Origin of the sequence: Gabonibacter chumensis, from assembly GCF_024741215.1 — a bacterium.
Lineage (GTDB): Bacteria > Bacteroidota > Bacteroidia > Bacteroidales > Marinifilaceae > Gabonibacter > Gabonibacter massiliensis.
On record NZ_JANSKB010000001.1, the window covers coordinates 1,038,084 to 1,095,754 of the forward strand.

Here is a 57,671-nt window from a genome sequence, read left to right on the forward strand (position 1 = left end):
TATTTTAGAAGAAATAATTTGAAAAAATCAACGGGACCGGGAGTTACGAAGGGACTATTTTCATAATCAGGTGGATGAAATCGTATTGAAATGTTGTAGATTTGCAGCATAAATAAAAAAGAATAGCTATGGATTATATGAAAGAGTTAAACGTGGCAATCACGGTATGTGATAACGACGGAAATATCTTGATGATGAATGATAAATCTCAAAAAACGAATCACGGTGATCTGGTGGGACAAAACGTGTTGGATTGTCATCCGGAGCCGGCCCGAACGAAATTGCTCGGCTTGATGGAAAATCATTCGACAAATGCTTACACGATTGAAAAGAACGGCGTTAAAAAACTGATCTATCAGACACCCTGGTATGAGAACGGAGAGTACCGGGGACTGGTAGAATTTTCCTTGGAGATACCTTTTGAAATGCCGCATTATATTCGAAAACCCAACAAGGTTTGACGGGATGGAAAATTTATAATAGAAAATGGGTAGCTACTGAAAAGTTACCCTATTTCTTTCGGTTGGATTCCGTCAATGAAAACTCTTTGAAATTCTCTTTTATAAAACTCTTGGGTAGTTTTAGAATGACTTCCCGGTAAGAGTGTTCGATTAACTCCTCGATCAGTTTATCCGATAACGATCCGTGAATGTACACGGTGTTCCAGTGTTTCTTATTGAAATGATACCCCGGGACGATTTCGCTATGCTCTTCCCTTAACATAATCGCTTTTTCCGGTTGACACTTTAAAGCGATCCATTCAAAAGGTAGGATATCGGTACAGGCGAACATTTTGTTGAAGACCTTAAACACCAGCGTGGTTTCATCGAATGGAAACTCTTCTGTCGTGTGCGGAAAGGAGAGGCAAATTTCCCGAAATTCTTCAATATTCATAAATTCTTGTTTTAAGAGTTCTGACAAAAGTATAATTATTTCATGCGGAATAATGTAATGTGTGGGATAAATTCATGAATTTCTTGTATGAGTTTTAATGGAATTTGTTATAAAAACGTTCGGGCAGAACAATTCCGTTTCGGCGTTTTTATCAACTAACGCGATGAGTTGGCTGTTTCTTCTGTGCCTTATCGGGCTCTTGTAAAGGAGGTTCGTGCATTTTGTTTAAGTGTATCTCCCAATGAAAAAAGGGTGCATTTTTCAGTGCACCCTTTTATACCGTTATGGCAAGAATTCGGTTCTCGACAACGAAGTGGAGCAGCAGGGAATCGAACCCTGGTCCAAACACGGAATCCATATGCTTTCTACATGCTTAGCTTTTTATTGGTTTTCGAATACAGCCCGGAAAAGAGCACCCAAACTGTACCTTAGCTTCTGAATGTCACCTGCGCCTCGAAGCATGACGCCGACTAACCCTGTATTGCCTGCACCCCGGATGCCGGTTGGAACAAGGTGGATCCTCCGGCGGGATGTCTTGTCTCCACTATCCTTGAGCGGAGATTAAGCCTGAATCTACTGTGATTCGATTAGGCAGCAAGAGCGTAATTATTTTCGCCAATTAAAATTTTGAGTCCGGGATTAACGGGCCGGCTTCACTACGCCCGACATGCTTACATACCTATTCATCATGCTGTCAAATCCAGGTCTGCCCCATAGTTATGCGACAGCAAAGATAATGAAATATGCGGTATATTGAAGGGATCGGAAGAAAATTATTCGGAGCAATGTTCGATAAGGATCTTTGTTCCTATAGCGATCAGAATGATTCCCCCGAGCAATTCCACATTGATTCCTTTTATTTTTCCGAAGCGGTAACCGAAGCAAACTCCGGCAAGGGATAAAACGAATGTTGTAAAGCCGATAATAAATGAGGGGAGATATATACTGACCTTAAGAAAAGCCATGCTTATTCCGACGGCAAGAGCATCGATACTGGTTGCTACTCCTAAGGTTAATAAGGTTTTGTTCGACAATGAGGCGAAAGAACTCTTCTCTTTCTGAAAAGACTCGTAAATCATTTTGCCTCCCAAGAAAGATAATAGAATGAAAGCAATCCAATGATCGTATGCTGTGATGTACGAACTGAAACTGACTCCCAGAGCCCACCCTGCGAGGGTCATCCCTCCTTGAAAAACCCCCATGGTTAAAGCTAACTTCATGGCTTGTTTCAACCAAAACGGTTTCATAAAAATCCCCCCGCTGATACTTACGGCAAGGCTGTCCATCGCAAGACCAACGGCAATCATAAACATGGTGATGATTCCCATACACAGATATTTTGTACAAAAATATAAAATAGATGGAGATTGTCGGTACAAAAGAGGTAAATCTTCCGTATTTTTGTAGGAGAGCTTAAAGAGTTTAAAATTAAAACAAAAGGAAATGAACTTGCAGACGAAGGTGAATATCACCCCTCCCGATTTTTTGATCGATTACCGTTCCAAACTGATGTTGCTGGGTTCTTGTTTCGCCGAAAACATGGGTAATAAGTTTACTTATTATAAATTCGATGTGGATGTTAACCCTTGCGGCATCGTGTATAATCCCCGTTCGGTAGCCAATGTGCTTCGCCTGATGTTAGACGACAAAAAGTTTCAGGAGTCGGATTTATTACATGAGAATGGGAAATGGATAAGCCTCTATCATCATGGTTGTTTTTCGGATAGAGAACTTATGACGGTATTGAGCCGGATAAACGGAAGATTGGAAGAGGCCCGGGAGAATTTGAAAAGGACGGATTTATTAGTCGTAACATGGGGTACGGCCTGGGTTTATAAATACATGAAGACGGGGATGGTGGTGGCGAATTGTCATAAGATTCCCGCTAAGGAGTTCGAGCGTTATCGGTTGAGTGTCGGGGAGATTGCAGACGAATATATTTCGTTGATCCGTCGCTTGCGGGAGGTGAATCCCGATTTGCGGGTTATGTTTACCGTTAGTCCGATCCGTCACTGGAAAGATGGAGCCGATGGCAATCAATTGAGTAAATCGACATTGTTACTGGCCATTGAGCAAATACGGGAGGCCGTGGAGCTGGTTTATTATTTCCCCGCTTACGAGATTGTATTGGATGAGTTGCGGGATTATCGTTTTTACGCCGAAGATATGCTTCATTTAACCTCGTTTACGGTCGATTATATTTGGGAGCGTTTGTTGTTCAGCTATATCAGTCCGGATGTGTTGGGCGTGATGAATACGATCGGACGAATAAACAAGGGAATAACTCATCGTCCGTTCGATGCGACTTCCGATGATTATCGAAATTTAGTACGAAAACTATTGGCTGCCATTCGAGAGGTTACCCGGATTCATCCAACCGTAAATTTCGCGAGAGAGATAAAGCAACTTGAAGCTTCTCTTACCGTTTGAATGGCAACAAAGAGTCCGGACCGGAAGTCGTATCCTGTTCCTGTACCCGGTTTAATTCTTTTAAATAGATATCTGTTTTTACCGGATAACTGTTAGGATATTTCTTACGGATACGTTTTAAAGCGGGGATTGCTTCGAGGCGGGAATGAAAATTTCCAACCCTGATTTTGAAATCGGGATCAAAGTATTGTAAATAAGCCGGAATATCGGGAAAAAGCTTTTCAAAATCTTCCGTGTATTTTTTTAAACTATCGACGTTTGAATTAAAAGAACTTGCGGATAGTATCTGGATTCGATAGCCTTTGAACGAGTATCCTTTTTTATTATTGGCTATATTTAATCTGACCAATTTTTCGATTCTATGATCTCCGGAGATGTGAATATTTACTCCACCCAAGCGATTGGGTTCCAGTAATTCGCGTATAAAATCAAATTCTTTCTCAACGGGAGGAATCGAGTCGTTTTGCCCCCGACCGTAATTCGCTATCAATAATAATACCGTGACTAAAAGTGCTCTCATTTTTATAAGATGTATTTAATCGTTCGCGTTATAACAATAGGCTACCATGGTCTTTCATGGAATGAACAAAGATAGCATAAATTGTATTGAAATGATAGAAAAATAGATAAATAACATTATTTTTGTCGGATGGGGAAATAATTAAAAGTTCACGTGTAAAAATCATATAGAATGACTCAAGTATCGAATAGCCAAATTGTTGACATATTAAGAAAAGAAGCTAAAGCTGCCTTGGGGTGTACGGAACCCGTGGCTTGTGCCCTTGCCTGTGCTAAATGCAAAGAGGTTTTAGGGAGTACTCCCGAATATTTGGAGGTGCGGGTGAGCGGGAATATATACAAAAACGGAATGGGCGTGGGAATTCCGGGAACGGGGATGGTAGGCCTTCCTATTGCTGCTGCTTTAGGTGCCGTTTGCGGCAAGAGCGAATATGGTTTGGAGGTACTGAAAGAGGTGAACGAAGGGGATAATTTATTATTTGCAAAGGAGTTGGTATCGAAAGTCGTCATTTCCATGAAAGAGGATGCACCCGATAAGTTATACGTGGAAGTGGATGCCCGGAAAGGAGATGATACGGCAAAAGTGATAATCATGAATGACCACACGAATATCGTGTATGTGGAGAAAAACGGGGAGGTTATTTTTAAAAAAGAGTATCGGGTGGATGTCTCTAAATTATCGGAAGATAATTGTCCTGTATTGAGTGTCAGAAGAATATGGGATTTTATTCATGAGGTGGAGTTGAAAGATATCGAATTCGTATTGGAGGGAGCCGAGATGAATAAGGAGATTGCTTCGGAAGGATTGAGAAAGGAGTATGGGTTGCAAATCGGTAAAACTTTACAGGAAAATATCGATAAAGGAGTATTGGAAAATGATTTGTTGAACAATGCTTTGATTCAGGCTACGGCTGCTTCCGATGCTCGTATGGACGGGTGCCCGAAGCCTGTAATGACCAATTCCGGTAGCGGTAACCAAGGCATTACGGTGTATATGCCTGTTATTGTTGCGGCAGAAAAATTCGGTTCATCGAGAGAGCAGTTGGTGCGGGCTTTGGCCATGAGTAATTTGATTGCGGCTCATATTCACTCCTACATGGGGCATCTTTCGGCTCTTTGCGGTATTCTGATTGCCGGGACCGGGGCTGCATCTGCCATAACTTACCTGATGGGCGGGAGTTACGAGCAAGTCGTAAATGCTATAAAAACGATGTGTTCCAATTTGACGGGAATGATGTGCGACGGAGCAAAGCAGGGATGTGCTTTAAAAGTATACTCCGGGGTCTCCGCTGCCGTGCAGGCGGCTTTATTAGCCATGCGGGGAATTCAAACCCATGATGACGGGATCATAGAGGACGATATTGAAAAGACGATCCGAAATGTCGGGTTGATCGGAACGGCCGGAATGGAAGAAACGGATAAGACAATATTGAATATTATGTGTCGTAAGGGAAGTAAATAGTCTCCCTTTTTCCTATCTTTGTGTAGAAGAAATTGTCTTGCAAGCAAAGAGAAATGGTTTCCTATGTAAATATACATACGCACTGCGGAGGGGGCGGGGTCAATATATTGGACGTCGGAGAACTTTATGCCGGTTTGAAGATCGAATTGAAGAAGAGGCGTTCGGGAGGGGAGCGATTTTTCTATTCCGTAGGTTGGCATCCGATGAAAAAACTCGCGAGAAAAAGGGAAGAAATTTTGAAGGAGTTGGGGCAAATGATCGCCTTAAAAGAGGTTGTCGCCGTGGGAGAATGTGGTTTGGACCGGAGATCTGCCGTGTTATTTTCAGATCAGATCCCCTTGTTGATAGGACAGGTCGAGTTAGCGGAACAGGCGCGAAAACCTTTGATTATTCATTGCGTTAAGGCCTATCCCGATTTGATCCGGATTCGTAAGGGCATGAAAACGACGGTCCCTTGGATTATTCATGGTTTTAATAATAATGAACAGATTCTTAATCAGTTATTGGAACACGGTTTTTATATTTCGGTAGGGCCTCAGCTGTTGAATCCTCATTCGAACGCATTTCGCTTGTTAAGAAAGATTCCGTTGTACGCTCTTTTTTTGGAGAGTGATGACCGGGACGTCCGGATCGAGGCGATATACGAATCTGCGGCTTCTGAATTGGGAGTTGGAGAAGAGGAGTTGAAGCGGGTTATTTGGGATAATTATAAAAAAGTGATAGAGATAAGGTATGATGACGGAATGGTTAAGTAGGACGGAATTGTTAATCGGGAAAGAGGCATTGAAGAAATTGCAGGAAGCTCACGTGTTGGTCGCGGGGTTAGGGGGGGTAGGTGCTTATGCCGCGGAACAGTTGTGTCGTGCGGGAATAGGAGAGATGACGATTATTGACGGGGATTGCGTGGAGGAGACCAATAAAAATCGTCAACTGCCTGCTTTAGATGGTAACATGGGCAAGCCTAAGGCCGAAGTTATGGCCGCTCGCTTTCGGGATATAAATCCGGAAATACGATTGCATGTTATCAATGATTATATCCGGGACGATCGGATGATTGAAGTGTTGAAGATGGCTTCTTATGATTATATTGTGGATGCGATCGACACGTTGGCCCCTAAAATTTTTTTGATATACCACAGTTTGCAGAACGGTTACTCTATCGTGAGCTCGATGGGGTCCGGGGGAAAGTTCGATCCTACGCAAATACGGATTGCGGATATTTCTAAATCCTATAATTGTAATTTGGCAAGAATGCTGAGGAAGAGATTACATAAATTAGGTGTGTATAAAGGGGTAAAAGTCGTTTTCTCCCCGGAAGAGGTCGATCCTGAAGCGGTGGTTCTAAGCGAGGGTGAAAATAAGAAATCCAATGTGGGAACGATCTCTTATATGCCGCCTGCATTCGGTTGTTTTTGCGCCTCTGTCGTGATTCGTGATTTGATAGGGAAATAAAAGAAAAGCGGTCATTGACCGCTTTTCTTTTATTAGGCCCGAAGTTTCTGGGCACTTAATTTTTGTAACCTGCTTTCGGCATACTCTTTGGTGATAGTGACGGTCTCGCATTTTTGCGAGGGAATCTCGAACATCAGGTCTGTCATGATCGCTTCGCAAATGGAACGAAGTCCGCGTGCCCCCAATTTGAATTCGATCGCTTTATCGACAATGTATTCGAATACCTCTTCATCGAAATTCAATTGTATATGATCCAGATCGAACAATTTCACGTATTGGCGGATAATGGCATTCTTGGGTTCCGTGAGAATATTCCTCAGGGCTTGTCTGTCTAACGGTTCCAAATAAGTCAATACCGGCAGACGCCCGATGATTTCCGGAATGAGCCCGAATGATTTTAAATCTTGAGGGGCAATGTATTGAAGCATATTGTCCCGGTCGATGGTTTCCGTCTCTTTGCTGGCAGTAAAGCCTACCACCTGGGTGTTCATTCTTTGGGCTATCTTTTTCTCGATACCATCGAAAGCCCCACCGCAGATAAATAGAATATTTTTCGTATTTACCGGTATCAATTTTTGTTCCGGGTGTTTGCGTCCTCCTTGGGGCGGGACATTTACGATCGAGCCTTCCAGTAGTTTTAACAGCCCTTGTTGTACTCCCTCTCCGCTGACATCCCGGGTAATGGAAGGGTTGTCTCCTTTGCGGGCGATCTTGTCTATTTCATCGATAAACACGATCCCCTTCTCGGCGGCTTCCACGTCGTAATCGGCGGCTTGAAGCAATCGCGTCAATATGGATTCGATATCTTCTCCCACGTAGCCGGCCTCCGTTAAAACCGTGGCGTCCACGATGGTAAAAGGAACATGCAACATTTTGGCAATGGTACGGGCCAACAGGGTTTTTCCCGTTCCTGTTCTGCCGACCATAATGATATTCGATTTCTCTATTTCGACGTCATCCTGAGTCTCTTTTTGGGCCAAACGTTTGTAATGGTTATACACGGCTACGGCTAAATGTTTTTTAGCCTCGTCTTGCCCGATCACGTATTGATCCATGAATTCCTTGATCTCGATCGGTTTTTTTACTTCGATCTGATCCAAATTTAACGAAGAGGTATGATTTTTTTGTTCTTCCTGTACGATATCGTACGCTTGTGTTGCACACATATCACAGATAAAACCGTCCACACCCGATATAAGAAGATCCACTTCATCTCTGGATCTTCCGCAAAAAGAGCACTTGTCCTGCATCATTTATTTTTCTCTGGTTAATACCACATCGATCATGCCGTAGTTTTTAGCTTCCTCGGCAGTCATCCAGTAATCTCGATCGGAATCCTTTTCCACTTTTTTGAACGGGTTTCCGGAATGATCGGCAATAATCGTGTATAGTTCTTTTTTCAATTTGGCAATTTCACGTGCCGTGATCTCGATATCGGATGCTTGTCCTGAGGCTCCACCCATGGGTTGGTGAATCATTACCCGGGAGTGTTGCAGGGCAGAACGTTTCCCTTTAGTTCCGGCTGTCAGGAGCACGGCTCCCATGGAAGCTGCCATTCCGGTACAGATAGTTGCCACGTCACATTTTATATATTGCATGGTGTCGTATATCCCCAAACCGGCATACACGGAACCTCCGGGCGTGTTGAAATAAATCTGGATGTCTTTTCCGGGATCCGTGGATTCCAGAAAAAGAAGTTGAGCCATAATGATATTGGCCACATCATCGTCGATAGGTGTACCTAAAAAAATAATCCGGTCCATCATCAAACGGGAAAATACGTCCATCGTGGCGATGTTCAATTGACGCTCTTCGATGATGGTCGGAGATATATAGCTTGCCGTGGCAGATTCGAATCGGTGCAGGTTTAAGCTGCTAATGCCTTTATGTTTCGTGGCATATTTTTGAAATTCATTTTTTGGAAACATATTACTTTAATTTAATCCGCCGCTAAGTTACGAAAAAACGAAGCGAAAGACAAGTATGTAACAAAGATTAACCGGGTGGTGACTATCCGGGGCTGATCGGGTAAAGGTGCGGGAATATGCCGTACGTGTAGAGGTCGTCTATAAAGAGCTTTCGATTGGAAAATAGGTAAAGGTTTTTATAGTAATAAAAAATTCTTATTTTTGAATACAATAAAATCATATTTGTTTTCTGTTCGGGAACGAAGGAATTCTAAATTAGATTGTAATAATGAGAAATAATATAAATAGTTGATTATTAGTGTGAATTATTGTTTGCGCCAATAAAAACTTTTGGGAGGATTTTAAAGATAATAAGCAGCAAAATATAAAATATGGATTTGTTTGAAAGGATAAAAGCGGGCGATAGAGTGGCGTTTAAGACTCTTTTTGATCTATATTATAAGGATTTGTTGCGGGTCGCTGTTTATTACGTGCGTGATTTCGAGGTGGCTAAGGACATCGTTCAGGAACTTTATACGAAATTGTGGGAAAACCGTGATGCTTTGCAGAGGGTGGAAAATGAACGGGGATATTTAAGAAATAGTACGCGGAATCGTTGTCTGAATTACCGGGAACACAGTTTGGTCGTGGATAAATACCAACGATCGTACGTGGAGGAAGAGTGTGAAGAAGAGCCGGAGGAGTTGATTCAAAACGTAAAACGTTTACTGGAACGTTTGCCGGAAAAGAGACGGAAGATTTTGGAATTAAGTATTGTCGAGTCCAAATCTTACGCGGAGATCGCACAAGAGCAGGGTGTTATGATAAATACGGTCAAAGATCATATTCGTAAAGCCTACGCTTTTATAAGGGAAAATACTTCAAAAGAAAAATTGAAATCCATATTGTTTTTTTTATTTCGAAAAAAATAAAAATTAACATTTCCGAGCCCCACCATTTGGAGAGATTCCTGTCATTTATATAAAATTGTTTTAAACAAATGTATAAAAAATGACGACCGAAAAGGGAGTAGAAGGGATCATTTATGATAAGTTGTGTGGCGAATCGCTTTCCGCTGAAGAGGAGGGTTTGTTTATGGAGTGGTATGCTTTGCCCGAACATCGGAAACAATATCACGAATTGGAGCGAATAAAATTCGCTGTATATATCGCGGGGTGTGAACGCAAAATCGTTTTGGCAAGAGAGTGGCAAAAAATTCATCAGAAAATAGATGAAAAGAGAATCGTCCCGGTATGGATACGCTATGCCGCCGTGTTTATTCTTCTTTTCGGAGTGGGGATTCTATGGTGGAATCCAATGGAGAAAAACGAGTTCGTTTCGGATAATCCGGTAGTCGTGCCCGGTAAAAAGCAAGCCATTCTGACGTTATCCAACGGTAAAAAAATAGTGCTTGGCGATTCGTTGGTAAAACCTGTCACGGAAGAGAAAGGAGTGGTCATTCGAGGACTTTCCGGAAATAGGTTGGCCTATGATATCGTGGGGGAGGAGGCAAAACGGACCTATAACCGGATTGCGGTACCCCGGGGAGGCGAATACGTTCTGACTCTATCCGACGGTTCCGTCGTGTGGTTGAATTCGGAGAGTTCGCTCTATTATCCGATTGTTTTTACCGGAGACACCCGTGAGGTTACCTTGACGGGAGAGGGTTTTTTTGATGTGAAAAAAGCGGATGGAAAGCCTTTTATCGTGAATTCGGAAAAAATGAATGTTCGCGTGTTGGGGACTCAATTCAATGTAAGAGTATATCCTGAAGAGAGCCAACATACCACTTTGGTAAAGGGGGCTGTTGAGGTAAAGGATGGAAAACAAGCGGTACGACTGATCCCCGGACAACAAGTCTCTTTGGAACAAGATTCTATGGTCGTTCGGGAGGTAGATCCTATGGATTACGTTGCCTGGCGGTACGGGGAATTTAACTTCAGGCAATGTCGGTTGGGGGAGTTGTTCGAAGAGTTGGCCAGATGGTACGATCTGAATCTGTTCTTTGTTAATCCGGAAGTGAAGGAGTATGTTTTCACGGCTTCTTTTAAGCGAAGTACTCCGGTGGATGAAGTCATATCTATTTTAGAAAAAACGAAAAACATTAAAGTCGAATTAAAAGGGAAAACATTAAAAGTCACAAAAAATTGTCAGAATTAAAAAAATCGGGAGATGTTGGCGTATCCCCCGATCGGTAAAATTCCTTGTCAGAGGAATTTTAAAGTCTAATCATTAACAACAAAACTATGAAAAATCTAAGAGAAAAACTCATTTGGATTATGATTAAATTTAAATTGTTTTGCCTCGTCATGGCTTTGGGCATTTCGGGACTGAATGCGAAAGTCTGGTCACAGCAGGAAAAATTGAGTTTAACGATGAATGGGGATCTTGTTCAGTTATTTGAAAAGATTCAGAAACAGACCAGTTTCAGATTCGTTTTTAACCATGCTGATGTGAAAGGATACCAATTGAAGGGTGAGGTCAAGGAAAAAACTGTTTCTGAAATTCTGGATTGGGCATTAGCGAATAAGCCGTTGAAATACGAAATCGTTAATGAGCATGTAATTATTTATTATGAGTCGGCTAAACCGGCACAGGATTCAGTAAAGATGGTAAATATAAAAGGGACGGTGCGTGATGAAGGCGGTTTGCTTTTGCCTGGGGTTTCGGTTATGATAAAGGGTACGTTGGTCGGTGTCGCCACGGGTAATGACGGAAAGTTTACCTTGAATGTTCCAGTGAGAGATACGGTAATACTTGTTTTCTCGTTCGTGGGGATGAAGACTTTGGAAGTAAAATTCGATCCGAACAAAACGGAATATAACGTGGTAATGAAGGACGAGCAGGTGGCTTTGGATGATGTCGTGATCACCGGATTTCGACAAACAACAAGACAAAAAGCGACGGGCTCCGTGGCTGTCCTAACGAAAGAGAATTTTGCCAATAAAGCTCAACCGACAGTGGATAATTTGCTTCAGGGGCAGATTGCGGGTGTGAGCGTACAGGCCATATCCGGACGTCCGGGTGAGTCGGCTAAGATACGGATCAGGGGAACCAGTACATTTAGCGGGGATGCCGATCCGTTATGGGTTATAGACGGGGTTCCGTTGCAACAAACTTTTCCTAATATTTCGACAACTCAAATTAAATCCGGCGATTTCAGTACGCTTTTTTTGAACGGAATCGGGGGAGTAAACCCGAATGATATAGAGAATGTGACGGTATTGAAAGATGCCGCGGCTGCAGCTATTTACGGTTCCCGTGCGGCCGGAGGTGTTATCGTTGTGACGACCAAGAAGGGGAAAGCCGGAAAGATGCGGGTCAATTACGCGGGTAATGTTACCATTGTAGGAAAACCGCAACGGGATGGAAATCTGATGAATTCGTCCGAAAAATTGGCATGGGAACAGGAGTTGTGGGATGAATTCTCCGCGGAAAAGTACAATGAGGGCCTTCGTTATCCGGTTGTGGGTATTGTCGGTATGTTACGCTCCGGTCGGTTGGGAAAGGACGGCAAGTTCAAAGGTGATAATGGTTACGAACCGATGAGTGCGGAAGAACAGGATGCTTACCTTCGGGAGTTGAGCGGGCACACGACGAATTGGTTTGACGAATTGTTCCGTACTACGGTTTCGACCAGCCACCATCTGTCTCTTTCGGGAGGTGCTGAGCGTTCTACTTATTATATTGCATTAGGGTATTCGAAAGATAATGGGGTGTTGAAAAAAACGGATTATGACCGATATAATTTCAATGCCAAAATTAATTTAATGCCGATAGACCAATTGAAATTGGATTTTGGTTTTGATTTGGCCCAGCAGAAATCCGGAGGTTCTTCTTTGAACGTAGATCCTTTCAAATATGCTTATTTTGCCAATCCCTACGAACGTCCCTATAACGAAGACGGAAGTTACCGGGCGGACGTGACTTATTATTCGTTACCCAAGATGAATGATGCATCGAGTACGACGTTATTGCCGCCCAACGGATTTAATATTATGCGGGAGATCGATGAAACTTCCAGTAAGGTAAATAATTTCTCAACCACCTTGCGAATGGGAGTAGAGTATCGCTTTATCGAGAAATTGAAATTTGCAGGATTGGCTTCCTATACTTTTACCAATAATAAAACGGATAATGTCAATGGGATCAATACCTATGCGGCTTACGCCGATCGGTTTAGTTTCGATCGTAAAAATCCGGACAGGGTATACGGTTCGATTACACAGACTTCCGGGAACAACAGCAGTTATTTCCTAAGGGGACATTTCATGTATGACGACCTGTACGGTGAGAATCATCGTTTGTCCCTATTGGCCGGAGCCGAGATACGGGGAACAAAGGCTAAAAGCATGTATGCCAAACGGTATGGTTACGATCCGGTAACGGGTAATTCCTCCATTCCCATCCCCTCTAAACCCGCGAGTGGAGATAATATCAGTTATTCCGATCTGGAATCTTTTGCGGCAATCGTGGACCAGCTTTCAGGAGAAAACGTGATCGAGAATCGTTTTGCTTCTTTCTATGCTTCATTGGATTACTATCTGATGGAACGCTATATCTTTAGTTTCTCGTTCAGAACGGACGGATCAAATCATTTCGGTAGCGACGAACAATTCAATCCGACGTGGTCGTTGGGTGCCGTATGGCATTTGGGAGACGAGAACTTCATGGCTCCTTTGAAGCCGGTATTGAACCGGGTGGCTTTACGGGCAGCTTTCGGTTACACGGGTAACGTGAATACCTCTTATAGTCCGGAATTAATCATGAACTACGATAAGGTAAATCGTAAATTCGGTAACGGTTTGCGGATGGCTACCGTGTATAATGCTCCTAATCCGAATTTAAGATGGGAGAAAACAAAGGATATGAAGTTAGCGTTGGATTTCGGTTTATGGAATGACCGGATTTCCGGTTTGGTGGAGTGGTATTATCGATTGAGTTCCGATGTGGCGACCGACGTGAAGGTGTTGACGACAACCGGATTCAATCATCAGGGATATAATACTTCCGAGATAGAGAATAAGGGGGTCGAGGGAACGCTGAACGTGAAGGTATTGGATGGAAAAGATTTTAAATTGAAAGTTTCGGCAAATGTGGCCTGGAATCAGAATAAGTTGAAAAAATATAATCCTCCTGCCTCCACCTATTACTCCTACGAGGGATTCCCCCTGAGCGGTATATTCGGCGGAAGGGTAACGGGTATCGATCCTCAAAACGGGATGTACTTGTTCGAATTGCGTCCGGATGCTGAAATCAATCAGGCCACGGATTTGCATAAAGGCGATAATTACCGTTTTTATTTGGGAACGAATATCGCTCCCGTTACCGGAGGTTTCAATGTGAATTTTTCCTATAAAAATGTCAGTTTGAATGTAGGTGGCTCTTATTCGTCCGGGGCAAAGGTGATAAACAATCTTGCTTCTCCGGCCAGTTATAGCCGGGTGGGCTCTTCTTCCGGAGATTATGAACCCGTTCAGTCGGATTATAATGATTTGTATACCAATCATCTGAATGTTCAGCGGGACCGGACGAACCGGTGGACACCGACTCGCACGACGGGAGTGAAGTACGGACGTATTATCGATAGTTTCGGCGACCGGTTGTATTTGGATTATTATAATCCGACGGAGACGGTGATTACGCGGGGAATTATGCTGGAGAATGTCTCTTATCTGCGTATCCAGAACATCTCGATCGCTTATAATTTGGGAACGGAGGTATTGAATAAATTGAAATTGTCTTCTATGGGCTTCATGTTGACGATGAATAATTTCTTTACTATTACGAATTATTCGGGACTTGATCCGGAAACACCGGGAGCTACCTATCCGAAGACCCGTTCCGTGACTTTAGGTATAACCGTTGGATTCTAAAAATGACAGGATATGAAAAATTTGAAATTATATATATTATTGGTATTTAGCTTTTGCTGTTCTTGTAAAGATTATTTGGATGTCAAAGAACAGGGTGTTGCTATTCCCAAAAGCGCCGAAGAGTTTTCGGCTATTCTCCATGCCCGACTGAACGATATGGATTACGGGAGCGAGGAGGTCGTTTTGGGAAATGCGAGGACCATTCTGAATTATGAATGTTATGGTGATAATCAGAATACGAATTTGTCGACGGCAGGAATCTCGTTGCCTATATACGTAGGGTCGAAAATCAATGATTTCCAGTCTGATTACGAGGAGTTATATGCCGTGATCCGGGATTGCAACCTGATTTTGGATAACATGGAACAACGGGAGTCTGAATTGGGAAAGAATGTTTTAGGAACAGCTTATGCTTTGAGAGCCGTTTGTTATTATAACCTGATGCGTAATTTTTGCGAACCTTATGACCCGCAAACAGCTGAAGATAGGTTGGGCTTACCGATTGTCAGTACATTCGATATGGAAGCAAAGCCTGTTCGCTCCGATTTGAAAACTACGGCAAAATTTATCGAAGAGGATTTGAAAAAAGCCATTACTTATAATGTCCGGGAAGGGATGTATCGTTTTACGGCGGATGTGGCGAAGGCTTATTTAGCCCGGCTTTATTTCTGGTGTCAGGATTGGGGTAATGCTATTCCGGTAGCAAAAGAGATTTTAGAAAAATATCCCTTGTTGTCGGGGCAGGAGTATACGGATATGATTCAGAGTCAGAACACTCAAAAAGGAAATATTTTGTTAAGATCTTACGTGATTTCCGGGGATTTTTATTCAGATTCGGATTACGCGGATGCGAAGAGAGATGCTAAATACCGCCCTGCGAGAAAAGAGTTTGTGGATCTGTTTGTCGAGAAAGGAAGAGACGTGCGTTACGCTATCTCTTTCGATGAGAAAAGGTTGAATATGAAAAATATTTTTTCCGGAGTACGTAGTGCGGAGATGTGCTTGATACTGGCCGAGTCTTACGCTCATCAAAGTAATGGGACATCGGAAGCCTTGTCGTATTTAAACCAGTTACGGGAGAAACGGATTAGCGATTACGTCCCCTATACCCTTGAAACTTTGCCGGAGGTAAACCCGAATGCCCGGATTAAGGTGGATGCGACCGGAGCCTCTTTGACCAAATTGATGTCGGCTATTTTCGATGAACGTCGGAAAGAGTTGTATATGGAAGGAGACCGTTGGTTTGAGTTGAAACGAAACGGACGCCCGGAATTCTGGGTTGCAAGAAACGGATTGAAGTACGAGACGAGTACCTATCTGTACACGGCTCCCTTGCCTAAAAATGATATCGCCCTGTTACCGGGATTGATTCAAAATGAAGGATATGAATAATAGTGTCAAACGAAACAAAACAGGTAGAATTATGAAAAAGCTAATATATATTTTGGTTATGGGCGGGATGTTCTCTTTTATCGGTTGCGGCGATGTCGGAGATTATCCTAAAAAGTCCGATGATTATAAAAATGTGGATCCTTATGTATTGCCTAAAGCAAAGGTGTTGACTCAGGAGGAGCGGGATGCGGTTCAGGCGGAACGGGATGAGTATACAACGGCTACGGAAGTGGAGTAGTTCGAATGATCTTCTAATAATTAAAATGAAAGCATATGAAAAATATATTGTTTCTATTCGCTCTGTTCACTTTCGGTTGTTTGGCAACAGGGTGTAACGATGATGATGATAAAGATTCGACCCTATCTTTTGACCGGGCCGTGTATATTTTACAAGCGGAGGCTCCGTTAGAGGTTACCCTTTTAGCATCTGTTCCGGCGAGCGAAGCTTTTTCGGTCCCTTTTGATATTACGGGAACAGCTGTTTTAGATGAAGATTATACGATTTCGGCCCGTCAATTCGAATTTAAACCGGGGGAGTCGAGCGCAAAAATAGTGATTACGCCTAAAGACAATCTTAACGAGGGACGTGAGATCAAGTTGGCCTTGAAACCGGTATCCGGATACCGGTTGTGGAATAATAAGATCGCCATGATTCCGATAGAATTGAAAGAACGCTTCAGTTGTTCTTTTATGAAGGCAAAAGCCGAATTGACGCAAAAATTGGATGTGGAAATACAGATTAGCGGAGAATTGAACAGTAATAGCGTGCCTTCCGTGGATTTGCATTTACCGTTTATTTTTACCGAAGCGACAACCGCCGAATTAGGAAAACATTTTTCTATTGAAGGAGATGTGAATGAATTTGTTATTCCGGCGGGCCAGAAAAAAGCTAAAATCAGCATTAACTTTTTGGCATTGGAAGCCGGAAAAGACATAATCGAACTGGAGTTAGATCCGGATGCCCGCTTTTTTGTCGGAGACTACAATAGGCTGACGATTAAAATCGTAGGTCCTTCTTTTTATGAGCGGATGTTAGGAAAATGGGCTTTCAAGGAGTTTGCCAGCTACGAGTTTATCGTCGGATGGTGCGAGTATCCGAACGATTTGGATAATATGCCGTTGGATAACCGTCCGGATGATATCCTGGAATTTATATCCGGAGAGAAAGACGAGTTAAAAGTACATATGACCGGAGATCTGCGGAAGTATTTCCGGGATAGCGAGGTGACCTTCCTCGGGGAGATAGAGGATGAGGTGAGTGATTTGGAAGATATTATATTGCTGCCTTATATGGAGTTGAGTAATGTAAACGTTACCTTCTCCGACAATCAGACGGATATACGTCCTGCCAGAGTCGGATTCCGAGTGCTCGATAGCGGTAAAACGCTTGAAGTGCATATCGTGGATTTCGAGCCTGTCGATTTCTTGCAGGATACTTATGCCGATTGGGGAGACGAAATTGCTTATTTCTACCGAATGAGGTATCTTTTCACGAAGGTGGAAGAGTAAAAGGATTTTTCGAGTAGAGGGTGCATCGTCTTGTGTATGTGTTTAAATAAGAAGGTCGTGATACTGAAAAGTATCGCGACTTTTTTATAATGATAAAAATGCTATCGTTAAATGTAGGGTAAAAATCGATACTTTGGAGAAGGTTTGCGATGTTTCTAAAATATATCGATTGTTGTTTTATGCTTATTTTATTGTAACGGTTTTGATTAAAAAGGAATAAAATCATTGTTGTATGATATTATTCTAAAATTGGTATCTTTGTTTTCAATGTTTAACTTAACGATGTGGATTATGAAAATAATGAGGTATGTAACGGGGGTATTATTGTGCCTCGTGGGGTGTACTTTGTACGCTCAGGAAACAGATGAACTTCGGCAAGAGTTGAAGGCGTTGAGGACGGAGAACGGGAACCTGCGTCACCAAAACGATAAGTTGATGAAAAAAATGGATGATGTTCTGTGGTATAACGAGGTGGGGGATGTAGCCTATATCGATAAGGTTTTCGTGTGTGGTCCTCCCCGGGCGAATGTACAGAATCCGACTGAGATGGGAGCTAAAAATCCGTTGAAACTTTGGGCTTATGTCTTTATACCCAAAACGATAAATACGGATAAAAAATATCCTTTAATCGTTTTTGCCCATAGCGGAGTACATTCGGATTTTTCGACCTATTATGCCCATATCATACGGGAATTAATGGCGCAGGGATATATTGTGGTTGCTGCCGAATACAGGGGAAGTACAGGGTATGGGAAACAGACCTACGATCATATCGATTACGGCGGATTAGAGAATGAAGATGTGTACGAAAGCCGGAATCATATGATTGAGAATTACAGTTTCGTGGATAAAAACCGGATCGGGATAATCGGTTGGAGTCACGGAGGGATGATTACTCTGATGAATCTGTTTCAGCATCCGGATGCTTATGTGTGTGGGTTTGCAGGGGTTCCGGTCTCTGATATTGTCATGAGGATGGGGTATGCCAGTGATAGCTACCGAAAAATCTTTTCCGATAAGAACCATATCGGAAAAACGGCCAAAGACAATTTGGAAGAGTACAAGCGTCGTTCTCCTGTTTGGCATGCGGAAAAATTGCGTACTCCTTTATTGATACACACGAACACGAATGACGACGATGTGAGTGTATTGGAAGTGGAACATTTGATCCGGGCTCTGAAAGCCGAGGGAAAGAAATTCGAGTATCGAATATTCGAAGAGATTCCAGGCGGACACTCTTTTGATCGTATCGATACGAAACAATCTACTGAAATTCGGTATTCGATATACCAGTTTTTGGCGAAATATTTAAAACCGGAACATCCTTTTAAATCTCAGTCGGAGATGAGAAAGGCAGCGTATCGTTTTAATTGATAAAAACGGGGAAGTTTTCCCCGTTTTTACCATATATCCTCTGTTTCTTCCCGGCTAAAACAGTTCAAAGAGTAAATAGTGGTATGGTGGTATTTTTCTCCCGGTCGTAAAAGAGTCGAGGGAAAAGAGGGATGGTGCGGGCTGTCCGGAAGCATTTGTGTTTCCAGGGCAACGCCGGAAAATGCACCGTAATCTTTACCCTGTTTGCCTTTTTGTACTTGTAAATGTTTGCCCGTGTATACTTGTAGACCGGGATAATCTGAGAGTATCGTTAGCAGTATACCTGTCCGGGGAGAACTAAGTTCTGCCATTAATTGGATAGAGCCTAAATCGGGAAATAGATAACAATCGTCTAAACCGTCTTTTTCAATAATATCCGAAAGCCGTTTCGGAAAATGAAACGTGTGATCTCTATCCGCGGTTAGAATATTTCCCGTAGGGATGAGTTCCAGGTTGGTCTCCAGTAAGCGATTGGAGTATAATTGAAGTTCCAGTCCCGCAATGGTTTCCTGCTCCGGATTCAGGTTAAAATAGGGATGGTGGGTGATATTTACAAACGTGTCCCGGTCGGTCGTGGCATCATACGTTATTTTCAACATGTTGTTGACCAGTATATACTGAACGGTGACCTCCAATTTACCGGGAAAACCTCCTTCTCCGTCGTTACTGGTATAACGTAGAATTAAGTGATGGTCGTCGATTTGTTCCCCGTCCCAATATTGACGATCAAATCCTGCCGATCCGCCGTGCAGACAATTGTTACGGTCGTTTTTTTCTAAAGAGAAGATTTGCCCGTTCAATGTGATTTCTCCTTTATGGATCCGGTTAGCGTAACGGCCGATCGTGGCTCCGAGATAAGGATAATCATTCAGATAAGCGGGAGATACGTATTGCTCCGGATCATCGAATCCCAGAACGATATCGACTAATTTCCAATTGCAGTCACGCGTGTATATGTTTTTTATGATGCCACCGTAATTACAGATGTGAACCTCAATATTCTCGTTCTTTAAAATATATTCTTTGATTTGCATAATCGGTTCTTGTTTTGGTTGTGGTAAAATTAAAGAAAATAGTTTTTTGTTGTTATGAATAGACATTTTTAATATCTTTCGTGCTATAAGAAAATAGAATATAAAGTATTAAAAAAGAGTCATATGAGTCAAAAATTGAATTATAAATTACAGATGGACATTCAGTACGATTATCTTGAAAAAATAAATGTCCCGGAAATCGTGAAAAATTGTACCGATAAATGGTTTAATCAATCCTTGTGTAATGTAAACTCTTCCGTGTTCAGATTAGGTATTTTTGAAGGAGAATTTCATATGCATAAACATGATCATGACGATGAGTTGTTTTTTGTTATCGATGGTAGTATTGTTTTGGAAACGGAGAAGGGTACTTTTGAATTGGGACAATATGAAGGAGTATGTGTTCCCAAAGGGGTTATGCACAGGCCTATTGCTAAAAATAAAGCTATTGTGCTTATGATCGAGAATACGGGTATTGATCCTATTGGGGACGATTGAGTGTACGGATGAGGTACTGATGGCGTAATCATCGATTTGCTTCCTTTAATGGAATGAATGTGCACGGGGGTGTTCAAATATTTGTTTATTGTTCATACTTCTTTGTGAAAATAATATTTTATAAATATATTTGTAAAATATACATACGCGTAAGGAAAGATAATGAGCTGGAATATGTCTGATGTTAATATTCAATCCGAAGAATTTATAAAAGGATTAGTCCATAGGGAGCCGCGGTCTTTCCGATGTTTATTCTATTTTTTTCACAAACGCTTGTGCCTTTTTGCCTTGAAGATCGTAAAAGATTCCTGTGAGGCGGAAGACATTGTTCAGGATGTTTTTTTGGCTTTTTGGAAAACGGATATCGTAAAATTTCCGAATCTAAAAACGATTCGAATTTTTTTGTACAATAGCGTTCAGAACCGTTGTTTGAATTATCTCCGGGATCGGGAAATTCAGGAACGGAATTATAAAAAATTAGGTCGGCAAGAGTGGGATGAAGATTATATTCTTTGTCAACAGATCCGGGCCGATGTCGTGGCTGAAATTTTCGATGCCATTAACGAATTACCGGAAAAGTGCAGGGAGATCTTTACCTTGTCTTATATTAAAGAGTTGCCGGATAAGGAGATTGCCGAGTTGTTGCAAATCAGCCCGAATACGATTAAGACCCAAAAACAACGGGCCAAAACTTTTCTGCGTACCCGTCTTGGAGATGTTTTTGTGTATGTTACGATGTTTTTTCCGGGTTTTTAACGTTATATTTTTAGGAACAGGTATCTAAAAGAAATGCTTTCTTCTCGGTAAACAAAACGGGAACATTTGATTTTTAGATTATCTTTGTCGCCCTGACTTCAAATTTAAACCGATTATGCGATTTACCAACCGACAGATTTTACATATAGCAGGCCCGATACTGATCAGTGTGTTAATGGAACACTTGATCGGAATGACGGATACGGCCTTTTTGGGGCGTGTCGGTGAAATCGAGTTAGGGGCTTCCGCGTTGGCAGGAGTCTATTACTTAGCGATCTTCATGCTCGGGTTCGGATTTAGTACGGGGGTTCAGATTTTGATCGGCAGGCGGAACGGAGAGGGTAATTATGCTTCAATCGGATCTATTTTTAATCAAGGATTGTTGTTTCAGCTTTTTTGGGCGACGTTGATTTTTTCTATTTCCAGAATTTGTTCGGCTCCGGTACTCGATGCCATCATAGACTCTCCTAAAGTATACGAGGCTACCCTTAGTTACCTGAACTGGAGAGTGTACGGCTTCTTTTTTTCGTTTGCGGCATTGATATTCAGGGCATTCTATATCGGAATTGCGGATACGCGTACGCTTACGGCCAACTCTTTGGTCATGGTCGGAACGAATATCGTGTTGAATTACATGTTGATTTTCGGTAAATTCGGTTTTCCGGCATTGGGTATCGCGGGAGCAGCGATCGCTTCCGTGATAGCTGAAATGGTCTCTTTGCTTTTCTTTGTCTTTTACACGGGAATTAGGGTAGACCGGAATAAATATAATTTATATCGTTTCCGGCGTTTCGAAAGGCAATTACTCGGCCGTATATTGAATATTTCCGTATGGACCATGATGCAGGCATTTATATCCATTAGTACCTGGTTTTTATTTTTTATTGCCGTCGAACATTTGGGGGAGCGTCCGTTGGCTATTACCAATGTACTTCGTAATATATCCTCTCTGTTTTTTATTATTGTCAGTGCTTTTGCTACCACGGCTTCTTCGTTGGTCAGTAATTTATTAGGATCGGGGGAGCAACACCGGGTGATGGAGACTTTTAAAAAGGTGAGCCGACTTTGTTATATGTTTATTCTTCCTCTGGTCTTGTTAATGGCTTTGTTTCCGACACCGATCATGAGGATATACACGGATAATTCCTCTCTGATCGAAGCGGCGGTTCCTTCTTTTTACGTGATGATATTCGTTTATCTGATCAGTGTTCCGGCCAATATCCTTTTCAATATGGTCTCTGGGACCGGCAACACCCGTCCGGCTTTGTACATGGAACTGATTTCTCTTCTCTTTTACGTATCGTCGGTCGTTTATATTGTTATCTATCGGAAAGCGGATATTGCCGTCTGCTGGACGACGGAATACATATACCTGCTGTCGATGGGAAGTTTAGCTTACTGGTATATGAAGAAAGGAAGTTGGAAGAATAAAGAGATTTGAATATTAGAACGTTTTGTTCTTCCTAAAACGGGAGGTATTTTAAGATATTGAAAAATAAATAGAAATAAAACGATATTTATAGTGTCCGTTTCATTTATTGTGTTACCTTTGACACGTATTTGAGAAGAAATAGTTTTTGTATTCGAATTCCTGCCCGGCAGTAAATGTTATTGTTAAGTAGACTTCCTTTCAATTTTTTTTTCGTCCTCATTTATTTATTATTAATCTTAAGTTTATTTATAATGAACATTTACATTTCAAATTTGAGTTACGGTATAAATGATACCGATTTAAATCAGCTATTCGCAGAGTACGGAGGCATTTCGTCCGCAAAAGTAATTATGGACCGGGAAACCGGTCGTTCAAGAGGTTTCGGTTTCGTAGAAATGAATGACGATGCTGAAGGTCAAAAAGCTATTGATGCATTGAATCAGGCTGAATACGACGGCAAAGTAATCAACGTGGCTGTTGCAAAGCCTCGTGTTGAAAGAGGTAATAACGGTGGCGGATATAATTCCAATCGCGGAGGTTATAACTCGAACAGGAGATATTGATCCGTATTTCGGAAAGTAGAAAAATTTTCCGAGTCCGATTTAAAATAATGTAAATGGACTGTCTAACAAGTTTTAGGCAGTCCTTTTTTTTGATTAGAAAAAAAAGACATTCTTGTTGAATTAGAGGCAATTATCCATAAACGAAAGAAATAAACGTTTATTCTCTTCGGATTTGCCAATCCATTCCCAATATCGTTATCTGCTCCGGAGTTACTTTTCAGGTAATAAACACCACGATGGTATCCGCTATTTTTAAACTCTTCTCCATGTTTCTCCTTGTTTTTGTATCTTATAAACACATGGGCGAATAAAAAGGGGTAAAGGAATTTCTGGGAAAATAAAAAAAAGTTGAGTTTTTTCTTCATTACTATGATTTGTTGTAAAAAAATAATTATATATATTTGTAAATGTAAACAAAACAAATATCTTTGCAAAAAATACGTCTAATATTGATATTTGAATTAAGAAAACTATGAAAAAGATTAGAAAAAACGTTTTGAAATCATTCTTGTTCATCAGTTTAGGCTTCTGTCACGACAATCACATTTTAAAAAGTAATTCTAATTGAAATAAAATATCAAGAAATACTTAATATTTTGATTATTCAGGATTTAAATTTACAATTATGGAAATGACAACCCTAAAAACCGCTATCGCTTACGAGATCAAGTTAGTAAAAAGAAGCTGGTTATTTAATCTATTTGTCTTCGGGGCATTGGGATATATAGTAGGTGACAGTTTTCTGGATAACTTTGTGATGAAGTATATTTCATGGGATAAATTTATATTTGCGTCTTCCTTTCCTCTACACGGGTTTTACTTTTTAAACCTGTTTCAATCGGTAATTGTTGTCTTTATCGCCTGCGATATCCAAAGGAAGCGGAAAAAAGCCGAAACCCGGGAGGTTCTTTACGCCCGGCCTATCGGTAACGGGCAGGCTTTTGTCGGGGAATTTTTAGGTGTTTTTATCCCGTTCGCGGTAATAGACATGCTGTTCTTGTGTGTCTCCATGTCGATCAATCTATTTATTCCAAATTCCCCTGTTAATTTGTGGGTAAATCTTTTCTATCTTTTCACGCACGTGCTGCCCACGTTTGTTTTTATCACCGGGCTATCCTTGCTTTTGAACAAGTTGATAAAACACCCTTTTATTAGTTGGCTTATCCTCGTGGCCTTTCTCTATTTTGCGTACGCTTATTTGGAAACACCTTTTCACGGGATACTGGATTTCCGGGGCAGTCAGCTTCCGAACGCTTTTTCCAGTATAGCCGGATTCATGAATCTTTCGGATTACTTGCTCCAGCGAATCGCTTTCTTGTTGGTGGGAGTAAGTTTTCTTTATTTTAACGTTTTGTCTACGAAGAGGTATCCTGGCGTCCCCGGTCGAAAACGCTATTTACTCGTTCCGGCCTCCCTGTTTTCGGTACTTGCCATAGGGCTCGGGATCATCTACGTTGAAAAGTTCCAAACCCGCCTGAAAAACAGGATCGAGTATCGTGAGACCTTTGTAAAATACGATGAATACCCCAAGGCACGCGTACTCGCTCACGATATCACGTACCGCCCCGGGGAAGATAAATTCTCGGCAACAAGCCGGATGAGGGTACAGAACCGGAAAAGAGTAAAAATGGAGCAGTTTTTACTCTTTTTAAACCCGGGATTAAAGATCGACAAGATCGAATCTGACGGGCAGAGTCTTCCCTTTCACAGGGATCACCAGGTAATTATCGTCGAACATCCCTTGGCTCCCGGGGAGAATACCGAACTGAAGATAGAATACGAGGGGATGATCGACGAGGATATTTATCAGGTAAATATTGATAACGATGCATTCTTTTCTCCCCGTACCGAATCAGGAGGAGAAAATTACGGTAAACGCACGGCTTTTGTCTCTAATCAATACACTTTACTCGTGCCGCAATTGATGTGGTACCCGATGGCGGTAGCCCCGGTCGAGTTACAGGCATCCCGAGAGACTGATTTCACGGACTATACCCTTCGTGTTAAAAAACCGGGTGAAATGACGGTTATATCTCAAGGTGTACCCACGAGGGGAGGGGATGAAATTACGTTTAACAATTTGCAAAACCTGACCGGGTTAACCCTTTGTATCGGGAAATACGAGAAAAGGGCGATTACTGTCGATTCTCTTACCGTCGAGTTTTATACTTACCCGGGGAATGATTTTTATCTGAGCTATTTCGATGAATGGGAAGCCCTGAAAAAAGATAACCCGGACCGGGAAAAAAAGTTAATGGAAATAGTCAATCAATGTAAAAATAAAATTGAGGAGGGGAAGCCTAACCCTTATCCCTTTAACTATTTCAAGCTGATCGAGGTTCCATCATCTTTCTATTTTCTAAGTTCGACTTCGTTTAGTGATAACATTCAACCGGAAATAGCACTTTTTCAGGAACGTTTATACTGGGTAGAGAATACACATCCCGGTACTTATTCCAAGTTTGCTAACCAAGACAGGAGTGTACAGGAATTTATGCTGAGCTACAAGATTCCTTTTTTATTGGACAGGATGAATATGGGGCACATTTTTTCGGATTACAACAGTAGTATCACGTCCGATAGGTATCAGGGTATAGACTTGATATTCAATAAAATGAAAAGCCTGAAAGAACTTAGGGATGAGGTGAGCCCGAAAATCTTGAATCGTATCGCGGAAAAAGGATTAAAAGGAGTCATGGCGGAAGGATACAGCAAAGAACAAAGCATTGTCATTCATTTAAAAGTTTCTCATTTATTGGGTTATCTCACAACGATTACCACCTGGGAGTCTTTAAGCCGTTTTATGCTGGATTTTAACGCCCGTACTCGTTTCAGGGAGGTTGACTTCGACTCGTTCCTCGAGGGGTTCGAGCAGCGTTTCGGGCAGGATATTAAGCCCTATATGGACGAGTGGTACGTGAGCCACCAGATTCCCCTGTTAACGATAAAAGATCTCTCCTATAAAACAACAGAAGAGATGCAAATCATCGATTTCAAGGTAGGTAATTTCAGCGAAACGGATGGTATCGTTTCGATTGTTACGCCTAGTGAAGGTCGCATTGGGGGTAGTGCGATCAGGTATTGCCGGAGTTACGTGATCAAGCCCGGGGAGTGCAAACGAATCATCGTACATGAAGACATAGAGTATTCCCTGCAATTGACCACTAATTTTTCGGGCAATTTGCCGAAAGATATTTCATTCGATAATGAAGATTCTTCCTTATCGGGTCCCGTACCTAAAGAAGGAGTCAATTTGATAGAGAAAAGTCAATTCTATCCCCCGGGGGAGATTATCGTTGACAACGAGGACGAGAACTTCCACTTGATTGATTCGTCAAACAATCGAAAGCGGTTGGTCGATCTGGTCAAAAAAGAAGAGGGCAAGCAGGAATACGTTCCTTTGTACCGTATTAAAGCTAACGCATGGAGTCTTTCTTTATCGCAGGGACTATTCGGCGAGCGTATTCGTAGCGCTTTTATAAAAAAATCCGGCACGGGAAAGTTTAAGGCCGAATGGACGGTAAACCTACCGAAGGCAGGGATGTACGAGATATTTATCCATCGACCTCATCTTATTGTATATGGCGAGAGTAAAGGTGCAACCGATTATCCGGGAATGAAAAACTACTATACTGTCTACACTCCAAAGAAAAAAGAGGAAGTTATCTTAGAAGTTCAAGAAGGAGATTGGAAACGATTTGCATTCACCCTACCGTCAGAAAAAACATGGGTGTCACTAGGCAGGTTCGCCCTGCCGGCAGGAGAATCCCGTGTCGTGTTGGACGACCGGGGAGTGGCTCCCGTTGTAGATGAAGCATATGGTGATCAATATTTTACTCAGTTAGTGGTGGCCGATGCTGTTAAATGGGTACAAATTAAATAATGATGAAAACCTAATACTATGAAGTGAACAAAATCGCATGAGCAAGATAGAGGTGTTTTTGTTATATTCGCAGAGGTCACGTGATTACCATTATTTGATATAGTGTGATGGCTATTTTTCTTATTTTTGTCTGGAAAATTAAATTTTTTGATCGGGGTTTTAAATTTCAATTAAATACAAATCTCTCTTTTTTTGTAGTATTGGATTTTGATCTTCTTCACTAAAATAGTCATCAATTGCTTGTTTTATTTATAAATATTATTTATTCGTTTAAATAATAAAAAATACTTGTAATTATAAATAAAATAATTCATTTTGTAAATGATGTATTAAATTATTTACTTTAAAAATAATAAGACTATGAAAAAGATTAGAAAAAACATCTTAAAGTTATTTTTATTTATCTGTTTAGGTTTAACCATTACGACAATTGCGATTGCTGCGGCTTTGGATCCTCCTGGTCGCCCTGGGCAGCCTCTAATTATTGATTATTGGAAAACTGGATGCACGATAGAATACACGGCACCCAAATATAATGGAGGGTCACCGATCACGGGTTATACTACTGAAAGTCGATATAAGGACGAAGATAAATGGGTAGACAGGGGAACGGTTAAGCAGCTTAGGCGTGACATTGATGACATGCGGGAAGGAGCTGTTGCAGTATTTCGCGTTTTTGCTAGAAATAAAGCAGGAGTTAGTGCACCGTCAGAAGAAAGCCCAGAGGTGACCTTTAAAAGTCGAATTCCTGGGCAATAGAATACCATGAAATAAAAAATCCCGAATGACCATGACGTTGAGTTATTCAGGATTTTTTTCTTGTGGAAGTTAAATGGCCCTGTAAAAACCATTCGTAAAGGTTAAGTCATTTTATACAAATAAAATATCCGAGAATTGACGTCCGTATCCTTGTATAAGATTTTTATATGTTGAGAAACATTTCTGTTTTTGTAATGCTTTTTTTTATTTATATCGTTATCTTGTACTAAAAATAAATTACAAAAAACAAAATCTGCAAATATGGAAATGACGAATCTAAAAACCGCTATATCTTACGAGAGCAAGTTGGTAAAAAGAAACTGGTTGTTTTACCTTTTTATCTTCGGAGTATTATGTATATTAGGTATCATCTTCCCCTTGAGTATTCATGAGGGTATGTGGAGTGACGTCGTATTTGCGTCTTCCATGCCTTTAAGTGGGATTTACTTTTTGAACTTGTTTCAACCGGTAATCATTGTCTTTATTACCTGTGATATCCAGAGAAAGCGGAAAAAAGCCGAAACCCGGGAGGTTCTTTCCACCCGGCCTATCGGTAACGGCCAATCTTTCCTCGGAGAATTTTTAGGTGTTCTTCTCCCGTTTCTGGTAATCAATGTCGTCTTCATGATTATCTCCATATTAATCAATATATTCGTCCCGAATTCTCCTGTTGACTTGTGGGTAAATCTTTTCTATTTCCTCACGCACACGTTACCCACGCTTGTTTTTATCATCGGATTGTCCTTGCTGGTAAACAAGTTAGTCAGGCACTCTTTTGTCAGTTGGGTTATTCTGGTAGCCTTTCTCTATTTCGCGTACGCTTACTTGGAAACACCTCTTCACGGGATATTAGATTTCCGGGGACATTCGCTTCCGAACTCTTTTTCCAGCATGGTCGGACACGTGCATCTCGCGTATTATCTGCTCCATCGGGGCGTTTTCTTGCTATTAGGAGTAAGTTTTCTCTATTTTGGCATTTTGCTTACGAAGAGGTATCCCGGTGTCCCCGGCCGGAGACGCTATTTAATTGTTCCCGCCTCCTATTGCGCATCATACCGATGGTTTTATAAAAGCTCCGCCGCTTTCTTTCGGTTGCAATTTCACCCAGGAACAGATGACAGGTATTGTGTCTTGTACCAATACTTATCATCTGTTTTGTATTTCAGAGGTTTGTATCGAGGATATGGAAGCTCTCTTTTCCTGTAAAGAGGGCTTTCATATTCGGGTGAATAATCTTCGTCATGTGGTTATCCTTTTCGATGCGCTTCTCGAAAACTCATTCATCCAATTTCGCTGGCAGTCCGTTCTGGACAAAGGGCGGTTCCTGCAATCCAAGGACGGCACACGGTTCATTTCCGCTTCCAATCTTTCATCGGCACTTTCCGCTGTCAGAAATAACAAGACATCGGTCATCTGCGGAATAAAAAGAGCCATCAAGGAATTGAAAATATAGAAGCGAAAATTTTCTCAAATGAGAATGATATAAATACATAAAAGCACTATGTCTGTATTGGCCAGACATAGTGCTTTTGCATGCCTTCTGAAACTTACGAGATTGGAATATGAATGAGTTGAACAGGTTTTACCAATCGTTAATGCAGGATATTGTTTCCATGTACTCCGAAGATGAGGATGGTAATATACAGGAGTAGGTATTTACTTGAATCTGTGAGGAGATGTTGTCCGAAGCTAATGAAATAAATGCTGAAATATATAGATACTGCCGTTTTTATGGTTTAACTGAAGACAAAATCACCTTCATCGAATCAATGATAAAATCAATGTAGAAGTTAACGAGGGCAAGAGTGCGAGACTTGCCCTCGTTAAAAACTCACTTTTCTTTTCGCACACCTTTAAACGGTGTTCCGTCTTGTTTGACATCCATAAACCGTCCAGTATCTTTATCCCTTTTTACCCATTGTTCTGTTTTGGAATTAAAAACCTGTGAACGATTTTTCACTGCGCCATTACGATGCCCGTCTCCTTACGGTGGATTTGTTGCCATAACCTTTTTGTCTTTATAGTTGTTCTATGATTTTTTGCATTGCCTCACTACCCTTTGTTAATAGATTCTTTGCAGCCTCTTTGGTATTCAAATTTTCAATACTTAATCCCACATAGGCTAAAGATTGTTTCTCATTGTCTTTGGTGATTTTCGCACCATTATGATGAGCAAGTGAGAGTATTGAACGTAGTGTCCTTTCGTTTTTTAAGAAGGTATTGAATTCTGTATCATCAATTTTAAGATGCTCAAATAATCTATGTAAGTATGCAATAGATGCCCCTTTCTTTTCTTCTTCTGTAGGATTAAGGATGTTTTTATAGAGTTCTGCCTTATTTAAACTATCATAAAACATCAATCCGATTTGTTGAAGTAACGGACTGAGTGCAAAATAATCATTATCCTGCAAAAGATTAATTTTGTCAGGTATTTCGCTCTGAGCATGATTCAGAGAATTGATAAGCGGAAATTTATACTTATCTTCCCACTTGCTTAATAAATTTTTGTATGTGTCCCTGAAAACGAAATCAATTGATTCAGCAGAAGAATTCCAATTGCCTTGAATCATTGTTTCTTGAAAATGCCTGCTAAAACTGCGGCCGTCAGGAGCGATGTTGTAACCCTTCCAAACATTTTGTTCTCTATAGGGGAGATTTAAAACATCTTTTAGAAAGGCAACAATATAATTCTCGTTTTCGTTGTCGCAACGGATAGAGAAACTTGGTGTAGTGATTCCAAGTGGTTCAATCACATATTTTTCGCGTCCCATATAGAGAGCATGTAATTTCTTATCAAAGAAAATTGGAGTATATGGGAAGGTTTTTTCATCAGAAAATAACTCTAACCCATTCTCATCTGTCGCAATAATATATTGACTGTTCATAGATTTCATGTATTCTTTAAGTGGTGTGTGCTTAAAGACAGACTTTCCATTGAACCAATTACGCATATTGGTAAAACACGGATTTACCATAATATTGTAATGCTGTAATGCTGTCCGACTTATGTCTTCACCTCTTTCAGAAGTACATTTATATTTAAAAGTTGGAGAGTAATCATTAAAATTATATTCAATTTCTGATTGACAGTGGCAGATTAAATCCATTCCCTTCGCTGCCATAAATTCAGTAAGGTGTCTGTTAAGTATTCTTGCGGAAGTGTCTGTGATTTCACAAACAAGAATGTCGTTATCATCAAAAAACTGAGTTGCGTTCCCCTTATGTACTTCATATAAATTATGGTAAAAAACAAGTTCTTCTGCAATTCTAATCTGAATGAATCGTTCAGGCCCATTTTTGAAGTCACGAATTATTGTCAATGGTTCAAAACCATCATGTGCAAAAGGTTTATATACACATCCATTGATTAAGGCACTTCGCACATTGTCTGGAATATCCAACATGTATGATGATAGCGCATCAATTGCCTTAGATGGAGTTGCCAAATAGCACCAGTACTTATAGTAAATATCAATTGCTCCGTCTTTGTAATGTTGCTTCTTGTATAACCACACCCAATCATTTTCTAAGAAATGATTGGATAATAGTTTAATATGCTGTTGGTGTTCAAATTCTTCTTGTGTCATATTTTGAAGTTATAGTTTAGCAAGTAGTTCTATGACCTTATGAATCTCCGAGTATGCCATCAAATTTCCGGTGATTCTTGGCAAAGTTGGCACAACCTTTCTAAATTAGAGACAGCCCTTTCCAAATCACCATTCTCTGTAAGATATTTGTAGAGATTGGTGCGTATGAAATATCGCTTCGTCTTTTCATACCCCGGCATATATTTTTGTAATTTAGGAAGCAGTTGCTCGTAACTCTCATATCGCCGACAAACGACATTAGGCAGGAAGTGAAGTAAAAACCAAAACTCCGTACATGGGTTCGTCTCAACAAATATCACTTTTCCGGCATACTTCTTGGCTCCATACTTTCTCTTTGCCCGCTGATACAACTGCATTTCAGATGGAAATTGAAAAAGCCGATCCATATCAAACAGACAAACGATAAAATCATATTGCTTGCCCAAGTATGATTCTACCAGCTTCAGAATATGATTGATGTCGCTGTGTTGCGGAAAATCAGGAGCGACCTTGAAGGGATAGCGACACGCAATCCTCAGAGAATCGAAATAAAACCATTCGGTTTCTCCCTCGCCTATGATCGCTATACTTTTTGTTACTGTTCGCCCCATGTCATTCGTCGTTTAAATTGATGTACTGGCTGCCAAGGAACGGTAATTTTACTAATTTCCCCTGCTTGTAGGCGTTATATGGAGAGAGATTCTTATGTAGTCCCAAAGAGGATAGACGCACTATTTTAGTTTCGCCAAGTTCATCTTTGTCAGTAAACCATATCGTATCACGGCGAATGAAATCCTCATTAAGAAGATTAATGTCGTGTGTTGTCAGCAGCATCTGTGATGTCCCTTCACTATTCGCTAAGAAGACTTTTATGAAATAAGCCAGCAACTCATAATGAATGCTTGTTTCGACTTCATCAATAGGTACAAACCGATTGGTCTTTAACAAGAAATTCAGAATCACAGCCAAACCCATAAATCGCATAGTGCCGTTGGATTCGTATTCTTCCGATAAATCATACAAACTATCTCCGGCTTTGTGTTTGAATGTTAGTTCGGTATTTGTGATTTTACCCTTCCGGAGCATTTCGGCTTTTGCATCATTATCAATAGGGGCATTCTGTATCAGTTGTTCCAATTCCGGAGTAATCAACTCTTCCTCTTCGTGCAGGACAACATCTTCTATGTTGAAATCAGAGGCTTTCAGGAAGTTCAAGATAAATTTTTTCAAATCTCCATTCTCATCCTTGTCCAGGTGGGATTTTACATATCCCGAGAGCAACATCCCGGGAGCCAATATGTCCTTCACCTGCTTGGCAAAATAATCGTAAACGTCATTCAGTTTAGTCCGTTCCACATTGCTTTTACCAAATGCGGCAAGCACACTACAATTGTTGATAGTGTTACCGGAAATCACATCTTGGCTCTTTTTCGTCAGTTTCAGATTGCCTCCAAAATCTATAGCTGTGGAATCCGTTGCAGTATCATAACTGCGGCTATACAACTTTGTAGGACGAATAGAGTCATAAACAACCAATGTCTCAGAATGAATATATTTTGCATCCAACTCAAAACTGAGGATATACTTCGACTGATTGATATAAAATATCATTGACATCTTCGTCGTTTTATTCCTTGAAGTGTCATCCAGCATAAAGGGAACAACCCCAGTTTTATCATTTCTGTCTTTGGGCATCCGTAGCACAAGCATCTTGAAAAATTCGATAGCATTCAAGATATTTGTTTTGCCGGAAGCATTGGCACCATAGATGATTCCAACTTTCAGCAACCTTATCCCATCTTTAACCTCATACGAATACTCATCAGACATAAAAGTGTCTGTTGATGGCTCAAAACTAATTTTTTGAGGAGACTTTATCGAGAAAAAATTTTCAATGGTGAATTCTGCTATCATAATCGTTGAATTTATCGTTGTACTTTGCAAAGATACAAATAAAATTCCACAATGTGAATTATAATCTGAATTATCGTAGTAAAACTACGAAATATTGATATAAAATACACTTATAAATACTTGTCAGGTCTGTATCTTACACGATATGACCACCTGATCCAGAAATTTTCCAATGCACTGATAAAGTTGGAACGCCGTGTCCATCCAAGGCATTTCATTGATGAATATGGCTTTTTCGGGAAACGAGTTTGCCTGGTATACAATGATCTTTTTTGCAAAGCCAAATTTTGCCCATAAAATTATTGGTTCGAGATACTACTTTATCGGCGTGATTTAATTGGTAAAAGTAGTATCTTGCTATATTGAACGCATCCGAATAGATGCATCCGCTCTCCAGATGGTTCACGGCAAATGAACGAAGGTTACCTGCTATGATTCTCAAAAAAATGGGAACAAGGTTGTATAATGGAGATTATTATATTCCTATCTCAATGTAAGTACCTTGTCATTTCACGGAAAACAAATAGGCATGTCTGTTGTCCACGAAATTCTTTTCGGGGGAGCCTAATACCCCGACTGACATTTATCATCGGGAGTGTTGTCCATACAAGCAGCAAGCTGGAACATGAAAGATTATCCGCAACAACATAAAAGATAGTATGGCAAATGAGAACAGCATATTGAAAGATATTTCTATAGTAGGTCAAGAGGCTTTATCTTCACTTTTATGGGAAGGTCATTTTGTTTTTGCCGTGAATTTAGCTATGTTTTCATTTTTGTAAGTTCCTCGAAACTCTATCAAGGTCAACTCTTAGGGCACATGAATATCTTGGGGAGGGAAACAAAAATGCAGCGAAAAGAGAAAATATCCAATGAACCTTTCTTCCCTTTTGGCTGTATATTTTGCGAGTGGTCAGATTGTGGAAATGCATTGAAAATTCAGTTTAGTTTGTGCATTAGCCTTATATATGCTAAATCAAAGTAAACTATATTTAGGTAGGCATATTTGCCTTTCCATATGCCTATGGTTTTATAGAAGCTACCACCTTTGCGGAAAATACAAGTTTCAATGAAGATGTAAGGCAGAGACCACAGCCCGTCTTTTTTTCTTTTGGCTGCAATAATTCATCAATGAAACACCGAACGGCATTCTTCGGATAAGAGGTCGATAATCGGAAAACTGCCTTGAAAAGCACTTTGAATGCGACCAAGTGCAAGGGATGAAACTAAGTGAAATACGAAAAACCGAGAATAGCTTAAATTATTGATTTTGTTTCTATATTGTTCCTTTAACAAGATATGCAAAATGTTATTTTATTGATATACAGGATATAATCTTTATCCATTGTAACATTTTCCAGTTTTTATATTTTAATGTTAACTATTTCCTTTTATCTTAATTTATTTATAAATATTTTTATTTTAAAAATTAAAATAATTTGCAAATATAAAGCAAATGTATAATTTTGCATATGATATATTTAATTATTAATATATAAATTAATAAAATCATAAAAAAGATAAGAAAAAACATTTTGAAGTTATTCTTGTTCGTCTGTTTTGGCTTGGCTGTTGCTACAATTGCATTTGCTAGTACGAGAAATCCTATTGATCCCCCTGATCGTCCGGGAACGCCTATGGTTATTGATAAAAATAAAAATGGATGTGCAATAGAATACACGAAGCCTAAAAAGGATGGAGGATCGCCAATAACAGGTTATATTATTGAGTATAGAGACGGATTCTGGTCTCGTTGGGAGATCAAAGGAATATCTACGACACTTCGATATACTGCTGTGGATTTGATAGAAGGACATAAGTATAGTTTTCGTGTTAAAGCTGTAAATGCAGCTGGTCCGAGCGAGCCTTCGGAGCCTAGCGATTATGAAACAATAAAAGATCGATAGTAGTTCTAATAAAATACGAAGAAATAAAAAAAATCCCGGATAATTCAATGTCATGATTATTCGGGATTTTTTTTGTAAAATCAAATGTGATTGTAAGATGTATTTTTTCGTTGTCATTTGACAAAACAAAATGTTGTATAGATAAGGTCTGATCATTATTTTTTTGAAAAGACCATTCATTTACAGTTTCTTTTACTATTTTATCCTTAAATATAGCGTGAGACGCTCTTCGGTATATTCGCAGAATTACATGGAGTTATCATCGTTTGATATGCTGTAATGGCCTTTTTTTTCTATTGGGTAACTCGAACTTTTTGATCGGGTTTAAATTCCGGCCGAACACGAATATCACCTTTATCCATAGTCCTGAATTTTATTTTTTTTACGAAAATGCCCATCAACCGTACTATTCCTGCTCAAAAAAAGAGATGTCAATTAAAAGCAATTAAAATTGAGTTTTTTTGTTACAACTGTAATCCATTGTGAAAATAATAATGATAATTATTTGCCAATATAAACAAAACAACTATTTTTGTAAAAAAGAGTCTAATATTGACATTTAAATTAAGAAAGTTATGAAAAAGATTAGAAAAAACGTTTTGAAGCGATTTTTATTTGTCTGTTTAGGCTTGGCCTTTACAACAATGGTAGTTGCAACTGTAGTTCTTGAACCTCCCGGTCCCCCGAGAGATCCCGAGATAGCTGATAAAACGCCTACATCATGTAAAATATCATACAAAAAACCTTTGCGTGACGGTGGATCAAAAATAGCTTTATATCGTATTGAAAGTAAGTATAGTTATTCTGATAGGTGGGAAAAAAGAGGAGGAACTAAAGAGCTTAAACATACGGTTATCAATTTGACGCCAGGGTCTAAAGTGAAATTTCGTATTGCGGCTATAAATGGAGTTGGAGAAAGTGTGCCGGTAGAAACTGATGAGATACAACTGCCAAAGTAACACTAATTGTAATATAATAACGATAATAAAAAATCCCGGATAGTTATAATTGGGTTATACGGGATTTTTATTATAAAGGTAAAAATGGAACGGTAAAGTTTATTTGTAAAGATTAAGTTATTCTATGGTAAATAAATTATTTGAAAATAGCGGCCCTCATTTTCTCCCGAGATTTTTGTCCTCGAAAAATCGTCCTATTTTTAACATATCATGTATTGTGTAATGTTTTTTATTTATATACTTAACTTGTGTTAAGATAAACCTGTAATCATGGAAACGACACCCCTAAAAACCGCTATAGCTTACGAGAGCAAGTTAGTAAAAAGAAACTGGTTATTTTATCTCTTCGTCCTTGGGGCATTAGGCTATATTATAGGTGTTAGTCTCTTGGATAGTATGGTAATGCATCGCATTTCATGGGATAAATTTATATTCGCGTCTTCCTTTCCTCTACACGGGTTTTACTTTTTAAACCTGTTTCAATCGGTAATCGTTGCCTTTATCGCTTGCGATATCCAAAGGAAGCGGAAAAAAGCCGAAACCCGGGAGGTTCTTTCCGCCCGGCCTATCGGTAACGGGCAGGCTTTTGTCGGGGAATTTTTAGGTGTTTTTATCCCGTTCGCGGTAATAGACATGCTGTTCCTGTGTGTCTCCATGTCGATCAATCTATTTATTCCAAATTCCCCTGTTAATTTTTGGGTAAATCTTTTCTATTTTTTCACGCTCGCCTTACCGGCACTTGTTTTTATTACCGGGTTATCCTTATTCGTAAACAAGTTAGTCAGGCACTCTTTTGTCAGTTGGGTTATCCTGGTAGCTTTTCTCTATTTCGCGTACACCTACCTGATAACACCTCTTCACGGGATACTGGATTTTCGTGGAAATTCACTTCCGAGTTCTTTTTCCACCTTAGTCGGTTTTATGCATATGGAGAATTACCTGCTCCAGCGAGGTGCTATCCTGTTATTCGGAATAGGCCTGCTCTATTTTGCCGCTCTCCTCACGAAGAGACAACCCGGCATTCCCGGCTGGAAACGCTATTTAACTGTTCCCGCTTTCCTGTGTTTCGTACTTGTCCTGGGGCTCGGCGTTATATACGTTACCAACTTTCAAACCCGCCTGAAAAACAGGATCGGGTATCGCGAAGCCTTCGAGAAATATAATGAATACCCCACGGCACGCGTGAGCGAGCATGATATCACCTATCGGCCCGGGGGAGATAAATTTTCCGCAACGAGCCGGATGAAGGTCCAGAACCGGAAAAAAGCAAAAATGGAGCCGCTTCTGCTCTTTTTAAACCCGGGATTAAAGATCGACAAGATCGAATCCGGGGGGCAACGCCTTCCCTTTCGCAGGGATAGGCAGGTGATCGTCATCGAACGTCCCCTGGCTCCCGGGGAAAATATCGAGTTGGAGATCGCGTACGGGGGAACGATCGACGAGGATATATACCAGGTAAACATTCCGGATAATAAATTCTTTTCTACCTCCCCTTGGCCAGACAGGGAGAATTACGGCAGACATACGGCTTTCGTATCGGATAGATACACCTTGCTTCTGCCGCAAGTAATGTGGTACCCGACAGTGGTTCCTCCGGTCGAGTTACGGGCATCCAAGGAGAGCGATTTCACGGATTACATCCTCCGCGTCAAAAACCCGGGCGAGATGACCGTTTTATCTCAGGGAGAACCCACGAGGGGAGGGGATGAAATCACGTTTAACAATTTACAAAACCTGACCGGGTTAACCCTCTGTATCGGGAATTACGAGAAAAGGGCGATCACGGTCGATTCTCTTACCGTCGAGTTTTACACCTACCCGGGAAATGATTTCTACCTGAACTATTTCGATGAATGGGAACCACTGAAAAAAAATAACCCGGCCCGAGAGAAAAATTTAAAAGAGATTTTTTATGAATGTAAAAATGAAATCGAATACCGTACATCCATTCCTTACCCCTTTAAATACTTTAAACTGATCGAGGTTCCTTCCTCCTCCTATTTTTACACCACTTCGTTTCGCGATAACATCCAACCGGAGATGGCACTTTTCAGGGAACGATTGTGCGGAGAACAAGCAAGACATCCCGGTACTCTTTCCGCGGATCCTAATCAAGACGAGAGCGTTGAGGAACAAATTCTGAACCGCTACATGCCCGCTTTTCTTAGTAGGATAGGAATAGAAAACATTTTCTCGAATTACAATAGCAGCCTCACGTCCGACAGGTACCAGGGCATAGAATTGATATTCAGGAAAATGATAAACACGAAAGAGCTTGAATATGACGTGGATCCGAAAATGCTAAATCATTTCGCGGAAAAAGGACTGAAAGGAGTTATCACGGAAGGATACAGCAGGGAACAAAGTTCGGCCATTTCTTTAAAAGTGTCTCATTTATTGGGTTATCTTGCGACGATTACCACCTGGGACTCCTTGACCCGGTTTATGCAGGAATTTAACGAGCGTACCCGTTTCCGGGAAGTGGACTTCGACTCGTTCCTCGAGGAGTTCGAGCAGCGTTTCGGACAGAACATCAAGGGGTACATGGACGAGTGGTACACGAGTCGCCGGATCCCCCTGTTAAGAATAAAAGATCTGTCCCGCAAAACGACGGAAGAGATGCAAATCATCGATTTCAAGGTGGCCAATTTCAGCGAAACGGACGGTGTCGTTTCAATCCTTTTGTGTGATGATTACGGTTCGATAACCGGATATCGGAGTTACATCGTCAGACCCGGGGAATGTAAACGAATCGTCGTTCATGAAGACATAACAAATAACCTGCGATTGACGACTAATTTTTCTGGAAATTTGCCGAAAGACATTTTATTTGCTGACATAGACTCCCCACTCTCGGGGCTTGTGCCCAAAGAAGGAGTCACGCCGATCGATAGAAATGAATTCTATCCCCCGGGAGAGATCATCGTCGACAACAAGGACGAAAATTTCCAGTTGATCGATTCGGCAAACAATCGAAAACGGTTGACCGACTTGGTCAAAAAAGAAGCGAACGATCAGGAATACGTTCCCCTGTTTGCGGTTAAGGCTAACACGTGGAATTTTGTTTTATCAGAGGGGATACACGGCGACCATATTCGTGACGCTTTTGTAAAAAAAGCAGGCACGGGAAAGTTCAAAGCCGAGTGGGTGGCAAATCTCCCGGAGGCGGGAAAGTACGAGATATTTATCCATCGGCCTCATATACTTGCGTCTTGCGAGGAAAAGAACGCTACAACCGATTACCCGGGGATGAAAAACTACTATACCGTTTACACTCCAGCGGGAAAAGAGGAGGTCGTTTTGGAAGTTCCAGAAGGAAATCCCCGGCTGCATCTCTCGGCTGACCTAACCCTGCCGGAAGAAAGCGCTTGGGTATCGTTAGGCAGATTCACTCTGCCGGCGGGAGAATCCCGTGTCGTGCTGGATGACCGGGGAGTGGCTCACGTTCAGGATAAAACCTGGGGTGAATATTGTCAACTGATTATAGCCGATGCTGTCAAATGGGTACGAATTAAATAATTATGAGGACCTAATATCATGAAGTAAACCCTAAAAGTCGGACATTCTTAAGGTTTTTTATCATGAACAAAATCACGCGACTGGAACAGAAATATTTTTTCTATTCTTATCTTTAAGAAATACATGAGTGAATAAAAAGTGGTAAAAAAATCTCAACAGAATATAAGAAAGTAGACTTTGAAAAGAAAAATATTTTTAATGAGACCGCTCGGAATTTTTACTTTCCGGGCGGTTCCTTATGCACACAAAATTAAAACAGGGGCGATGGCCCGAATCTTTTTAGATTTTAATTTCTTGGGTTAAGCGTTTCAATTCAATCAGCATGGCCTGATAATGTTCTTTGGAATCCCGGTTCGGGGCCGTGTTTATAGCTTGTTTCAATAGTTTTTCTATCTTTAAAGCCGTTGCCCATAACGTGGTATTTGTCTCTTCGATGGTTTTCAGATCGATTTTTCTTTGCCACCTGTATCCCGGGGCGAATTTGTTTATCATCAATTCTTTGGCGATGGCTCCATGCCCTTGTCTTGCCTCTATCGGGCGTAGTTCATCGATATACCGGTTGGTGAATCCGCTTGCATCCAACCCGTAGAGGTAGATCTCTTCGAGTGAGGGTAAAAATGCCTCATCGGAGGTGAAACCTATGTTAAGCGTTTTTTTGTTTTTATCGGCTAAAGCGCTTGCCAGGGAGGTGATTATCGTTTTTTGCATGACCTTGTCTCCGGAAGTAACTTTTCGTCCTTTAATAGCGCTTTCCCAGATACCGTTGTACAGATCGTCGAAATATTCTCTTATCGTGTAAGGGTCTTTTGAAACGTGAGCAGATAATAACACGTTACCGCGGAAATTCCACAACATCTCGGCGCCGATGTTTTGGATTTGTCTGGAAATGGCTACACCTAAACCGACCTTATCGGTAATTGCTTTGTTATCCAGCCAACCGCAGGTTTTAATCTGATTTATGATCCACTTCAAAGCGGCGCGTTGAGTCTTTTTAGGTACCGATTCGAAACGTTTCCCCGGAGTTCCATCTTTTACTTCCGTGAGGTAGATGCCTCCCACGTTGTACATTACGTTATGTAAGTAACGGACGTATTGATTGGCGATCGAATTGTATAGTTTTGTCCGTTGAGCGACATCCGGGTCGTTCGTGATCCATTGGTTCAGGTGGGATAAAATGTATTTTAGGTTTTTAATCCCGTAATCTCCCGCTTTTATGGCATCATTACCCAAATCCTCTTCTATGGCTGTCGGGTCGAATCTGGCGTGAATTTGTTGTTTGCCATAGCGGTAAATAGGATCTCCGGCTTTTTCATCGACCCAACTTTCCAGTATTTTAGCCTCTTCACCGCTATTTTGGGCTTTCGGAAAATAGGAATATAACCATTTCACGGCATATTCGTCATATACTCCTAAATCGGGAGGGGAGAGAGAGACTCCTTTGTCCGTGGGTTGTGCCACGTAATTGTATCGGGCGTAATCCATGATAGAAGGGGTGGTTCCGTATTTGCGCGTGAAAGAAACGGAACGTAATGAATCCACGGGATAAGCGGAAGATGCGGCCATATTGTGCATAAAGCCGAGCGTGTGTCCTATTTCATGGGCCACCGCATAAGCGAGCGATTCGTTTATCACGTCATCGGGCATTTTGGGGGAGCGTACTCTCGGATCGATTTGTGCCGTCTGCGTGAAACGCCATTCATTGATTAAACGGATCAAATCGTTATAAATAATAACGGATGCATTGATGATCTCTCCGGTTGTCGGATCTACCCAGGAGGGTCCCATCGCGTTGGGCGTACTGGTCGGAATATAGCGAATACAGGAGTATTTCAGGTTATCCGGATCGAACTCGGGATCGTTTTTCGGAAAATCACGAACTTGCATCACGTTTTTAAAGCCTATTTTTTCGAAAGCCTTATTCCACCGTAATACGCCGTCTTTGATCGGTTGCCGCCAGGTTTCCGGGAAAGCATCATCCACATACCATACGATCGGTTTTACCGGTTCGACTAACTCCCCGCGTTCGAAAGCTGCTACGTCCGAAGGTTCCAAGCGCCACCGATTGGCAAACGAGATGGCCTGCATACCGTCTTCTCGGTCCGAAAGTAGTCTTTTTTCCGTTAAAAAAATTCCGACTCTGGCGTCCGAAATCCTGGGACGCATTTTGTCTTCCGGTAATAACAATAAGGAGCGGGTGGTATTCACCGTGAGCGGTTCGTTGGATAGTAAGGTGATTAGCCCTAACATGTTGATAGATACACTATAAGAGTATGATGTTTTGATTACCACGTTGTCGTCGAAAGCTTTGATCTCTCCCAATCTCGTTGTCCCGGTTTTGGGAGTTGCTATTATGGAGACAACGATGCTGCCTTTGGAAACGGGAGACATCTCCGCACCGGTAAATAAGGCAGTCATGTTTAAGACAACGGCAGAACTGTCGTTATTGTAGGCTTCGATTTTATAGGTATTGATAGTCGGGTCCATGAAGTTCCGGTCTTTCATCAGCTCTTCCCGAAGCTCGCTCGTGTTAAATCTGGTGGAGACGTTAATCCTTTTCATAAAGACAGTACTGTCTTCCAACGAAAATTTGATGTGCATGGGTGGTTTCTCTTTATAACCGACCTTACAAAACATATCATTACTTGTTGCCGATGCGGCGGAGGCCAGCAACATATCACGCTCCATGTATTTGACAGGAAGTTCCACGTACAATTTGCCTTCAATTTTGTGTAACGTGAGGAAATTGCTTTCAGCTGTTTTACGCCCCGGTTTTTTCATTAATTTCTCATAGGGGGTCTCTTTCTTTTTAGGAGCTACCTGTTCGGTTTTCTCTTTTTCTTTCTTCTTTTTTCTTTTTCTGGAAGCGCCATACCCTTCATTAGCGAAAGGGAAGATCAGTAGCACTGCTACAAATAATACGAACCATTTTTTCATACGTTATTTTTTAAAATTATACAATACGGAGGAGTACCTCTGTTTATTTATATTCCGATAATCGGTTTTTCTACTTGTCAATATCATCGATCAGTTGTTCGAACTTTTCCTTATCCGTTCGGGTGGATAGCATGGACAATATCTTTTCTTTCATTGCTTTGACTCCGGACGAGAGGGTTTTATCTTTTTTCTCCCGAACAATTCGTAAAATCTGGGGTAGTATCCAGAGATTGCCTTGCTTCGAGGTGACCATTAGTTCTATGGCACGAAGCATTTCTTTCGTATCATCTTGAAGTGCTGCTTCGATAAAGGCAATTTGTTCTAAAAGTGCGGTTTCGTTTTTCAGGCTGACGGCGGAGAGCTGGCTACGCAATTTATTTAACGTATCTATAGTATTCGGGGTATCGATAAATTTGTTATCTGATAGAGCGCTTATATAGGTGTTGAGTATTCCGGAATAGCATCGATTCAAATACAAGCCGATTTCCAGTTCTCCGACATTTTTCTTTAATGTATCCAAATTTTTCAGCACGAATAAAAATCCGTCGTCCCCGTATTTTTGATTCTCAAACAGAAACCAGTAACCGGCCTGCATTTTTTCCTCTGAAGTTAACCGGGCTGTTAATTCTTTTACTATTTCCATGCTTCGCGATCGTTCTGCCGTTTCTTTCAAAAGGAAATAATATTCCTTCAGCTGCTCGTTATTCATTTTGCCGGTAGCGTGTAATTTTTCCTGATAGCCGAAAGAATTTTCTTTTATCATGCCTTTTTTCACCTTTGCGACAAAATCATCCGCGGTAAAACTACTTCCTACTAATTTATGATATAGGGTTCCGTCCGGATTTACGATCAGATAAGTGGGAAACGCTTTGACATCGAATTTTTTTCTTAATTCCCGGCCCTCCTTTTCCATATCGTATTCCACGCAAATAAATTTCGGATTGAAGTAATGGCCGGCGGCAGGTTGGGTCAGTATCTGTTCTCTCATCTGTTTACAGGGGCCGCACCAAGTGGTATAGCAATCGATAAAAAGATATTTTTTTTCGGTTTTGGCTTTGGACAAGGCTTCTTTAAAATTTAATTTTTCAAATTTGACACCTTGTCCGAAAGCTAAAGCCGCATATAGCATAAGTATTGAAAGAAGGATGTTTTTTTTCATTACGTCTTTTATTTCGTGTTTGTTAAAATTGTTTGTTTTTCTTTAAAGTCGCTTCAAATTCTTCCACCAATGTTTTTACCAAATCGAATTTGCGAAGGATTTTTGGGTAGTTTTTGTACTTCTCTTTTAATTTCTCCTCTCTTCCCCCGTAGGCATAGACGTAAGTGATGTACTCGATCAGATCGTTTTCAATTGACGGCGATCGATACCCTCCTCCGTTTTTCAACAGCGAATGCCAGCTGAAAAAACTTAGTTCTTCCGGAGTTTCCCAAGGAGATAAACCGACATTTTTATCATAGTTTGTTCCCCACATCAGACCTTCGTCCGTTATTTTTGAGAATTCGGTTACCTCTTTGTCATGATTTACCTGAATCCAGTTTTTACTTTTACTTGCCAGGATACGGCTGCCCCATATCAGCAATTCATCGTCGCTCATACCGGGAACCTTGTACAGTTCTCCGAGTGTGACACCTTTCAGACCTTCCGGGTAGAGGGCCGTTTCTCCCCAGATGTAAGTTCCGAGGTCGTTAACCCCCCTGTACAGAGTGTCCACCAATAATATGGAGGAGGGTCTGTATGTTCCGCTTTTAGGTAAAAGAGGAAGCACCTTTTCCCGAATAACATGCAGTGCTTTTAACATGGCTGCAGAGTCAGAGGATAATTTAATGGATACGAATACATCCGTACTGAAGACATGGTATCCGGGTTCAAAAAGTACCAAATCGGTTACGGGATTTCCGAAATAGTCCTTACCTCCGTCCCCCTGATAAATCGTATCGTTGATAAATACGGACATGTTATCGTGAGTATAGATATCATAGATCAGTTGATTGACTTCTCCCGATTTGTTTTCGATGACAAACCAATCGACCATCTTTTCCGTGGCAAACACCTCTTCCTCTTCTTTGTTACAGGCATAAAAAAGGAGAAGAAAAAAAACGGCAAACAATAAATAATTTTTCAACATATTTTATGTATTAGGTATTTAACAATATGCTAATTACGTTCTGTTCTCGTCGGATTGTCGACTAACACGCCGTTATTGAAAACGAGTTCTTCCGGCGGGAGAGGTAATACCCAGGCATTATCCTCTCCGTAAGGTTTCAGGGTGTAGATTCTGTCCAAAGGGGCTTTTTCTCCGTAGTTGACGGCCGATCTGTATGTGGCGTGTGATATAGACTTTTTTTCCGGGTATTTAGGAGAAACAGCGTAGCGGCGTAAGTCAAACCAACGGTGTCCCTCGAAAGACAACTCTTTGCGACGTTCTTCCCGGATAAACTCGACCATATTTTTACCGTTTAATCCCGCTATGGACGGATATTTGTGATCGGCATAGCGTTTATCCATGAACGCTTGCATCGTGTTTGCCGTCTCCGGTTGATCCAACATGGCTTCTGCTTCAGCCTTATTCAAGTAAACTTCTGCAGCCCGTAGAATAAACGAGTCGAAAACGGTAGGTTTCGGAAGTACGTATTCATAACCTTCATACTGCATTTCCGGACTTTTCCTCATGTAGTAATAAGAACTTTCTCCGTATGTTCTCGATTTTTCCAAAAAACATGTTTTCCGTAAATCTTTTATACCTTGTTCCTCGTATTTGGAGTACAGAGCGCATAGCTCGTCGGAGATGCGGTAGCGTGTCGTGCTGTATTTGTTATCCAATAGCATACCGACGGTCGAAGAGCCTTGAGTGAAAAAAATCTCGGGAGAATTCGACATATTGAAATATTCGCGCTCGCTTCCTCCCGGAACACCGTTGCCGGCGTTAAAGTCATTTAAATCTCTCAATTTGCATCCCAATTCCATGATTTTATTACACTCGTCGATTGTTAATTGCCATTCTCCCATGTATAGATAAACACGACTTAACAAGGCTCGGGCGGCAATTTCGTCGGCCCGGTAGATCGTGGGTTGTTTTATTCCGGCCAGATTGGTAATGGCATCTTTTAAATCTGTCGTGATCTGTTGGTAGACGGTAGCCACGGATGCCCGGGAAAAGAACTTCGCTTCGATATATTCCGTCAAATTCAAAGGAACACCCATATCCAGGGCAGCTGTTCCTTTAACATAGGGTTTCGCGTAAAGGTTCACGAGCATAAAATAGTATCCGGCACGCAAGAATAACGCTTCACCCTTGATACGGCGGCGTATCTCTTCCGGTTCGTCCGAAAATTCTTTCACGTAAGAGATGATAACATTCAGGTATCCGACATGTTGATACATCCTTTTCCAGTCGGCATCCGTGAAAATGGAACCGTTATAATCCGTAAAAGGATTTTTGGCCCAGGAGTAAAACCCCCGCATGTAATATACCGGATTGGGGAAACCTAAATTTACTCTTCCCGTGAGACACTCTTCGGAATCATCGTCCATAAGATGAAGGTAAGGATAATAGCCGTAGTTTTCACCGTAATAAAATACGTTCGAGTTTTCGGATTGCTTCATGTATCCGTTTCCGATCAATATTTCATCCAGATCGGCACAGGAATTGGCATAGGTCAGGTCTTGCGAATACTCCTGCAGGAAGTCTCCGCAGGAGACACATAAAAGGGTTCCTATAATTAAATTGAATATCTTTTTCATGATGCTTTTGTCTTGCTTAGAATGTAACGTTTAATTGTAATGAGTAAGTAGGTCTTACCGACATGTTGATCAATTCCGACGTACCGGATTGAGAGGGATCCTGTCCTTTTAATTTGCGACTGCATAGCGTGAATAAATCTGTTCCGCTAATACTGACATAAGCTGATTTGAGATTTAGTTTTTTACAGAATTCGTCCGGGATAATGTACCGCAATGAGGCGCTTTGTAACCTCATGTAGTTTCCGGAGACGACCCGTAAATCAGAATTGTCATACATGTTCCAAATGTTGCTGGCGAATTTATACGATTCGTTGCTCCACCAAGGATAAAGGGTTTTACTCCACTCTGCTTGGGGCAATATGCCGGGGATGTTCGTGTGCGCTTCATCTCCGGGACGTTGCCAGCGTTTCGTGAATTCCTTGCGGAGGTTTCTTTCCGGTCCGACAATGTTACCTCCCGAAGAGTACATCTTAAACAAGCGGATTTTAGAACCGAAACTATAAGCTAAATTAAAAGATAGCCCCAAGTTTCTCCAACCTAAATAATTGGAAATACCACCCTGTAAAAAAGGTTCGCGGCAACCGGAACGTTTCATAACGGTGGTATAGACCTCCTCTTTCTCCATGCTTGAGTAAACCTCTTTCATATCGATATCCTTCCCGTCCTCGGATACGAATTCGTCCGTGTCGTGAAACATGGGAGCCCCGTTTTTAGGATTCAATCCTTTGAATTTGTACGAGTAGAACGTATTCAACGGTCGTCCGGCAATTTGTACGCTACCGTCCAAGTAATTGGAATAGGTTATTTCATCCTGTATTAATTTGTCTTTTGGTTTGATTTTATCTACCAACTGGTTAATTACCGAACCGAAATTAGGATCAAAACGCCAAATAAATCCTTTTCTGTTACCGCTTGCACTCATCGTGTTGATCGGGGTGAAATTAAAAGAAAATTCAAACCCCTGATTTCTTAAATGTCCCGCGTTGACCGTGTGATTTTCTATTCCGTTCACGTTAGAAACTTTTTTAGCCAGAAAGGCATCCGTTGTGTTGCGGTAATAATAACCTACGGATCCTCTCACTTTATTTTGAAAGAGTGAGAACTCCAGGTCGATGTTGTAGGTCGATGTTTTTTCCCATTTCAGGTTCGGATTCGGATACCTGTCTATCAGAGAGTAAAATTCATTGAACATTGAATTTGTCCCTTGTCTTTGAATGATCAGACGAGGAGAATCCTGAGCCGACATGTTTCCTTGATAACCGAATGACATCTTGAGCGCGAGCAAATTCAACCAGTCTACATCACGCAGGATATTTTCATGCATATTCCAACGTCCGGAAACGGACCAGATCGGCAATAACCGATCGTTACTGGCATCTCCGAATTTATTGGAGGCGTCGATTCTCATGTTGGCATTCAATATGTAGGTATTGTCGTAAGAGTAAGTGACACTTCCGATCAATCCCACCAGATTCGTCAGGTTGTTTGATAAACGCCCCAGGGCACTCCCGCTCATCAACCATTTTTTGTAATCCGGATACTTGCTGCCTTCAATATCTATAGCGTCGAATATCATTCCGCGTTTGGGGAGATAACCACGTCTCGTAATTCTGAAGCCTCTGTATTCGGAGGAGCTCAGTTCGCCGATGACACTTGCTGACAACAGATGATGTTGATTTTCGTCCAATATCTTGTTGAAATTCAAGGAAGCTCGCAGACTATAATTATCATTCTTTGTGTTGCTGATCTGCAGTTCTCCTCCGACCGGGCACAACGAATTGTTTGAGATTTCCCCGCTTTCTCTGTTTTTCCGTCGCAGATTGGAAATATACCAGGAATTCTCTCCGAAAAAAATCTCTTCGTTTGTATGCGATACGTTATAAGCAAAAACGACTTCTGCTTTCAACGAGGGAATAATTTTATATCCGAAAGAGAGATTTATGCCGATTTGATCCGTGTCGATGTTATCGGAAGAGTTTTTATATTCATTGATGATGTTGAACGGAAGTTCGTCGTTTACATTTGAATCGTCGTTCAGACGCTGGTAATACAATAAGCTTCCGTCCTGATTGTAAGCTGAGATACTTCGGGAGGTATTGTAAGCATAATCGGTCAGCCCTACCTCTTTGGGTGTATATTCTTTTTTCTGCAGATTGGCTTTTAAGCCGAAACGCATGGAGAAACGATTGTAATCCAAGTTCAAATTAACCATACTGGAATAACGCTTATTTTGCTCTCCCCGGATATTGCCTGATTCGTCCATGTAGCCCAAAGAGGCGTAGTAACGTATATGTTCCGTACCTCCGGATATGCTCAACGTGTGATTATGCGAGTAAGTGTCTTGCATCAAGAGGCCCAGCCAATCCGTGTTGGCCGTCTCCATGGCCCGAACAGCATTGGTAAACTCTTCATGGGTGATAACTTTATTACAATAATCATAATAAGCAGATTCGTAGCCGACCCAGCTCTTCAGATCGGGAATAGCTAATTGCGCATCGATCAACTCCCGTGAATAGGCAATACGTTCCTGGGAATTCATTACATTCACCGATCGGTCCGTATAGCGGGGACGAAGGCGATAAGTTCCTGATACGGAGTAAGATATGGACGGTTTTCCGACCTTACCTTTTTTCGTGGTAATTACAATTACCCCGTTAGAGGCTCTCGGTCCATATATGGCTGTTGCTGAGGCATCTTTCAGTACGTCTATTTGCTCAACATCGTCAGGATTTAAACCTGAGATGGCATTTCCCAACAGATTCACGAAATCTAAGTCATTGATTGAGGCAGGATCCACATTGACCGGATCGGTCAAAATCACACCATCCAATACCCATAATGGTGCTGTAGAGCCTAAGATGGTGGTCGTTCCCCTTATCTTTACTTTGGGTGCAGCTCCCACTTGTCCGGAGTTGCGTATAAAAATCATCCCCGGAACATGACCTTCCAGCATTTGGTCTATGGTGTTAATGCCCGGAACGGCAATGTCAGCCGCTTTAATTGAGGTCACGGCACTGGTTAAATGACGTTTGTCCACGTTATAATAACCGTATGACACAACTTCACTCAATGTCGCTGCTTCTTCTTCCATAATCACGTGAATCGATTTTCCCTCTTTCGCCTCTTTTTCTACGGACTTCATCCCGATAAATGTAAACAATAATACTATTTTTGACGTGTCATTGGGAATCTGTAGTTTGAATTCTCCTTTCGTGTCTGTAGCCGTACCTATGGTTGTCCCTTTCAATCTTACCGTTACCCCGGGTAGGGGAATCGAATCTCTATCCGTAACCTTTCCTCGTATTGAAACGGTTTTTTTTTCATCTTTTTGTCGTTTTTGTATGATAACCGTATTATCGATCAACTCGTAATATAAACCCGTATCTTTCAAACAAATATCCAATACTTGTTTGATTTCCATATCCTTGATATCTACCGTAATCCGTTTATTGTTTTCAACTTGTTCGTGATTATAGACAAACAAGTAATCGGACTGCTGCTCGATTAGTTTAAATACTTTTTCCAGTGAGCTCTCTTTTACCAGAAGCGAGATTTTGGTATTTTGGGAATACAGGGCGGCGGATAATGGCATAAAACTAACAAATAATAGAATGGATGTTAATTTCATTATGCCCATCGTTTTTTTTAAAATACGATTCCTTAAAAATCGCATTTGTCGATTTTTCTTCATAAATTTGTTTTTGCTAAAAGATTAAACACATTGTTGTTTTTTAAGCTGTTGAAAGGCCTAATTTTCAACAGCTTTTTTTATTATTATTTCGAGATTTCCACGGTTCTTCCCTGCATGGTAAATTTTATCGCACCCGTTTTTTCCAAAAAATTCAACATTTCGTTGATATCGCTATGACGACGTATAGTCCCGGTAAAATGTAAATCTTTTATTTCAGGAGTTTTATAAATAATCTTGATGTCGTACCATCGGGACAAGATGTCCAATACTTCTTCCAGGCGTTGTTTATTGAATACAAACCATCCATCTTTCCAGGCTACGAATTCTTTTGTATCTACTTCGGATAACGTAACCTTTCCGTTTTCTTCCCGGAGCTGCATGGAAGGATGGAGCAAGTATCCCTGTTTTTTAATAACTATTTCTACCTTACCCGTCACTAATGTGGTCACGAATTTTCCGTTGTAGTTGTTGATATCGAAGCTCGTTCCTAACACCTTAATCTCGTTGTCTCCCATTTCCACGATAAAAGGTTTTTCCTTGTCTTTCGCAACTTCGAAATAGGCCTCCCCGCTCAATTTGATCCGGCGTTCTTTTCCGGTGAATCGTGAAGGGAACTCCAATTCTGAAAGTGAATTCATCCATACCCGGGTACCGTCTGCGAGGATCAGTTTATATTCGCCTCCTTTCGGTACGATGATTTGGTTGTTTTGCGTTTCTCTCTCCGTGCTGCCGGAGCCCTCTTTTGTCACGGTTACGGTTCCTTTATCTTCCGATTGAATGATCGCACCGTCTAATCGGGTGTTTATTTCGGTTTGACCGTCTAATACATAGTGTTCGCCATTGGCTAATTTCAGAAAAGCTTTATATCCGCCTTTTGGGGGAATAACCGTTTTCCGGGTAGTCTTTATATCTTTGGTCCGCGGTTCCATGATGAACTTATAGCCGATCCCTAAACAGAGACCAATAAGCAGAATGGCGGCATATCGCGTTAAAACTGTTTTGCGCTTTGGTTTTTGATAAATCCTTTTCCGGATATTTTTCCAACTCTTCTCTTTGTTCTCTTTTTTCCGAAAATGAAACCTTTTTTTCAATGATGATTTGTCTTGTATCCGGTAGAGTAACTCGCTATGGGTGGGAGACTCGTCGATCCAGCAACGGAGTGCTTTTTCTTCTTCCGGAGTTAATGTCCCGTCCAAGTAGCGTTTTATCTGTCGGATTCTTTCTTCTATGGTCTCGTTTAAATCTTTTTTCATCTCTTCGTATGGTAACGACCCTATCAGGGGCATCGTATTAAATACAAAGAAGTCACCCGGGAGGACGACAGAGAATATGATTTTTTTTTGAAAAATATTTTTTAGAGGCGTACGGGTAATTAAAATCCCAAAATGACGGAAACGATGAAAAAATCGTTCAGTTTTGTTTTTAAGGCTTGTCGGGCCCGTGCTTTGTGGGTTCTCACCGTGTTCACGGAAACATGCATGATCTCCGCAATCTCGATGTTGTTTTTTCCTTCGAGATGCATCAGTATGACTTTACGCTGTTCCCCCGGTAATTCGTCGATCTCTTTCATCACGATACGGAATACTTCCTCTTCCACTACCATATCGGCAAACCCTTCTTCGGAGGCCAACAGTTTACATTCGTTCTGGTAATTTTCTTCTAATTTTTTGATGCGGATATAATTGAGGCAACGGTGACGCATGGATTGATAGATAAACATTTTTAAATGCAATCCGGATTCGATCGTTTCTTTGGCTTTCCACAGATTGACAAAAACATCCTGGACAATATCGATAGCGACCTCTTCTTCTTTTAACATACGCGTACCGAACATGCACAGGGAGTCGTAGTACATCTCGTAGTAATAGCGAAATGTCTCTTCGTGTCCCTCTCTGAAGGAAGTCAATCTGTTTTCAGGAATAATAGTCATGTAATCTTATTCACTATCTATAAACGAATGTCGTTTTTCCATTCGTAAACAAAAATACATATTTTTCCATTGATACCAAATTGAAATAGAATAGAAGGTATTTATTTTCGTATTGAAATATAGTGAAATATTATTGTGCTAATACAGTTTGTTCTGTTTTTACGCTTCCGGGAAACGTTTTTTTCGGATTACCTCGATTTTTAAGAACCGTTCTCATTTTTTTAATGGGGTTGTCACCCATTTGCGGAAGAAGTGTGTTTGTGGTGTATAAAAGATGCAAAGAGATGAAAAAAGAAAAAGAGATATACGAGTTGATTGTTGCTTACCTGCGGGAGGTTATTTCAGAAGAAGAGAGGACGGAGTTGCAGGAATGGATGGATAAGCATGAAAGTCATAAACGTTTATTTGCTGAACTGTGCGATAAAGAGCGAATGAAAGAGGAGATCGGACAATACGTTTCGTTTGATACGGAAGGCCGATGGAAACAGTTTGAAAAGAATCTGGAGCAAGAGAGGAAAAGGAGCAGAAGGGGCGTCATTTGGAAGATCTGTGCCGCATCTGTTGCGGTTTTGTTGGCGGTAGGCATAGGATTACTTTACTATCCTTCGAAAAAGGAGAGTGTTAAGCGGGATGCAGAGGTCATGGCTATCGTTCCCGGGGAGACTCAGGCTGTTTTGGTATTGGGCGATGGACGGGAGGTCGTTTTAAAAGGAATGAGAGACACTACTTTGTTGACGGGAAGCGGTGAACAAATCCGGGTGGATGAAAAAGGTGAGTTGCAATATGCTTTGTCTGAAAAATCGAATATACCGGAGATGCATACTTTGCGGATTCCGCGGGGAGGGGAGTACAAAATAACCTTGGACGATAGTACGCGGATATGGTTGAATAGTGAAACCCAATTTACCTATCCTATTCATTTCACGGGTAAGGAACGGAAAGTAAAGGTAACGGGAGAGGCTTACTTTAAAGTGACGGAGAATAAGGAAAGGCCTTTTATCGTGGAAACGGATAAAATGAATATACGGGTATTGGGGACCTCTTTTAATGTTATGACTTATTCAGACGAGGAGCAAAGCAATACCACGTTGGTGGAGGGAAAGGTCGAGGTCTCTTTACCGGGAAGTACTGGAAAGATCGTGCTGAAACCGGGAGAGCAGGTTTTGATACGGAAAGAGAAGGCGGAGGTACGGAAGGTAAACACGAAATTATATACTTCCTGGATGCGGGAGCGTTTCTCGTTCGAGAGCGAAGATATGGAAGCGGTTATTCGCAAGTTATCGCGCTGGTATGACGTCAGTTTCTTTTTTACCAATCCGGAGATGAAGCAAAAGCGATTCACGGGTAGTATCCCGAAATACGAGGAGATCCACCGGGTGTTGAAGATGCTGGAGATGACGACAAGTATTCGTTTCTCCGTAAAAGATAAAACCATTATTGTACAATAAAAATACAGGAAGTGCAGCGAACACCTCCTGTATGGATTGAAAAATTGATGTAATATAAACAATTTAACCTTACAAAGGTATGAAAAAAAAGTCAAACGTAAGGGGTAGTGATGGGACTGCCCTGAGAAAAATCTGTACGATCATGAAACTTTGTATGTTTCTGTTGCTGTTTACGATGCTTTCTGCTTCTGCTCGCAGTTTGGCTCAAGAAACACGGGTTTCTATGGAAAAGAAATCGATTAGTTTGCTTACCGTATTGAAAGAGCTGGGTGAAAAAACCGATTATGAATTCTTTTATAACGATGACGAGGTGATGCGCTGGAAAGTTTCCGTCTCGGCGAAGGAGGCGACAGTGACGGAGATTTTGGACCGGATATTAAAAAACACCTCGCTTACTTATAGTATAGTGGATAACATCATCGTTATTTCACCGAAACCTGAAGAAAAAGCAAAGCGTTGGCGAATATCCGGTACGGTAAAAGACGACAAGGGAGAACCGATGGTTGGAGTTACCGTGTTCCTGAGAGGAACGACGATCGGAACGGCCACGGATCCGGCTGGTAAATTCAAGTTAGAGTTTTTAAAGAAAGACAGTGTGACCGTTGTATTTTCTTTTATCGGAATGAAAACGGTGGAGAAGGTGATCTCCGATACGATAACTCGAGGATTAGTTGTCGTGATGTATCCTGACGTAGAACAGGTAGAAGAGGTCGTGGTTACCGGATTCGGTAATCGTTCGAAAAGCAGTTATACCGGTTCTGTAACCAGTATAGATCGTAAACAATTAATGAGTGCCGGTTCAAAAAATTTATTAACCAGTCTGGCGGCATTTGTTCCTGGAATGCAGATTGTGGCAAATAATGAAAAAGGTTCGGATCCTAATAATCGTCCGGAGATATTGATTCGCGGACGAAGTAGTTTTGAGGGGTCATCCAATGTGCCGACGTTTATCGTGGATGGGGCGGAGGTGAATCTGGATTACGTGTTCGACATGGATATCAATGATGTGGAGAATGTTACCGTGTTGAAAGATGCTTCTGCTTCTGCATTATATGGGGCAAAAGCATCGAAAGGAGTAGTCGTGATTACCACGAAACCGTTGAAGGAAGGAAAGATGAGAGTCTCTTATAGCGGGACATTTCGTACTTCGATGCCGGATTTGAGTGAATATCATTTATTGAATGCGGCTGAAAAGCTGGAATATGAACGAAGAGCTCGTTTATATATCGGTACGGAAAAAAAGCAGTATGAATTGGATGAATTATATAATGAAAAATTTCAACGGGTAAAAGAAGGTGTGAATACGGACTGGAAATCTAAACCGTTGCGTAATGCTTTTACCCAAAACCATAATGTCAGCGTCGCCGGGGGGAACGAATATATTCGGTACAGTATGACAGCTCGTTACGGAAGCGATCAAGGGGTAATGAAAGACTCCAAACGGGATCGCTACTCATTCGGTTTTAAATTGTCATATAATAAACAGGATAAGGTGTATGTATCTAATATTATGACTATAAACTCGGTCAATAACGAAGAGTCTCCCTATGGTTCTTTCGGGCAATGGACGGTTTTAAACCCGTATGATCGAGCATATCTTCCGAATGGTTCGGTCAATAAAATGTTGTCGTACGATACGCCAAATCCGCTATATGAGGCTTCTTTAGGAAGCTACCATAAAGGTGAACAATTCTATCTGAACAATGTTTTCGATATAAAAATCGAGTTGTTGCGTGATTTTAGAATAGAGGGGTCATTTGCTCTGAGTAAGTCTAAAAACGATACAGAGAAATTTATTTCTCCAAATTCCAATCAATTTAGAGGAAAGGCGGTCTCCGAATCCGGATCAATTGAAATATCCAACGCTAAATCGATGGATTATCAGGGACGTTTGATGTTGTCGTACAATAAGATGTTCGGTTCTGGTACCTTATTGAGTTTATTAGCTGGAGGAAATATACAATCTACGGAAAGTAATACAAATGGCTATAAAGGAGTGGGAATTTTTTCCGATAAATTGGCTCATCCCGCTTTTACAACCAAATACCCGGAAGGTCAATCTCCCTCGGGTGCTCAGGATATATCCCGTACGATGGGTATTTTTATAAATGCTAATATGATTTATAATGATCGTTATTTTGCGGATGCTTCCGTTCGTTATGAAGGAAATTCAAAATTCGGATCGGATCAACGTTATGCTCCTTTTTGGAGCATAGGGGTCGGATGGAATATTCATAAAGAAAAATTTATGCAGTCTCTGAAAGCAGAGCGTTTGAAATTACGAGGAAGTGTGGGGTATACCGGAAATGCTTCTTTTTCTCCTTATCAGGCTATGACGACATATCAATATCGTTCTGAACTTGAATATGAGGAAGGTATAGGAGCTGTTCCAATGGCAATTGGAAATCCGGATTTAAAATGGGAAAGGACTTTAAGCTATAATGTAGGATTGGACGTTTTGCTTTTTTCCCGTCGTTTGGATGTGACAATAGATTATTATAATAAGCTCACGGATGATTTGTTGTTGGATGTGGCGAAAGCACCTTCCGTGGGAACAACGACGGCAAAGGAAAATTTGGGGAAGATTGCCAATATCGGCATTGAGGTTCAGGCGAGGGTAGAGGTGTTACAAAATAAGAATTGGAGTTGGGCTCTCTCAACGACGATACAACATAATCGAAATAAGATTAAAAAAATCAGTAATGCTTTGAACGTGATGAATGATTCTTTGAATGCCAAGAAAACGGTAATGCCACCTCCGGTTTATGAAGAGGGACAATCGACATCGGCCGTAAAAGCCGTGAAGTCCGGGGGAATCGATCCTGCCACGGGAAAAGAGATCTATATAGACAAGCAGGGGAATCCGACTTTTGCTTATGATTATCGGGACAAACGGGTATACGGGGACACGGATCCTGTTGTTTCCGGTATGTTCAATTCCTATCTGACTTGGAAAGGAATATCTTTGAATATGATGTTTCAATATTCTTTAGGAGCAACGATATATAACCAAACCCTTGTAACACGGGTCGAAGGAGCTGATCCGACAAAAAATGCAGATCGGAGAGTGTTGAATAGTCGGTGGAATAAGGCAGGCGATCAAGTTAAATATAAAGATATTGCCGATACTTCGGTACCGGAGATTACCAGTCGATTTGTGAAGGATGAGTATTATTTGAATATGTCGAGTTTGAGTATCGCTTATGACTTTACTTCTCGGTTTTGTTCTAAATTGTATTTGAGTCGTTTACGCGTGGAGTTTTTGATGAATGATTTGTTTCGAGTTTCGACTATCAAACAGGAGCGAGGATTAGATTATCCTTTTGCCCGTAGTTTTGAATTCTCGGTTAGTGCGGCATTTTAGTAATTAACGGTAAAAAAGATAGTTATGAAGAAAAGAAATATACAATACCATATCGTATGGGGAGTATGTTGTGCTCTGATACTGTTAAGCGGATGCGACAGTTTTTTGGATGTACAACCCAAAGGTACGGTTGAACAGAAGAAACAGTTTGAAGATGTACAGGGTTATCGGGATGCCATGTACGGGGTTTATGCTTCTATGGCAAAGCCCGAATTGTATGGTAAATCATTGAGCTATGGTTTTACGGACCAGATCGGACAACTTTTTTATGCCAATTACATTGGTTCTAATCCGGATGTTTTTGCTGCCTCGAAATTTGATTATAAAAGTCAGTATTTGGAGGGGACGATTCGGAATATTTGGGAAAAGGCGTATGAGGTTATTTCGTATGTGAATAATGTAATCGAAAATGTAGAGAAGGAAGACGATTCTAAGGATGAAGATTTTGCTCTTGTCAAAGGAGAAGCTTACGCTGTAAGAGCATTTCTGCATTTTGATATCATGCGATTATTTAGCGATAATATTTTACGTCATCCCGATGCAGGCGGTATACCTTATGCTACGGTTTTCGGGTTGGAAAACAAGCCCGTGTACACCTTGAAGGAGTGTTACGATCGTGTTTTGAGTGATTTGCAAAAGGCGCAGGAGACACTGGTAAATGATAAGATAATACGGGATAATAATGCAAATTCTGTTTATCAGGTCAATCGTCGTTCCCATTGTAATCAATATGCTGTCTGGGCCATAAAAGCAAGAGTATTTCATTATAAAGGCGATTTGGACAGTGCGGCATTGTATGCCGAAAAGGTAATCGGAGCTCGAACAGAATTGGCATTGACGAATGTGGTTCATTATGAGGATGTAAAACGGTATAGTAGAGACAATACGGAGTTGATATGGGGATTATATACTTCTCAGTTGTATGATACGTATTAT

40 protein-coding genes, 1 other RNA gene and 2 pseudogenes (1 of these 43 only partly in view) are annotated in these 57,671 nt (G+C 41.1%); 25 read left to right on the plus strand and 18 right to left on the minus strand.

All coding sequences use genetic code 11. The annotated features are described in order from the left end of the window. The first annotated feature begins 128 nt into the window (after positions 1-128). Positions 129-461 carry a transcriptional regulator gene (locus NVS78_RS04460; protein WP_286358095.1) on the plus strand — a complete coding sequence of 111 codons (333 nt, stop codon included), beginning with the start codon at positions 129-131 and terminating at the stop codon, positions 459-461. A 49-nt stretch (positions 462-510) separates the two neighbouring features. Here NVS78_RS04460 and NVS78_RS04465 read toward each other — a convergent pair whose 3' ends face one another. The 3 genes from NVS78_RS04465 to NVS78_RS04475 all read right to left on the minus strand — a co-directional run bounded on the left by NVS78_RS04465 (position 511) and on the right by NVS78_RS04475 (position 2,222). After that, positions 511-894 (minus strand): MmcQ/YjbR family DNA-binding protein, encoded by a 384-nt coding sequence (locus NVS78_RS04465; protein ID WP_286358096.1) that lies wholly within the window; start codon positions 892-894, stop codon positions 511-513. Between the two features lie 311 nt (positions 895-1,205). Beyond that, positions 1,206-1,607: a transfer-messenger RNA gene (gene ssrA / locus NVS78_RS04470) on the minus strand. Positions 1,608-1,667: 60 nt separating this feature from the next. After that, on the minus strand, positions 1,668-2,222 hold the full coding sequence (locus NVS78_RS04475; RefSeq protein WP_286358097.1) for a manganese efflux pump MntP: 555 nt from the start codon (positions 2,220-2,222) through the stop codon (positions 1,668-1,670). Between the two features lie 115 nt (positions 2,223-2,337). Here NVS78_RS04475 and NVS78_RS04480 point away from each other — a divergent pair, with 115 nt between their 5' ends. Further along, complete coding sequence (locus NVS78_RS04480; protein WP_286358098.1) at positions 2,338-3,324, plus strand: GSCFA domain-containing protein; 987 nt, start codon at positions 2,338-2,340, stop codon at positions 3,322-3,324. On the opposite strand, the gene NVS78_RS04485 is transcribed toward NVS78_RS04480, so the two are convergent. After that, positions 3,314-3,844, minus strand: a complete 531-nt coding sequence (locus NVS78_RS04485; RefSeq protein WP_286358099.1) for an SPOR domain-containing protein — start codon at positions 3,842-3,844, stop codon at positions 3,314-3,316. The genes NVS78_RS04480 and NVS78_RS04485 overlap by 11 nt on opposite strands. Before the next feature lie 171 nt (positions 3,845-4,015). Here NVS78_RS04485 and NVS78_RS04490 point away from each other — a divergent pair, with 171 nt between their 5' ends. Genes NVS78_RS04490 through NVS78_RS04500 form a run of 3 tightly spaced genes read left to right on the plus strand, consistent with a single transcriptional unit; the run spans position 4,016 to position 6,757 of the window. Further along, positions 4,016-5,305: an L-cysteine desulfidase family protein gene (locus NVS78_RS04490; RefSeq protein ID WP_286358100.1), complete on the plus strand. Its 1,290-nt coding sequence runs from the start codon at positions 4,016-4,018 to the stop codon at positions 5,303-5,305. A gap of 53 nt (positions 5,306-5,358) precedes the next feature. Then, on the plus strand, positions 5,359-6,060 hold the full coding sequence (locus NVS78_RS04495) for a TatD family hydrolase (protein ID WP_286358101.1): 702 nt from the start codon (positions 5,359-5,361) through the stop codon (positions 6,058-6,060). Beyond that, complete coding sequence (locus NVS78_RS04500) at positions 6,041-6,757, plus strand: tRNA threonylcarbamoyladenosine dehydratase (protein ID WP_286358461.1); 717 nt, start codon at positions 6,041-6,043, stop codon at positions 6,755-6,757. Before NVS78_RS04495 ends, NVS78_RS04500 begins: the two co-directional genes overlap by 20 nt. A 32-nt stretch (positions 6,758-6,789) precedes the next feature. Here NVS78_RS04500 and clpX read toward each other — a convergent pair whose 3' ends face one another. Both clpX and clpP read right to left on the minus strand, forming a co-directional pair. Beyond that, positions 6,790-8,007, minus strand: a complete 1,218-nt coding sequence (clpX, locus tag NVS78_RS04505; RefSeq protein ID WP_286358462.1) for an ATP-dependent Clp protease ATP-binding subunit ClpX — start codon at positions 8,005-8,007, stop codon at positions 6,790-6,792. Between the two features lie 3 nt (positions 8,008-8,010). Beyond that, a complete protein-coding gene (clpP, locus tag NVS78_RS04510; RefSeq protein WP_041502690.1) occupies positions 8,011-8,685 on the minus strand; it encodes an ATP-dependent Clp endopeptidase proteolytic subunit ClpP in 675 nt (224 codons plus the stop codon). Positions 8,686-9,056: 371 nt separating this feature from the next. Here clpP and NVS78_RS04515 point away from each other — a divergent pair, with 371 nt between their 5' ends. The 7 genes from NVS78_RS04515 (at position 9,057) to NVS78_RS04545 (ending at position 18,815) form a co-directional block, all read left to right on the plus strand. Next, the gene (locus NVS78_RS04515; RefSeq protein ID WP_041502691.1) at positions 9,057-9,596 is read left to right on the plus strand and encodes an RNA polymerase sigma-70 factor; all 540 of its coding nucleotides are present in this window, start codon (positions 9,057-9,059) and stop codon (positions 9,594-9,596) included. 79 nt (positions 9,597-9,675) lie between these two features. Next, on the plus strand, positions 9,676-10,824 hold the full coding sequence (locus tag NVS78_RS04520; protein WP_286358102.1) for a FecR family protein: 1,149 nt from the start codon (positions 9,676-9,678) through the stop codon (positions 10,822-10,824). A gap of 119 nt (positions 10,825-10,943) precedes the next feature. After that, positions 10,944-14,540: a SusC/RagA family TonB-linked outer membrane protein gene (locus tag NVS78_RS04525; RefSeq protein ID WP_286358103.1), complete on the plus strand. Its 3,597-nt coding sequence runs from the start codon at positions 10,944-10,946 to the stop codon at positions 14,538-14,540. Positions 14,541-14,552: 12 nt separating this feature from the next. Next, a complete protein-coding gene (locus NVS78_RS04530) occupies positions 14,553-15,932 on the plus strand; it encodes a RagB/SusD family nutrient uptake outer membrane protein (RefSeq protein WP_286358104.1) in 1,380 nt (459 codons plus the stop codon). A gap of 31 nt (positions 15,933-15,963) precedes the next feature. After that, positions 15,964-16,170: a hypothetical protein gene (locus NVS78_RS04535; protein WP_146216442.1), complete on the plus strand. Its 207-nt coding sequence runs from the start codon at positions 15,964-15,966 to the stop codon at positions 16,168-16,170. Between the two features lie 35 nt (positions 16,171-16,205). Further along, a complete protein-coding gene (locus tag NVS78_RS04540) occupies positions 16,206-17,441 on the plus strand; it encodes a hypothetical protein (RefSeq protein WP_286358105.1) in 1,236 nt (411 codons plus the stop codon). A gap of 435 nt (positions 17,442-17,876) precedes the next feature. Further along, entirely contained in the window at positions 17,877-18,815 is a 939-nt protein-coding gene (locus NVS78_RS04545) for an alpha/beta hydrolase family protein (RefSeq protein WP_286358463.1), read from the plus strand. Between the two features lie 26 nt (positions 18,816-18,841). On the opposite strand, the gene NVS78_RS04550 is transcribed toward NVS78_RS04545, so the two are convergent. Further along, a complete protein-coding gene (locus NVS78_RS04550; RefSeq protein ID WP_286358106.1) occupies positions 18,842-19,849 on the minus strand; it encodes an aldose epimerase family protein in 1,008 nt (335 codons plus the stop codon). Positions 19,850-19,972: 123 nt separating this feature from the next. Here NVS78_RS04550 and NVS78_RS04555 point away from each other — a divergent pair, with 123 nt between their 5' ends. The 6 genes from NVS78_RS04555 (at position 19,973) to NVS78_RS04580 (ending at position 27,740) form a co-directional block, all read left to right on the plus strand. Next, entirely contained in the window at positions 19,973-20,347 is a 375-nt protein-coding gene (locus NVS78_RS04555; protein ID WP_286358107.1) for a cupin domain-containing protein, read from the plus strand. Positions 20,348-20,521: 174 nt separating this feature from the next. After that, positions 20,522-21,103 carry an RNA polymerase sigma-70 factor gene (locus tag NVS78_RS04560; RefSeq protein ID WP_286358108.1) on the plus strand — a complete coding sequence of 194 codons (582 nt, stop codon included), beginning with the start codon at positions 20,522-20,524 and terminating at the stop codon, positions 21,101-21,103. A 115-nt stretch (positions 21,104-21,218) separates the two neighbouring features. Next, complete coding sequence (locus tag NVS78_RS04565) at positions 21,219-22,544, plus strand: MATE family efflux transporter (RefSeq protein WP_286358109.1); 1,326 nt, start codon at positions 21,219-21,221, stop codon at positions 22,542-22,544. Positions 22,545-22,786: 242 nt separating this feature from the next. Continuing rightward, positions 22,787-23,098: an RNA-binding regulator gene (rbp, locus tag NVS78_RS04570; protein WP_041502706.1), complete on the plus strand. Its 312-nt coding sequence runs from the start codon at positions 22,787-22,789 to the stop codon at positions 23,096-23,098. A 625-nt stretch (positions 23,099-23,723) separates the two neighbouring features. After that, positions 23,724-26,981: a hypothetical protein gene (locus NVS78_RS04575; protein WP_286358110.1), complete on the plus strand. Its 3,258-nt coding sequence runs from the start codon at positions 23,724-23,726 to the stop codon at positions 26,979-26,981. Positions 26,982-27,341: 360 nt separating this feature from the next. Then, positions 27,342-27,740: a fibronectin type III domain-containing protein gene (locus NVS78_RS04580; RefSeq protein WP_286358111.1), complete on the plus strand. Its 399-nt coding sequence runs from the start codon at positions 27,342-27,344 to the stop codon at positions 27,738-27,740. Between the two features lie 461 nt (positions 27,741-28,201). On the opposite strand, the gene NVS78_RS04585 is transcribed toward NVS78_RS04580, so the two are convergent. Beyond that, positions 28,202-28,366: a hypothetical protein gene (locus NVS78_RS04585; protein ID WP_286358112.1), complete on the minus strand. Its 165-nt coding sequence runs from the start codon at positions 28,364-28,366 to the stop codon at positions 28,202-28,204. Positions 28,367-28,815: 449 nt separating this feature from the next. Between NVS78_RS04585 and NVS78_RS04590 the strand changes: the two are divergent. Next, positions 28,816-29,193: pseudogene (locus NVS78_RS04590) on the plus strand (hypothetical protein); the annotation flags it as partial. A gap of 565 nt (positions 29,194-29,758) precedes the next feature. Here the strand turns inward: NVS78_RS04590 and NVS78_RS04595 are convergent. The 3 genes and pseudogenes from NVS78_RS04595 to NVS78_RS04605 all read right to left on the minus strand — a co-directional run bounded on the left by NVS78_RS04595 (position 29,759) and on the right by NVS78_RS04605 (position 33,241). After that, positions 29,759-31,327, minus strand: a complete 1,569-nt coding sequence (locus NVS78_RS04595) for a hypothetical protein (RefSeq protein ID WP_286358113.1) — start codon at positions 31,325-31,327, stop codon at positions 29,759-29,761. Between the two features lie 9 nt (positions 31,328-31,336). Further along, positions 31,337-31,938 (minus strand): annotated as a pseudogene (locus NVS78_RS04600) (RloB family protein). A 1-nt stretch (position 31,939) separates the two neighbouring features. Beyond that, complete coding sequence (locus NVS78_RS04605; protein WP_286358114.1) at positions 31,940-33,241, minus strand: AAA family ATPase; 1,302 nt, start codon at positions 33,239-33,241, stop codon at positions 31,940-31,942. 1,535 nt (positions 33,242-34,776) lie between these two features. Here NVS78_RS04605 and NVS78_RS04610 point away from each other — a divergent pair. The 3 genes from NVS78_RS04610 to NVS78_RS04620 all read left to right on the plus strand — a co-directional run bounded on the left by NVS78_RS04610 (position 34,777) and on the right by NVS78_RS04620 (position 39,626). Continuing rightward, the gene (locus tag NVS78_RS04610) at positions 34,777-35,148 is read left to right on the plus strand and encodes a fibronectin type III domain-containing protein (protein WP_286358115.1); all 372 of its coding nucleotides are present in this window, start codon (positions 34,777-34,779) and stop codon (positions 35,146-35,148) included. Between the two features lie 575 nt (positions 35,149-35,723). Then, on the plus strand, positions 35,724-36,107 hold the full coding sequence (locus NVS78_RS04615) for a fibronectin type III domain-containing protein (RefSeq protein ID WP_286358116.1): 384 nt from the start codon (positions 35,724-35,726) through the stop codon (positions 36,105-36,107). 270 nt (positions 36,108-36,377) lie between these two features. Next, on the plus strand, positions 36,378-39,626 hold the full coding sequence (locus NVS78_RS04620) for a hypothetical protein (RefSeq protein ID WP_286358117.1): 3,249 nt from the start codon (positions 36,378-36,380) through the stop codon (positions 39,624-39,626). Positions 39,627-39,905: 279 nt separating this feature from the next. On the opposite strand, the gene NVS78_RS04625 is transcribed toward NVS78_RS04620, so the two are convergent. The 7 genes from NVS78_RS04625 to NVS78_RS04655 all read right to left on the minus strand — a co-directional run bounded on the left by NVS78_RS04625 (position 39,906) and on the right by NVS78_RS04655 (position 51,923). Then, a complete protein-coding gene (locus tag NVS78_RS04625; protein WP_286358118.1) occupies positions 39,906-42,560 on the minus strand; it encodes a zinc-dependent metalloprotease in 2,655 nt (884 codons plus the stop codon). A 70-nt stretch (positions 42,561-42,630) separates the two neighbouring features. Continuing rightward, positions 42,631-43,719 carry a thioredoxin family protein gene (locus NVS78_RS04630; RefSeq protein ID WP_286358119.1) on the minus strand — a complete coding sequence of 363 codons (1,089 nt, stop codon included), beginning with the start codon at positions 43,717-43,719 and terminating at the stop codon, positions 42,631-42,633. A 22-nt stretch (positions 43,720-43,741) separates the two neighbouring features. Next, positions 43,742-44,686, minus strand: coding sequence for a hypothetical protein (locus tag NVS78_RS04635; protein WP_286358120.1), 945 nt, complete (start codon positions 44,684-44,686; stop codon positions 43,742-43,744). Between the two features lie 29 nt (positions 44,687-44,715). Then, positions 44,716-46,302: a RagB/SusD family nutrient uptake outer membrane protein gene (locus NVS78_RS04640; protein ID WP_286358121.1), complete on the minus strand. Its 1,587-nt coding sequence runs from the start codon at positions 46,300-46,302 to the stop codon at positions 44,716-44,718. 16 nt (positions 46,303-46,318) lie between these two features. Beyond that, entirely contained in the window at positions 46,319-49,930 is a 3,612-nt protein-coding gene (locus NVS78_RS04645; RefSeq protein ID WP_286358122.1) for a SusC/RagA family TonB-linked outer membrane protein, read from the minus strand. 146 nt (positions 49,931-50,076) lie between these two features. Beyond that, complete coding sequence (locus tag NVS78_RS04650; protein WP_286358123.1) at positions 50,077-51,246, minus strand: FecR family protein; 1,170 nt, start codon at positions 51,244-51,246, stop codon at positions 50,077-50,079. Positions 51,247-51,365: 119 nt separating this feature from the next. After that, the gene (locus NVS78_RS04655) at positions 51,366-51,923 is read right to left on the minus strand and encodes an RNA polymerase sigma factor (RefSeq protein ID WP_286358124.1); all 558 of its coding nucleotides are present in this window, start codon (positions 51,921-51,923) and stop codon (positions 51,366-51,368) included. 284 nt (positions 51,924-52,207) lie between these two features. Here NVS78_RS04655 and NVS78_RS04660 point away from each other — a divergent pair, with 284 nt between their 5' ends. From NVS78_RS04660 to NVS78_RS04670, 3 genes are all read left to right on the plus strand, one after another. Then, the gene (locus tag NVS78_RS04660; RefSeq protein WP_286358125.1) at positions 52,208-53,371 is read left to right on the plus strand and encodes a FecR family protein; all 1,164 of its coding nucleotides are present in this window, start codon (positions 52,208-52,210) and stop codon (positions 53,369-53,371) included. Positions 53,372-53,450: 79 nt separating this feature from the next. Beyond that, positions 53,451-56,735 carry a SusC/RagA family TonB-linked outer membrane protein gene (locus NVS78_RS04665; RefSeq protein WP_286358126.1) on the plus strand — a complete coding sequence of 1,095 codons (3,285 nt, stop codon included), beginning with the start codon at positions 53,451-53,453 and terminating at the stop codon, positions 56,733-56,735. Positions 56,736-56,759: 24 nt separating this feature from the next. Then, positions 56,760-57,671, plus strand: partial view of a RagB/SusD family nutrient uptake outer membrane protein gene (locus tag NVS78_RS04670; protein WP_286358127.1) — the 5' portion only. The gene runs 549 nt beyond the window's last position; only the first 912 of its 1,461 coding nucleotides appear in the window; it begins with the start codon at positions 56,760-56,762; its stop codon lies off the right edge, out of view.

Coding starts and splice junctions, on each gene's coding strand:
- NVS78_RS04460 (WP_286358095.1), top strand. CDS start 129: ATGGATTATATGAAAGAGTTAAACGTGGCAATCACGGTATGTGATAAC.
- NVS78_RS04465 (WP_286358096.1), bottom strand. CDS start 894: ATGAATATTGAAGAATTTCGGGAAATTTGCCTCTCCTTTCCGCACACG.
- NVS78_RS04475 (WP_286358097.1), bottom strand. CDS start 2,222: ATGGGAATCATCACCATGTTTATGATTGCCGTTGGTCTTGCGATGGAC.
- NVS78_RS04480 (WP_286358098.1), top strand. CDS start 2,338: ATGAACTTGCAGACGAAGGTGAATATCACCCCTCCCGATTTTTTGATC.
- NVS78_RS04485 (WP_286358099.1), bottom strand. CDS start 3,844: ATGAGAGCACTTTTAGTCACGGTATTATTATTGATAGCGAATTACGGT.
- NVS78_RS04490 (WP_286358100.1), top strand. CDS start 4,016: ATGACTCAAGTATCGAATAGCCAAATTGTTGACATATTAAGAAAAGAA.
- NVS78_RS04495 (WP_286358101.1), top strand. CDS start 5,359: ATGGTTTCCTATGTAAATATACATACGCACTGCGGAGGGGGCGGGGTC.
- NVS78_RS04500 (WP_286358461.1), top strand. CDS start 6,041: ATGACGGAATGGTTAAGTAGGACGGAATTGTTAATCGGGAAAGAGGCA.
- clpX (WP_286358462.1), bottom strand. CDS start 8,007: ATGCAGGACAAGTGCTCTTTTTGCGGAAGATCCAGAGATGAAGTGGAT.
- clpP (WP_041502690.1), bottom strand. CDS start 8,685: ATGTTTCCAAAAAATGAATTTCAAAAATATGCCACGAAACATAAAGGC.
- NVS78_RS04515 (WP_041502691.1), top strand. CDS start 9,057: ATGGATTTGTTTGAAAGGATAAAAGCGGGCGATAGAGTGGCGTTTAAG.
- NVS78_RS04520 (WP_286358102.1), top strand. CDS start 9,676: ATGACGACCGAAAAGGGAGTAGAAGGGATCATTTATGATAAGTTGTGT.
- NVS78_RS04525 (WP_286358103.1), top strand. CDS start 10,944: ATGATTAAATTTAAATTGTTTTGCCTCGTCATGGCTTTGGGCATTTCG.
- NVS78_RS04530 (WP_286358104.1), top strand. CDS start 14,553: ATGAAAAATTTGAAATTATATATATTATTGGTATTTAGCTTTTGCTGT.
- NVS78_RS04535 (WP_146216442.1), top strand. CDS start 15,964: ATGAAAAAGCTAATATATATTTTGGTTATGGGCGGGATGTTCTCTTTT.
- NVS78_RS04540 (WP_286358105.1), top strand. CDS start 16,206: ATGAAAAATATATTGTTTCTATTCGCTCTGTTCACTTTCGGTTGTTTG.
- NVS78_RS04545 (WP_286358463.1), top strand. CDS start 17,877: ATGAAAAAAATGGATGATGTTCTGTGGTATAACGAGGTGGGGGATGTA.
- NVS78_RS04550 (WP_286358106.1), bottom strand. CDS start 19,849: ATGCAAATCAAAGAATATATTTTAAAGAACGAGAATATTGAGGTTCAC.
- NVS78_RS04555 (WP_286358107.1), top strand. CDS start 19,973: ATGAGTCAAAAATTGAATTATAAATTACAGATGGACATTCAGTACGAT.
- NVS78_RS04560 (WP_286358108.1), top strand. CDS start 20,522: ATGTCTGATGTTAATATTCAATCCGAAGAATTTATAAAAGGATTAGTC.
- NVS78_RS04565 (WP_286358109.1), top strand. CDS start 21,219: ATGCGATTTACCAACCGACAGATTTTACATATAGCAGGCCCGATACTG.
- rbp (WP_041502706.1), top strand. CDS start 22,787: ATGAACATTTACATTTCAAATTTGAGTTACGGTATAAATGATACCGAT.
- NVS78_RS04575 (WP_286358110.1), top strand. CDS start 23,724: ATGGAAATGACAACCCTAAAAACCGCTATCGCTTACGAGATCAAGTTA.
- NVS78_RS04580 (WP_286358111.1), top strand. CDS start 27,342: ATGAAAAAGATTAGAAAAAACATCTTAAAGTTATTTTTATTTATCTGT.
- NVS78_RS04585 (WP_286358112.1), bottom strand. CDS start 28,366: ATGAAGACGACATTGATTACCAGAAACGGGAGAAGAACACCTAAAAAT.
- NVS78_RS04595 (WP_286358113.1), bottom strand. CDS start 31,327: ATGACACAAGAAGAATTTGAACACCAACAGCATATTAAACTATTATCC.
- NVS78_RS04605 (WP_286358114.1), bottom strand. CDS start 33,241: ATGATAGCAGAATTCACCATTGAAAATTTTTTCTCGATAAAGTCTCCT.
- NVS78_RS04615 (WP_286358116.1), top strand. CDS start 35,724: ATGAAAAAGATTAGAAAAAACGTTTTGAAGCGATTTTTATTTGTCTGT.
- NVS78_RS04620 (WP_286358117.1), top strand. CDS start 36,378: ATGGAAACGACACCCCTAAAAACCGCTATAGCTTACGAGAGCAAGTTA.
- NVS78_RS04625 (WP_286358118.1), bottom strand. CDS start 42,560: ATGAAAAAATGGTTCGTATTATTTGTAGCAGTGCTACTGATCTTCCCT.
- NVS78_RS04630 (WP_286358119.1), bottom strand. CDS start 43,719: ATGAAAAAAAACATCCTTCTTTCAATACTTATGCTATATGCGGCTTTA.
- NVS78_RS04635 (WP_286358120.1), bottom strand. CDS start 44,686: ATGTTGAAAAATTATTTATTGTTTGCCGTTTTTTTTCTTCTCCTTTTT.
- NVS78_RS04640 (WP_286358121.1), bottom strand. CDS start 46,302: ATGAAAAAGATATTCAATTTAATTATAGGAACCCTTTTATGTGTCTCC.
- NVS78_RS04645 (WP_286358122.1), bottom strand. CDS start 49,930: ATGAAATTAACATCCATTCTATTATTTGTTAGTTTTATGCCATTATCC.
- NVS78_RS04650 (WP_286358123.1), bottom strand. CDS start 51,246: ATGAAAAAAGATTTAAACGAGACCATAGAAGAAAGAATCCGACAGATA.
- NVS78_RS04655 (WP_286358124.1), bottom strand. CDS start 51,923: ATGACTATTATTCCTGAAAACAGATTGACTTCCTTCAGAGAGGGACAC.
- NVS78_RS04660 (WP_286358125.1), top strand. CDS start 52,208: ATGAAAAAAGAAAAAGAGATATACGAGTTGATTGTTGCTTACCTGCGG.
- NVS78_RS04665 (WP_286358126.1), top strand. CDS start 53,451: ATGAAAAAAAAGTCAAACGTAAGGGGTAGTGATGGGACTGCCCTGAGA.